Genomic DNA, 57,671 nt, shown 5'->3' on the forward strand with positions numbered 1-57,671 from the left:
CCCTTTTCCAGCCTCATCCAAATTGGACTTGACAAACCGTAGAGAGTCCTTCTTGACTACGTCGCCGGCCCGGATCGTCCCCGACCGCACGACGCGGGAGTTGGCGCCCCGGAGCCGCAAGTCCTGGCCGGTTGGGGTGCTGACGAACCTGAGCGCATCATTTCCGAACCGGGCGGCGAACTTGACGCAGCCGGTGTGGGGTTCGGCGGATATTTCCAGCACCGCCGATCCGATTGACAGCCGAGTCCCCGGCGGCATGTTCGCCACGCTCATGTCGATATCGATCACGAGCTGATCGCCGGCAAGCGGCCAGCGCTCTTCGGACCGGGCCATGAGTTGGAGCGCGCGGGAGTTGATGATCGTTATCTGCGCCTCGGGATTCGCGCTTCCGTCCGCGGTGCTTTTGCTCCCGCGGTCCTTCCATGAATCGCCGACCAGGCCGTCTTCGACGTCGAGCCTGCCTTCGGCGACGACATTGCGCCGGTCGACCGCCGGGCGTTGCACGACCTTAAGGAGGGTGCCGGCATCTTCCGGGGACCGGCGGATCGAGTCCAGGCCGGCGTTTAACTGTTCGATGCTCGGGTGGGTCACCGGATCGCTCGAACGGACCATCAACCAGCCCTCATCTGATTCCGCGGCAGCTGCCGCTACTCCGCCCGTGGCGGCCCCTCCACTCTATTCGAGATTGGCGCCGCCAGCGTCTCCGCCGACCTCGGACCCGGACGCCGGTGCGACGGCCAATCGGTAGGTCTTTTCGGGCGGCAAAGCCGCGCCATCGCCAGTCCCGGCGTGGCCGAATCCGGTCGTTTTCCGGAATTTTTGCGCGGCCGGCGCCTGTTCACAGACTGGCGGACCAGGGCCCCGGAACCGGGAAGGCCTCGTCGTCGCCCGGCCAGGCGGGGATCGTCGCGATGATGAAGCGGAGCGCTGCGTCACCGGTGTTGCGGAACTGGAAGCGGGCACCCAGGGGGATGGAAACGCTTACGCCGGGGGCCAGTTCGACGACCGTTTCGCGATCGCCCTGGCGTCGCCACAGCTGGCCGCCGCCCTCCAGGCAGTACCAGAGTTCTTCGACGGTTCGGTGCGCCACCGCGATCGACACCCGACCCGGTGCCAGCGAGCAATGAACCATGCTGGCGCGCGGCGTTTCGGCCAGCAAGCGGATTTCGGACCCGTCCGGGGCCAGCGCGTCGTACGCGTCCGGCAGTTCAAGGAAGTCGAAACCGGTTTTCAATTGCAGCTCATCCCCGGGCCAATCAACGTCGTCGGAACCGCGGTGCATGGGGCGTTTCCCGGCGCGACTAGTTCCGCGCGACTACTCCGCAGCCGACCCGACCACCGGCTCCCGCGTCGGCGCCGTACGTGTCACCCTTCTCGTGGACGATGATCGCGGAACCGTCCCCGTCGAAAAGGGAATTGGGCTCGCCGTCGGCAAGGGAAATGGCGCCGCTGAAGAAGTCGGCGCGGGCGATCCCGTCGGCGCCGGCGTAAATGTTGGGAAGGTCTCCGGCGTGGTGCCCTTCCGGGTTGAAGTAGCCGTGCTCGATGCCGGAGGGAGCGAAATGGTCGCCAGCGGCGGAGAAGTCCGGCGCGCAACTTCCCGTCTCGTGGATGTGGAATCCGTGGGCACCGGGCGTCAACCCGCTAAGGTCCGCCTGCACCAGCACGCCCCGTTCCGCCTGGGTGAAGGTCACCGTGCCCAGAGACTCGCCCTCGGGACTCATGACCTGGGCGCTGGCGGTGGTCGCAATCTCCAGCGGACCGGATTCCGCGGGTCCGCAGGCGGCCGCAATCGCCGCCAGCAGCGAGACCGCAATGGCGCAACACACCTTGGCTCTGGACTTCATGCCAATCTCTCTCCGCTGCCGGGGCTGAATCAGAAACCCGCTACAAGATTTGAATCAGCTGCTTGCGGCCAATTTTCCCGTTTCCGGCCGGCCCCAGGCCGGTCTCTGCCCTCCGGACAACTCCGGTAATACGCGACGGCGCGACGCGCCCGCCCGGGACAAGCGGAACCCGAAGGGCCAACGCGCCGAACGTCTAAGAGACCAGGTGGGCCCGGAGCACGTCCTCGTCGAACTCGACGCCGAGTCCGGGACCGTCAGGTGGCGTGATGTAGCCGTTCTCCACGACCAGCGGTTCCTTGAAGATCTTGCGGTGCAGCGGCCCCACGTTGGCTTCCTGGATCAGGAAATTTGGTGAGCAGGTATCGATCTGAATCGCCGCCGCCGCGGCAACTGGCCCGCAGTACATGTGCGGGGCGATCATCGCGTAATGCGCCTCGGCCATGCCCGCGATCTTCTTGGCTTCGGTTATGCCGCCACACTGGCCGACGTCGAGCTGGATGATCTGGGCCGCCTGCTGCTCCAGCACGCGCGCGAATTCGTACTTGGTGACCAGGCGTTCGCCGGTCGCGATCGGAATGCTGGTGTGGGCGGCGATGCGGGCCATCTCCTCGACCTTTTCCGGCATCACCGGTTCCTCGAACCAGAACGGGTTGTAAGGCTCAAGATACTTGGCCACGCGGATCGCGCTGTAGGTCGGCATCTGCCCATGCGTCCCGATGGCGACCTCGAGCCGGTTGCCGACCGCGTTGCGGATGCTCTCGAAGATCCTGCCCGCGTGCTCTATCTCTGAAAGCGAGATGTCGCGGATGGGGTGGAGCGGCATGAACGGGTCGATCTTGCAGGCAGTATTGCCCGCCTCCAGGAGCATTTCCGCGACTTCGCCGGCTTTTTCGGGTCGCTCTCGGATGCCTTCGCTGGGCATGTATGCATAGGCGCGCAGGCGTTCGTGGTAGCGGCCCCCCAGCAGGTTGTAGATCGGTTGATTGGCGGCCTTGCCGGCGATATCCCAGAGCGCCATGTCGATCGCGCTGATCACCGGCGTCGAATAGAGGCTGGGATGGCGCAGATCGTGGCGGGTTCCGTACATGCGGTCCCAGATCAGCTCGATGTTCAGAGGGTTCTCGCCGAGCACGAATTGGCCGACGAACTCCTCGATCAACCTGACCTGCGACTTCAGGTCGTCGGGATGGTTCGAATAGGCGCTGCCGGCGATCCTTTCGCCGATGCCGGAGATTCCCTCGTCGGTCTGTAGCTCGAGAAAGAGGAAGTACCTGCCGCCGATGTACGGCGGCTCCGCTTCGACGACCATCGTCTTTAGCCCGGTGACCTTCATCATCCCTCATCCCTCTGTCGGGGACTGCCCTTCAGCGGGCGTTGCGAATCGACTAGATGGTAACTGTGGGCGGAACCCTGGCCTAGCGCGGCCCTTATTGCCGCCGGCTGTCGGGCGCGGTCAAGCCGCTCGGCGCGTTTAGCGGAACGAAACCCAGTGCCGGCGGCGCTGGAACGGGTACCCGGGAACCGAGGTGCGCCGCCTAGTCTCGCCGGCGAACAGGCCGCGCAGGTCGAGATCGAAGCCGGCTTCATAGACGCCCGCCACGGCCGCCGCGAACCCGCGGTCGGCGACCGGTTCCCCCAGAGTCGCAATCACCTTAGGGCCGGCACGCTCGCCCGAGTCCGGCCAGGCCGCCGAAATCCGCTCTGCCAGCCCGGGCCCGGGGCCCAGTCCGATCACCGCATCGATGCCGAGTCCGGCGAGGGCCGCGGCGCATTCGGCGGCGGCAACCGGCGCCCGCAGCTGGCGGTTCCAGTAATCTGCGTCGAGCAGGGTTTCGGAATCGATTGCCCGGCCGCTGGCACCGCTGATCAGTGCCAGCGATGGCGGCGCGGATTCGATACCGGCAAGGATCGATTCGAACCCGGTGTCCGGTGCCAACCCGGCACCCGGGAAAACCGCCATGAGTTCGCCGCGGGCGGCCGCGATGCGCAGTCCGTCTTCGAGGGTCAGCGCCCCCGCCGCCTGGGCGGCCGCCAGTTCGCCGGGACCCTGCCCCAGGACCGCGGTCGGCAATACGCCCACCCCGGACCACAGGGCCGTCAGCGCGCACCCAAGCGCATATGTCGCCGGCTGGGCCCAGGCGGGATCGTCGAGGCTGGCGGCGCCCTGGTCCGGGTCGAACATTGCCTCGAGCAGCGACGCGACGCGTTCGGAGCGAATCAATTCGTCGCAGCGTTCCAGCACCGCGCGGACGGCCGGCTCGGTCTCGAAAAGTTCCCGTCCCAGGGTTATGGCCTGGCTGCCCAGCGCGGGGTAGACGAAGGCAAACCTGCGCGGCGGATCGGGATCGGGCTCAACGTCGCCCACGGCGACCGCGCGCAACTGCGACCGCAGGGATTCGGCATCGTCGAACACCAAGCCTGCCCGGTGATCGAAGTGGCTCCGGCCCACCGCGGCCGTCCAGGCCATGTCAGCGAGCGCTGCGGCGTCCGCAGGGTCGGTTTTCGATCCGTCCTGCAGGTCCAGCCACTCCGCGTAACGTTCGGCCAGCCCGCGGAGCGCCGCGCCGGATTTCGCCGACAGCGACAGCAGTCGCAAGTTGCGCGGCGCGCACGCGCCGGACGCCGGCGCGCCGGCCCCAGCGGGCGGAACCTGCACCGCGGCGCCGACCGGCACCCGCACGCCGTCCAATTGGGTCGGCGGGCTCTGCGCCGATTCGTATCCGGTTACGACCACGTTGGCATTGGTGCCCGACATTCCGAACGCGCTCACCGCCGCCACCGGCGCCCGTCCGTTGCCGTCCGGCCAGGGGGTCGGACTCGCCGTCACCCGCACCGGCAAGCGGTTCCAGTCGATGTTCTCACTGGGGTTTTCGAAATGAATCTGGCGCGGAATTGAACCCTGGCGCATCGCCAGCACCGTCTTTATCAGGCTGGCGATGCCGGCCGCCCATTCGAGATGGCCGATGTTGGCTTTCACTGATCCGAGCAGTAGCGGGCGGTCGTCGGGGCGGCCCCGCCCGTAGACGGCGGACGCCGCTTGGATCTCGATCGGATCGCCCAGCGCCGATCCGGCCCCGTGCGCTTCCAGGTAGTCCACGTCCGCCGGGGCGAAGCCGGATTGTGCCAGCGCTTCCTCGAGCACCCGTTCCTGGGCCGGCCCGTTGGGGACCGTGAGGCCGGCGCTGGCCCCGTTCTGGTTGATCGCCGAACCCCGGATCACACCCCAGATCCGGTCGCCGGCGGCCTCGGCGTCGCTCAACCGCTTCAGCGCGATGATGCCGCACCCGTCGCTGCGCACGAACCCGTCGGCGGCGGAGTCGAACGTCGAGGAACGGCCGCTTTCCGAGATCATTCCCAGGTCGTCGAGGAACCGCGCCAGGCCCTGCGAGAGGGGAACGTTGACTCCGCCGGCGAGCGCCAGGTCCGCCTCGCCGCGCTGCAGCCCCGCGACCGCCTGGTGCACCGCCACCAGCGAGGATGCGCAGACCATGTCCAGCCCCATGGCCGGCCCCTCGAGCCCCAGCGCGAAGGCCACCCGGCCGACCGCCATGCTGCCGGCCGTGCCCACGAAGCTGTCTTCGGCACCGCCGGCGGCGATCACGTCCCGGTATTCGTTGCCGCCGACTCCGATGTAAACGCCGGTGCGGCTGCCCCGCAAACCCCCGGGGTCGATGCCGGCGTCCTCGAGCGCCAGCCAGGTCGTCTCCAGCAGCAGTCGCTGGCGCGGGTCCATGTGGCGCGCCTCGATCGGCGAAATCCGGAAGAAGCGCGAGTCGAAGCGGTCGATTCCTTCGATGAAGGCTCCGCGGCGAAAAATGGACTCGGTCGCGTTGGGGTCTCCGTAAAGCCCGTCCCACGGATAGGGGTCGGTACGTCCCTCGCTGACCAGATCGGCGCCGGCCTCGAGCTGCCGCCAGAAGCCGAGCGGATCCTCGGCGCCGGGAAACCGGCAGCCAATTCCCACGATCGCGATCCCGTCGCGGTCCGAATCGATCGTCCGCCGGATTTCCGGCTCGGGTTCGGGGGCGGGCTCGCCTTCGCCGTCTTGACCGCCGAGTTCTTCGGCCAGATGGCCGGCCAGGGCGGTGATGTCGGGGTAGTCGAACACCAGCGTGTTCGACGCGGTGTACTGGCCGGCGAAAGCCCGGTTCAGGCGGTTGCGCAGCTCCACCGCCATCAGCGAGTCCATTCCCAGATCGAAGAACCCCACGTCCGGCGCCGGCGGTGAAGCGAGGCGCAGCACCGCCTGGACCTCCTGCTGCAGGAATGTGGCCAGGATCGCATCGTTGCCGACCACCGGCGCGCCACGGAGCTGGGCGAGCAGGTCGGTCGGGGCCATCCCGGCTTCGCCCTCGGGCGCCTCGGCCTCGGCCAGGAGCTCCTCCAGAAACGCCGGACGGTCCTCGATTGCATCCTCGAACACCGCCCAGTCCATCGCCATTACCACTGAATTGGTCGCGTCCTCGCGCACCAGCCGCTCCAGCGCCCGAATCCCCTGCTGCGGCGTAAACCAACGGCCGCCAAGTGCCGCCCGGCGACGTTCGATCCGATCTTTCTGTTCGGCGGCTTCGCCGATTTCCGACCAGGCGCCCCAGGCGATTGACTGACCCGGGAGCCCCAGCGCGCGCCGGTGGCCGGCCAGCTGATCCAGGAAAGCGTTGGCGGCGGCGTGATTGCCCTGGCCCGGATTGCCCATCACCCCGACCCGGCTGGAGAACAGGACGAACAGGTCCAGGTCGAGGTGCTGGGTCGCCCGATGGAGGTGCCAGGCACCCGCGATCTTGGGGCGCAGAACCCGGTCGAAACTCTCCCAGGTCTGGTTGCCGATTGCCGCGTCGGACAGCACGCCGACACTGTGGATCACGCCGCCGAGCGGCGGGTGATCCCGCTCGATGCGGGCCAGCATCGAATCGATTGCCGCCGGATCGGTCACGTCGGCCAGCTCGACGCCAATGTCGATTCCCTTCGCCCGCAGTCCGTCGATGACCGTCTTGACTTGGGGATCCGGGTCGCGGCGCCCGTTGAGCACAATGGCCCCGGCGCCGCGGTCGGCGAGCCACTCGGCCACCGCGCAGCCGATCCCGCCCAGCCCGCCGGTGACCAGGTAGGTGCGGTCGGCTCGCAGCTGGCCGCGCGCCAGCGGCGGCAGGGTCAGGACGATTTTTCCGAGATGTCGGGCAGCCCGCATGAACCCCAACGCGGCGCCGGCCTCGGCCAGCGGCCAGCGGCTATGGATGATGGTCTCCAGTTCGCCGTTGGCGAACCGGCCCATGATCTGGGTTAGCACCTCGCCGACCCAGGCTGGATCGGTCTTTTTCAACACGTCGAGTTCCAGGATCGAGTAACCGACGTCGGGGCGAACCGCGGCCATTTCCGCCTCGCTGAGGATGTCGCGCCGCGCCAGCTCGACGAATCGGCCGCCTTCCATCAGGCAGCTGAGGCTGGCGTCGATGAACCCTTCGCTGGTCAGGCTGTTTAGCACCACGTGGACGCCGTGTCCGTCGGTGGCCTCGAGGATCTGCTCGCCGAAATCGGTCGTGCGGCTGTCGAATACGTGCCGGACCCCGATCGACCGCAGGTAGCCCTGCTTGGGCGCGCTGGCGGTGGCGAACACTTCCGCTCCCGCCGCCCGGGCGAGGCTTATCGCGGCCAGGCCCACGCCGCCCGCACCGGCGTGGATCAGGACCCGCTCGCCCTCGGCGAGCCCCCCGGCCAGCTGATAGGAGAGTTCGGCCGAGACGTACGCGCTGGGAATGGTGGCCAGCGCCGAACTGGAAGCCTCCGGCGGCGCCGCGGCGACCAGCAGTTCGTGCGTGTCCATTTCCGGACCGAACGCGCCGAACCCCAGTCCGACCACCCGGTCGCCGACTTCGACCGCGGTCACCTCGGATCCGACCGCGATGACGTTGCCGCACATCTCCCGGCCCAGGTTGCCCTCTTCGATAAAGCCCAGCGAGCGGAAAACGTCCCAGAAGTTGATCCCGGCGGCGTCCACCGCAACCCGAACCTCGCGCGGTTCGAGGCCGCGCGTCGGGAGGGACATTACCTCGGGCCGGTCGAAGACCCCCGCCCGGTCCGGTGTCAGCACCCAGGACGAATCCTCGGGCAGCGCCAGCCGGCCGCCGCCGTCGCCGGAACGGACAAGTCGGGCCGCCAGGCGGCGGCCGGAACGGTGAACGATGTGGTTCTCGGTGTCGGGGTACAGGAATTCGTCGGCCAGGCCGGACTCGGCGTCGGCCACCGCCGGATCCAGGTCGAGCATGCGCGGCTGCAGATGGCCGGTTTCCAGGGCCAGAGCTTTGCCCAGACCCCAGAGCGTCGCGCCGGCGAGTTCGCCGCCGCGCTCGCGTTCGGTCACCTGTCCCCCGCGGGTGATGAACCAGAGCCCCTTCTGCGGCATCGCGTCGGAATCGGCCAGACCCTGGACCAGCGCCAGCGCAACCGCCACCGACCCCGAAACGTCGTCGAACATCTCGGCCGCCGAGGCCCCGGCGCCGTGTCCGTTAAGGGCGTGCAGGTGGATTACGCCGCTGAACGGGACGTTTTCGGGGAGCTGTGCAAACAACGTTCGCCAGGATTCCCGGTCGGTCCGGTCCACGGCGGCGCCGAAAACTCCCGCCGAGTCGCCGTTCGGCAGGGCTCCGGCGGTCGTGCCTTCATCGGCCACCAGAACCGTCTGGTTGCGTTCGGCTAGCTGCGACGCCAGCCCGGCGTGGTGGCCGGCGCCGGTCAGGACCCACAACCCGCGGGGTTCGCTGACCCGGGCCGGTCCCTGGGCGACTATCACCCCTTTGTCGAGCGGTTTGGTCTTGTCGGACTCGTCGACCCCGAGGACTTCGACGGCGGCAAATCCGGCGTCGCCGAGCGCGCGCCGCCATACCGGCGGTCCGGCCAGCGCGTGGTGCGGACGGTAGTCGTCGGCGAACCGCCACCATCCGTCCAGCTGGCCAAACGTCAGGTCCATCCACCCCAGGCCGCGCAGGTTCTCGAGCGCGATCAACTGTCCCGACGGGGCCAGAAGCGCGGCGCAGTGCCCCAGGGTTTCGGTCAGGTAGCGCGTCGCGTGCAGAACGTTGGAGGCAATGATCAGGTCGTAGCCGTGCTGGTCAAATCCCTGCTCGATCGGATCCTTCTCGATATCGAGCGGGCGGTACTGGATGGCGCCGCCGCCGTCGCCGAAGCGCGCTTCGGCCTCGGCGAAGAATCCGGCCGAGATATCGGTGTAGGTGTAGTCGTAACGTCCATCCGGCAGTTCGGGCAGGACCGACGCCGTGGCGGACCCGGTCCCGGCCCCGACCTCGATGACTCGCAGGCGACGGCGGTCCGGGAGCCTGTCCACCAGGGCGCGCACGGCCTCGGACAGCATCCGGTTGGCCGCCCGTGCGACCGGGGCCTTCAGATAGAGATCGGCGGCGGTCGGTTCGCCGCTGCTAAACAGCAGCGTGAGCGGGTCGGCGTCCCCACGCAGCACTTCGCCCAGCGCGGCGCCGGACCGCCGGAACAGTCCGACTTCGATCTGGCCGTGTTCATAGCGTTGCGCCATCGTGTCGGCGAACCCCGCCGGATCCCGGGGCAGTTCCTCGGGCAGCTGGTCGTCGGTCCCAATCCGGACGAGGAATCCGCCGTCTTTTTCCGTCAGGACGCCGGCCTGGGCGAGCATTTCGAACATCCTGCGGAACAGACGCTTGTGTTCCGGGGCGACATTGAGTTCGCGGCGCAGTTCCTCGACATCGACGGCCGTCCCCCGACTGCGCCGCCAGCCGAGTTTTTCCAGCGTCGCCAGCGCGTAGGAGCGCGACCACTGCTCGAGGTCCTCGAGCAAGTCGTCCCGATTGCCGGGGTCGACCCCGGCGTCCGTCAAGTAGTCGGCGAACAGCTCCGACCCGGCCGCGACCGCGGACGGTACGGGAAAGAAATCGGCGGGTATCAGGCCCGATGCGAGCGGACGCTCGCGCCAGGCGACCTCGTAGAGCAGGTCGCTCGCCCCTTCCACGGCCGAAAGCAGGGCCGCCCGGGTGGCGCGTTTGACCGCGTAACCGCTGAAACCGCCGATCAGATCGCCGGCGTCGTCGAGGATCCGCAGCTCCCCGCTGAGCACCTCGGGTTGCCCATCGGCATTGGGTTCGCCCGCGCCCGGGGCCTCGTTCATGCGCACGTGGCAGTAAATGCGGTCCGGCAGGGGCCCGTTTAACCAGAACCGTTCCCAGCCGAAGGGCAGGTAGGTCGGCTCATCGGGGCCGCCGTCCATGTTGCGGGCCAGGCCCACGACCTGAAAGCAGCCGTCGAGCATTAGCGGGTGGGCATCCAGTCCGCCGCGGCTGACGAATTCCGGCAGTTCGATCTGGGCCAGCGCCTCGCCCGGACCGGTCCAGATCTGGGTCAGGGTGCGGAACGAGGGACCAAGGTCAATCCCGGTGGCCGATTTGGCGCGGTAGTAGTCGGCTATGCCCGCCGGCGACATCCTGGATCTGAGGCCCGCAAAGTCCGCGGGACCGCCGTCTTCGGGGAGCGACCCGCCATGCAGGACGCGCCCTTCCACGTGCAACGTCCAGTCACCTTCGGGACCCTTGCTGAAGATCTGCAGCGACTTGGCCGGCGACTGCTCGGCGTCATCAAGCAGAAGCTGGATCCGGCGCCCTTCGGGGTCTGCGCCCGATTCGGCGGCCCGGGTCGGGAACACCAGCGCGTTGTGCAGCTGCACCTCTTCCAAAAAGACCTGATCGCCGCCCTCGGCCCGGGCCGCCGCGCAGGCCATCGCGCAGTAGAGCGCGCCGGGTGCGATCACCCGGCCGAAGACCAGGTGGTCGGCCAGCCAGGCCGGTTCCGATTCGAATATCTCGGCCTCGAAGGAGACGCCGCCGCGGGCCGATTCATGGCGATCCCCGAGCAGCGGGAGGCCCGCCGCGCCGCGCCGACGCCCGGCCTGCGGGATCCAGTGCCGCGAACGCTGGAACGGATATCCGGGCAGCGAGATCCGCCGCGGCGCCTCTCCTTCGAAAAGGCCGGCGAACGAGATTTCAAGGCCCAGTTCGTAGGACCGCGCCACCGCATCGACGAAGCCGCTCGCGGGTCCGGAATCGGATCCCCGGCGGCGCGGACGGCGCATGCTGGCCAGAACGGCCGGGGCCGGCGGCCCGTGTCCATCGGGCTCGGACTCCGGCCAGGCGAGAGTCGTCATCGGGCCCAGCAGGGCGTGCGGCCCGATTTCGATCACCAGATCGACTCCGAGCTCGGCCATGGTTCTTACCCCGCCGGCGAACGCGACCGCCTGCCGCGCGTGTTCGCGCCAGTAGGCCCCGTCCAGGGATAGGTCGGGCCCGACCGCTTGTCCGGTCAGATTGCTTACGAAGGTGAGATCGGGGGGCCGGATCGCGACTTTGGCGAGCGAGGCTTCGAGCGCGTCCAGGGCGGGTTCGACCAGGGCGCTGTGGAATGCCCGGGTCGTGTTCAGCCGGGAAACTCTAATGCCCCGGGCACCGAACCGCGCAAGGATCGCGTCGATGTCTGCGGCGCGGCCGCTTACGACCTGATGGGCGCCGTTGTCGGCCGAAACGTCCAGCACCGCGCCGGGCTCCACCGCCTTGTAGGCGCTTACTTCCGCGGCCACTTCCGGCGGCGGGGCAAAGACCGCGGCCATGTTCCCCGGGTCGGTTTCCGAGAGCAGCGTTCCGCGGGCGGCCGCGAAGCGCATGCCGTCCTCGAGGCTGAAAACGCCGGCCGCCCAGGCGGCCGCGATTTCGCCGACGCTGTGGCCCATCACGACGCCGGGCCGCACCCCCACGCTGTCCCAGAGAGCGGTCAGCGCGCATTCCAGGGCGTACAACGCCGGCTGCTCCCAGGCCGTGTCCCCGAGGTCGCCGGTCGATCCGTTGCGACCGAACATCACATCCAGCAGCGATTCCCCGCGGGCTTCCCGGAAGGCCTCTTCGCATCTGTCCAAGACCGCCCTGGCGACTGGTTCGTGATCGTAGAGATCGCGGCCCATTCCGAGCCATTGGCTGCCCTGGCCGGTGAATGCGAAAGCGATTTTGGCGGGGACTCCGGCTGCCCTGCCCGCGCCCTCGATGACGTCCCGGAGGCCCGCGCGCAGAGATTCGGCGTCGCCGAATGTCACGCCCGCGCGGTGATCGAAATGTTGGCGTCCGGCACCCGCCGTCCACGCCATGTCGGTGAGCGCCTGTGCGGCGAGCCGATCGTCGGACCAGTCATCCGACTGCCCGGCGAGCCAGGTCAGGTAGCTGCCCGCCAGGTCCTTTAAAGCGCCCTCGGATTTGCCGGAAATGGGCAGGAAACGGCTCTGCCGGCGCGCGGTCGGTTCGTTTGCCGGGCCCGGGACGCCGTCCGGACCGCGGTACTCCTCCACCAGCATGTGGGCGTTGGTGCCGGATATTCCGAAGGAGTTGACGGCGGCGAGGCGCGGCCGGCCGTCGCGTTGCGGCCAATCGATCATCGAATCGGTGATCTGCAGCGGCACCCGGTCCCACTCGATGGCTGGATTGGGGTTCTCAAAGTGCAGGTGCCTGGGAATGATTCCCCGATTGACCGTGAGGACCGCCTTGATCAGACCGGCGACCCCGGCCGCCGACTCCAGGTGGCCGATGTTGGTCTTGACCGAACCAACCAGCAGCGGCCGGTCGCCGTCGCGCTCGCGGCAGTAGGCATTGGCGACGGCTTCGATTTCGATCGGGTCACCCACCGCCGTACCGGTGCCGTGGGCTTCAAGGTAGTCAACGTCGTTGGCCCCGGCACCGGCGTGCGAGAGTGCGGCCTCGATCACCTGCTCGAGCGCCGGAACGTGCGGGACCGTCAGGCCGGAACTGGCCCCGCCGTGATTGACGGCCGACCCGCGAATGACCGCCCAGATCCGGTCGCCGTCGCGTACGGCTTCGCTCAACCGCTTCAGGACCACGACACCGCAGCCCTCGCCGCGCACGTAACCGTTGGCCGAGGCGTCGAACGCCTTGCACTGACCGTCCGGTGACAGCATCATCGAATCTGCCCGCAGTTCGTAAATGCGGCCGTTCAGGATTGCCTGGACTCCCCCGGCGATGGCCAGGTCAGCTTTGCTCTGCTGGAGGTCGGCTACCGCGTCGTGGACTGAGACCAGCGACGATGCGCAGGCCGCGTCGACCGCTTTTGCCGGCCCCATAAGGCCGAGCACGAAGGAGACCCGTCCGCTGGCGCCGTTGAGGTTGGTTCCGCTGAGGGCGTAAAGGCACCCCGCCGCTTCGGTCGGGCGAGACGAGTCGACGACCAGCATGCGGTATTCGTCGTTGCTGATCCCGGCGTAGACGCCGGTGCGGCTCCCGCGCAGAGTTGCGGCGTCGATTCCGGCGTCTTCGAGAGCCAGCCAGCTCATTTCCAGCATCATGCGTTGCTGGGGATCGAGCAGTTCGGCTTCTACCGGGGAGATGCGGAAGAACTCCGCATCGAATTGATCTATGTCGTCTACGAACGCCCCGAAGCGACAGGCTTGGGCCCGCTCCGCGGTGTCTGGAAACAGCTCCGCCATGCGACCGCTGCCGGAGTTGGGGTCACCTTCCCGTACCGAGTTCTGACCGGATTCCAGCAGGTCCCAGAATGCCGGGATGTCTGGTGCACCCGGAAACCGGCAGGCCATCCCGATCACGGCGATGGGCTCACCGTGCTGCGCGGACTGGCTCTTGCGGGACACGTTCAATGTCTCAATTTCGAAGGCCGACAGAAACGAGGGCCGTTCTCGGGCCGCGCAACCGGACTAATCCCGTCTCGTGCGGTCCGCTGGGCTTACGGTCCGATACAGCCGCATGCGAGAACCCATCCAATGTCAATCGACACCATTCAAGTTCGTCGATTCTCCCACCCGGACCCGACCTGGACAGTGGCAGATTGCTCGTCACGAGGCGTAGCTGCGGCCGGATTTGCCCCCGCGATACCAGGCCGCCGTTCCACACCGGGCGCGCTTGGCCCGCCGCTTGGACTCGGCTGGGTCCAATTCGGCGGCCGGCATCTCCGACCGGCGATGCGGGAAGAGGCTAGTATCGATTCGGGACGTGGCCGAGATGTGATTTGCTGCGTACCGAGGGCCAACCACCAAAGGAATCAGCCAATGCCATCGACCGCAGACCGTCTCCGGGAATTGATCAGCGAAAACATCGAAGTTGACGGCAAGCCGGTGGATGTGCCGGACGACATGAGTTTCTCTCTCACCGCCGCCGGGGTTTCCTCGCTCGACCTGGTCGCGTTCGGAAAACTGGTCAGTCAGGAATTCGGCGTTGCTTTCGAACTCAAGGACTGCACCGAGATCGACAGCCTCGGAAAACTCGTCGCGTTCATCGAAGACAAGGCCGCGTAGGGCGCAGATTTCGCTCGATTCGCGGTTGCAGCCGGGTTTGTAGTCCAGACCACTTAGCTGCACCGGCGGTCCTGGCTGCCGAAAACCCACCGTCGATTGCCACGCGGGCATCCCTGCGTGACAGCCTCTGCGGACGCCTTCCGAAGTGCCGGCTCACTGGTGGAGCCAATCGTCAAGGGATAACAGGCCCGACCAAGCTGGCGGCGCACGCTTAGCCCACGAAGCGGCTAACCGTTGTAACGAATCGCTGCCGACTTGGTCTGCGGTTCAGCGTTGGGTTGCTTTCCTGCGCTCTAGTGCGCCCTGGATTAAGCCTCGAACTGCCGGCCGGCCGGCATCATCTAGCGAGCGAATCTTCACATGGCGCATTTTGGCGCCGGTTCCCTCAAGCAACCCCTCCGGGTCCGCCAGTTCGACTGCCTGGTAGAAACCGAGGTTTATCCACCTTTTGGCGGGTTGAATGTAGGCGTAGCCGTCGATCATCTTCCTTGGGCCAATTCCATAGGTTGCGGCCCGGTCGCCGAGACGGACCACCTCGTTGGCGTTTGGATCGACCTCGAACACCGTCTCCCTTACAGCCCTGGCAATTGGATGCAGAGGTTCTTCCGTGATCGCTAGCAATTCGTCGAATGTTCCATATCTGGTTTTGGGCATGGTCCTGCTGCCTTTCTTTGCGGTTTCAGCTGAGCAATCTTGAGGGCGTAAGCACGGCGCTGGGAGGAGATTGCCGACCCTAACGAGTCTTCATCGGGAAGTGGGCCGCGCCGGCCCAATCACCGCAATCGCAACGAAGGCGACGACCCACTATGGGAACCTACTTCCCCATTCATGCTCCCGCCGCCGATGCTGGCGACTACGCCGGCTCAGGCCTGCTCAACCCGACCACGTCATAGCTCATTTCGACCAGCCTCCTGGCGGACTCCATGTTCCTGGCGTTCGGGTTCGGGGTCTGCATCGGCCAGCCGCCCCGGCGGCACTGCTTGTCCCGGTAGAGCACACTGCTCTGGCTGAAGTAGGCGCCCGAGTGGTTCGTTGCGGAGTCGGAAAGCAGGCAGTGCAGTGTGGTCTGGGCCGATTGCTCGTTGCTGTCGGAGACTAGTCGGCTGAGGGGCCGCATGACGGCCATTGCGGCCCGTATTGGCAGGCTGCCACCGGACCCGAAGTTCGACCTAGCCCACCCGGGGTGTAGCGAGAAGACGGTCACCCCCGTGCCGGCAAGTCGTTCGGCGAGTTCCTTTGCATAGAGGACGGTCGCCACTTTCGCTTCGGCGTAGGCGGCGAAGTTGCGGAATTCCCGGCGCTGGTAGTTGAGATCGTCGAGGTTTACGTTCGGCCGGTTCTTGTCGCTGCCGGCGTGCACCACCGATGAGACGATCGCCATGCGTGAGGGTGCACTCGCTCGCAAGGTGTCCAGTAACAACTCTGTAAGCAGGAAGTGACCGAAGTAGCTCACGCCGATGGTCAATTCGATTCCGTCCTTCGTGTACTGGGGCCCCTGGCCCATCGAGACGAGTCCGGCATTGCACGCCAAGCCGTCCAAGCGGTCGTGATTTGCATTGAATTCGGCGACGAAATCTCGGACTGACTGAAGGTCGGCCAAGTCCAGGCGCATGACCTCGTGGCTGCCATTGAGTCCGCTGAAGCTCCGCGCCGCCTCTCTGCCTGCATCGGTTCTGCGGCAGGCCAGTACGACGTGCCCGCCCTGCCTGACCAACTGGCGAGTGGTTTCGAGGCCGACGCCAGAGTTGGCGCCGGTCACGATGAAGGTCTTTCCGCTCAGGTCCTTCGACCGGGTCGCTGCGTCAAGCGACAGTCTCTTGCGAAACATGGCTCCCTTTTGGTTGGGTTCTTGCCACCGCGCGCCGGGTGGCGTCAGCTAAATGGACTACCTGAAGATGTCACCCAGCCCAGCCCAGTGGACGGTGGGAGAAGCTGACGGCCCAGCGCGCCGCGGCCCAAAGGAACGCCTATAAACCCAGCCGGAAACTCAGCGCGAAGGTTCTTGATTTAGTTCAAGTCTGGTGGGGAAGGAGGGACTCGAACCCTCACGGGTTTGAACCCACGTGATCCTAAATCACGCTCGTCTGCCAATTCCGACACTTCCCCGCCGGGGCGCTGCGGCCTGGCCGCGGTCGGACCGCCCGATTCTCCGCGAACTTTACCCGTTGAATCGAGCGGAGACTTCAGCCCAGTTGATCACGTTGTTGAAAGCCGCAATGTAGGCCGGCCGAAGGTTCTGGTACTTGAGGTAGTAGGCGTGTTCCCACACATCGATGCCCAGAAGCGGCGTTCCGGAACCGTCCATTAGCGGATTGTCCTGGTTCGCCGTATCGGTCACGGCCACGCCGCCGCCAGTTTTGACCAGCCAGGCCCAACCGGAACCGAACCGCCCCGCCGCGGCAGCGGCGAGTGCCGATTCGAACCCGTCCAAGCCGCCGAACGCGGCATCGATCGCGGACTTTAGCTCGGCCGAAGCGTTGGCGTCGTAACCGGAGCCACCGGGGGCGATGACCTGCCAGAAAAGGCTGTGGTTGTAGTGGCCGCCGCCGTTGTTGCGTACCGCGGTCTGTATTCCGGCGGGCAGGCCGCCCAGATCGCTGACCAGGTCTTCCACGCTCCGGCCGGCCAGGTCGTCGTGCCCTTCGAGCGCGGCGTTCAGGTTGGCCACGTAGGTGGCGTGGTGACGGTCGTGGTGGATTTCCATGGTGCGCGCGTCGATGTGCGGCTCGAGCGCGTCGAAGGCGTATCCGAGGTCGGGAAGTTCGTGGGCCATAAACTCCTGCTTTCGTTGGGGCGTCTGGCTCGCGGTCCGGGGTCTTTGAATCGGCGACCCTGCGGGACCGAGCAATCTGCGGCGAAATGGGCCGCGTGCCGAGCCAAAGCGGTGGTACAGGCAAATAATAGGTTGGGCACGGGCGGCCGATCCTCGCCCCCAAGGTGGCGCCGAGGCTGTCCCGATATCCAGCATCACCGCGAAAGGCCGTCGAATTGTCCCGATTCGGAGACTGCATCTCCCACATTGACGAAATACCGCCGTTCGAGTACGAGCAGCCGACCGAATTCGGCGGGCGCGGAACGCGCATCGGCATATCGCGGGCGACCGGCGGGGCCCGCTTGGAACTCGACATCACGATCGTGGCGCCGGGCGACCGGTTGAGCTTCGCGCACTGGCATTCGGCGTCGGAGGAAGTGTTCTACGTGATGAAGGGGACGCCCACGGTCGTAATCGACGGCGAGGAGCACCAATTGCGAGCCGGGTCAGTGCTGACCCGCCCGGCCGGGTCGGGGATCCCGCACCACTTTGAAAACAACGGCAGCGAAGATGCCTGGATCATGGGCGCCAACAACGTCCCCGAGTCCGACGAGGTCGACGAGGTATTCAGGCCCGAGATCGGCCTGGCCTACAACACGCGCACCGGCCAAGAGCGCGCCATGTGAACGCCGCCGGCGACTTTGATGCAAAATTCGCCGGGACCGGGCGAACGCCCGCCGGAGCCGGGAGGCTGCGGATGACCCGGATCGATCCGACCGGCCCCGGTTTCGCCAGCACCTAAGGTTGGGAAATGGGGAATTTGAACGTACCGGCACTGATGCGGGTCGCAATCGCGCTGGTCGCGATCCTGGTCGTGGCGGTGCTGATTTTTGTTTTCGTCCAGCAGCAGACCGCCGACGAAGGTCCGGCTCCGGTCGAAATCGGGGCCACGCCCACCGAATTGGCCCAGCTCAACCGGCTCGGGATTTCGGTCCAGGGGCAAGCGATGCGCTCGGTCGAACCCGATCACGCGATAGTGAGCCTGGGAATCGAGGCGGTCGGACCCACTTCGGCCGAGGCCACCGCCGAACTCTCGGGCAAGTCCAACCAGATTGTTCAGGCGGCCGCCGACGCCGGCGTTGCCGAAGCCGATATCCAGACCAGCGGGCTGTCGTTGTTCCCGGTATACGGGGACATCGACGAACTCCAGCAGCCGACGATCCTGGGCTACCGGGCCAGTGCCAACTACACCATTACCGTCCGCGCCATCGATGACGTTGCCACGGTCCTGGACGCGGCCCTGGAAGCCGGCGCCAATTCGATCGACGGGGTCGAATTTGCTTCAAACCAGATCGCGGCCACCCGCGAAGAGCTTTTGGCCGAGGCCACCCATGAAGCCGCCCGCAAGGCCGAAGCCATCGCGGCGGCGTTGAACGGCAAGCTGGGCGGCCTGATCTGGCTCGACGAAGAGTACTTTTCCACCGACCCGTTCCCGTCCCGTGCGTTCGCCGCCGAGGCTTCGTTTGCCGGAGGACCGGCGGTATCGGCCGGTTCGCTTACGGTAACTGTCCAAGTGCGCGCCAATTTCGGCTTCGAGCGCGAATGAACCGCCTGCCCGGGGTGTCTGCCCGGTGATCGACGATAAAGCCAACTTCGCGGTCCTCGGCCTGGGCCGGTTCGGCAGCAACCTGGCGCTGGACCTGGCCCGGATGGGGCACGAGGTCCTCGCGGTCGACAACGATGAGGCCAAACTTCATCCGGTGGTGGACGTAGTCGACCACGCCGCCCAGGCCGACATCACCGACGAAGGTGCCCTGCGCGAACTGGGCGTGGCCGACTACTCGTGCGCCTGCATCGCTGTCACCGACCTGCAAACTTCGATCCTGTGCGTGATGCACCTCAAGCGCCTGGGGATCGGGCGGATCCACTGCAAGGTGCGCCACGACCTGCACCGCGAGATCCTCGAGCACCTGGGCGCCGATCAGGTCGTTTTCCCCGAGCAGCAGATGGCCGCCCAGGTGGCGCGCGACCTGGGAACCCCGAACATCTCGGAATATCTCGAGGTGATCGGCCCGTTCGGGATAGGCCAGATCGAAGCCCCGTCGCGCTTCATCGGGCGCAGCCTGGCCGATTTGGACCTGCGCGCCAACTTCGACGTGGTACCGGTGCTGATCCGCCGCGGATCGCGGGTGATCATGCAACCCGAACTCAATGAAATCGTGCGCCGCGACGATGTCCTCGTCCTGGCCGGCCGCCAGGAGCAGCTCGGCAAGCTGACCGCTTCCGCCTAAAACGCGGGTTCGGCGCCGCCGACCGGCGCGCCAAGAGCGCAAACTGACAGGTGCCAAACAAAAGTTGGCGGCGCGGATTTTTGCTCCCGCGCGGCCGGAAAGGCTGAAGCGAATGCGGGTTGGATTTGTGGGGCTGGGCCTGATGGGGCTGGCCATGGCCCGGAACGTGATCAAGGGCGGGCACTCCGTGTCCGGCTACGATCTGCAGGGGCCGGCCCTGGAGGCTTTGGCCGAGGCCGGGGGCAGCGCCGCGCCCACGCCGGCGGCGGTCGGCGAACGTTCGCAGATCGTGGTCGTAATGGTGCCCAATGACGCCGACGTGCGTGAAGCGGTGCTGGGCGAGCATGGCATCAGCGCCGGACTCGCTGCCGGGGACATGGTCCTGGTGATGAGCACAATCTCGCCGGGCTGCACCATCGAGGTCGGCGCGCGGGTCCAGGGCCGCGGGCAACGCTACCTGGAAGCCCCGGTCACGCGCTCCACGCAGCACGCCGTGGACGGCGAACTGGGGATCCTGGCCGGCGGGTCGGCCGAGGACCTTGGCACCGCGCGCGAGGTCCTGGAGCTGATGGGCAGCGACATCACCCACTGCGGGCCGGTTGGCACCGGTGCGGCGATGAAGCTGGTCAACAACATGTTGGCCGGATCGATTTCGGCCTGCGTGCAGGAGGCAATGGTTCTGGGCGCCAAGGCCGGGCTGACGCAGGAGACCATGCAGGGAGTGCTGCGCGGCACGGCCGCGGACTGCGCGGGCCTGCGAACCATCGAGCGCAACGTGGCCGCCGGCCGAGTGTTCAGACCGGGGTTCAAGGTCGCCCTGCAGCACAAGGACATGCGCCTGGCCACGACCTGGGCTTCCGAGATCGGCGCGATCACGCCGATGGGCTCGACCACCCACCAGCTGCTGGGGCTGGCGATGGCGGCGGGCTACGCCGACCTGGACTCCGGCGCAAGTCTGCGGGTTTTTGAGCAGGCGGCGGGCACGCAATTGTCCTGAGCCGCATGTCCGACCCAACAAGATGTGGCGGCTGCTCATTAGAATGAGGTGCTAGCACTACATATTGGGGGTCGTGGTGGCGCGTTGGCCATCCGCCCCTGCCACTCGGACGGGCCCGTGATCGGCGGAACGGTTCGGCTGCTGGGTATTACCCACCAGACCCTGGACCATCGGGAATTTGAGATCGAGGCGTGCGCGATGCACGACTCGGGCGGCAACTACGACCTGATGGTCTTCGACATTTGCCGCGTCCTGCCCTCGCAGCGCCGCCACTTCTCGCTCGGGGTCGGTTTTCCCAAGACCTTCCTGCCGCCCAGCGAAGAGCTGCTGGACATCCTGATGCAGTCGGCGTTGTTGCAGGTGAGACGGCAACTGGACCGGGGCTGCGAGGAAGAGGACCGCGTGTTCGAACCGTTCAATTACGGCCTGGCGCCCAAGCCGGCGCCCTGGGGCTCCTAGACCGGCCCGAATCCCCGGGCCCGGCTCCCGGCCAGCGCCTCGAAGTGCTTATGGTTGGGTAGTTCGTTCAAGCAACTGGCAACGACCCACGGAGAGGCGGCCGGCGATGGTTACTGATCAGTTCGAATTCTTCTTTGACGTGGTGGAGCAGAAGCGCGCCGGCGTGGCGTCGCGCCGAGAAACCGAACGCGAACGCGAGCGCGAACAGCTGGCAGCCTGGTTCGAATTCATGGCCATGGGTCATCCCGAGGCCACCGAGGAAGACCGCCAGGCGGCTCGCGATCGCCTGCAGGCGGCCGAGGAAAGTCTGATTCAGGCGCGCGCCGATGTAGCCGAAGCCGGGCGGCGGCTGGTGATTTTTGAAGATTATTTGCGGCAATGTTCGCCCGCCTGAGCGAATAAAAAGAAAAAATAGGTTCCAACCTGTTAAATTAACTGCGTGCCCTGACGAGGACCGGGTCTGATCCGGCCAAAAGCCTCTGGGCCACCTAAGGCAGTCGAGCAGGATCAAAGGAATCTCGATGCGACTAGTGAACCGCCGCCGCATTTTGGCGGCCGCGCTCGGCGGAGGCTCGGCGGCGCTGTTCTGGGCCTGCGGCGAGGAGGCGGTCGCCCCCGCGCCGGCACCCACTCCTCCGCCGGCTTCCACCTCGGTTCCGGACGTCGCGCCGGCGTCGAATCCGGAGCCGGCGGTAGCCGAAGCCCCCGGCCCGGCGCCCGAGCCGGCCCCGGTGCAACAGTCGCTGCTGCTTTATTCGGGTCGGAATGAAGACCTGGTCGCTCCGCTGATCGAACAGGCGCAGGCCGAACTGGGCTTGGAAATCGGCGTCCGCTACGGGTCTTCGGCCGGTCAGGCGGCGGCAATCCTGGAGGAGGGCGATTCCAGCCCCGCCGACCTTTTCTACTCCCAGGATGCCGGTTCGATCGGGGCCCTGCAGAAAGCCGGCCGCCTTTCGGATCTGCCGCAAACGGTGCTGGACCTTGTCGACCCGCGGTTTCGTTCCCGGGATGGTCAGTGGGTCGGGATATCGGGTCGTGCGCGCGTTTTCGTTTACAACACCGAACTGATCGCGGCCGACGAATTGCCCCAATCGGTAACCGAGTTGACCGAATCCTCCTGGGAGGGTCGGACCGGTTGGGCTCCCGGCAACGGATCGTTTCAGGCGTTTGTTTCGGCGATGCGCGAACTGCACGGCGACGATGCCACTATCGAGTGGCTCAGGGGAATGGATGCCAACGATACCCGCGTGTATCCGAAGAACACGCCGATAGTGGAAGCCACCTGCCTGGGAGAAATCGACGGTGGTCTGGTCAACCACTACTACCTGCTGCGACGACTGGCCCAGGAACCCGATCTGCCGTGCGCAAATCATTTCTTTGCCGACGGTGACGTCGGTAACCTGATAAACGTGTCCAGCGCCGGCATCGTCAAATCGTCGCAATCGCCGGGTGCTGCCGCAGCTCTTATCGGCTTCCTACTCTCGGCTCCGGCGCAATCGTATTTCCGTGACAAGACGTTTGAATACCCGCTCGCGGCCGGGATTGAACCGGATGCGGCGCTGCCGCCGTTGGAAACGGTGCAGGGACCCGATTTCGATCTCGGCGACATGGACGACCTCGACGGCACCCTGGCCCTGCTCGAATCGGCGGGCCTGTTCTGAACGCCTGAACGCGGGCAGGCAATAGAGTTTGCTGGCCCGCGGTCTGAACCTGGCCGGCCGTCTGCCGCTACTGCTGTTGACGGCATTGTTCGCCATCCCGCTGGGATACCTATTGCTGCGGGCTTTGGGCGGATTCGAAGCCGGCCGGGCGTTGTTGCGGCTGCGAACTCTGGAATTGATCGCCGACACCGCTCTGCTGGCGGTGTTGGTAACGGTCCTGTCGGGAGTCATCGGTATCGCACTGGCCTGGCTGGTCGCGCGGGCAGACGTCCGGTATGCGCGGATTTGGCTGTTGGTGCTGGCGACCCCGATCGTCATTCCCAGCTACGTGAGCGCGTTTGCCCTGATTGCGTTGTTTTCACCGCGCGGCCTGATCGCCGACCCGCTGACCGTGCTCCTGGGCCTGGAGCGCCTGCCCCCGGTGGCCGGCCTGCCGGCGACGGTATTTGCGATGACGACGATCTGTTACCCGTACGTGCTGCTGCCGACGGTGGCGGCCCTGCACCGCACCAATTTCCAGCTCGAGGAAGCCGCCCGCGTGCTCGGCAAGGGTCGGACGGAGACGCTGCGGCGAATCCTGTTTCCACTGGTGGCCCCCAGCGCGGCCGCCGGGGCTCTGATCGTGTCCCTCTACTCGATCAGTGATTTCGGCGCCGTTTCGCTGCTCGATTACGATGCCATCAGCAGCGCAATCTACGCCCGCTATGAGTACTCGCTGGATCGCTCGGCCGCGGCCTGGTTCTCGCTGCTGCTGGCCGCCGGCGCGCTCGGGTTGGTGCTGCTTGAGCTCTGGGTTCGGAACCGACGGCCGGTCGGGTGGGACGCTGCCGCGACTCTGCGGCGCCCGGCCCCGGTGCCGCTGGGCGCATGGACGCTGCCGGCCTACGTTTTCATGTCGCTGATCGTGCTCTCGTCACTGGTCTTGCCCTTGAGCATGCTCGGCTACTGGACGGTCCAGGGATTCCGCGACGGGTTGGATGCCGCCGAACTGGGCCGGCAGGCCGGCGGCACCATCGCCGTGGCGCTGGCGGCCGGCGGCATCTGTGCCCTGCTGGCGGCGCCGATGTCCTGGCTGCGGTTGCGCCGCCCCGGGTTCCTGATTCGGGTCGTTGGATCCCTCGCGGCGGTAAATTACGCCATTCCGGGAATCGCGCTAGGCCTGTCACTAGTGCTCCTGGCCAGCCGCTGGACGCCATGGATCTATCAGTCGCTCGTGCTGCTGGTTTTCGCATACTGCCTGTACAGCCTGCCGCTCGCGCTGGGCGCGGTCCGATCCAGTCTGGCCCAGGTCGGCGGACAGCTCGAGGAAGCGGCCCGGGTCCTGGGTAAGTCCCTGCCGATCGCGCTTTGGAGGGTCACCCTGCCGCTGGTCAGGCCCGGCCTGTTGGCCGGTGCCGGCCTGGTGTTTCTGACCACTGCCAAGGAGTTGCCGATCACGTTGCTCCTGCGCCCGACCGGATTCGATACGCTGGCGATCGAGGTCTGGACGTCGGTGGAATCCGGCTACCTTGGCGCGGCGGGGCAGGCCGGACTTCTGTTGGTGATCCTGGCTCTGCCGCAAATCGGGCTGGTGCTGGCCGGGGTTCGCAGATGAATAACGCCAGCGTTGTGGCCCGCGGCCTGCGCAAGGCCTTTGGCGACGTAAAGGTAATCCAGGGCGTAGACCTGACCCTGGCGCCCGGCGATACGCTTTCGATCATGGGGCCGTCCGGGTGCGGAAAGACGACCCTGCTGCGCCTGCTGGCGGGCCTTGAGCGCCCCGATCAAGGAACGATCGAGGTGTCCGGCCGGCCGGTCGCCGGGCCCGGTCTCAACGTTGCCCCGGAACGGCGGCGGGTGGTCCTGGTTTTCCAGGATCTAGCGCTGTTCCCGCACATGACCGTCGCCCAGAACATCGCCTTCGGCCTGCGCCGGGGCACAACGCTCAACGTCGACGAATTGACTGAGCGGGTCTTCCTCACGGGGCTGGGCCACAGGTTCCCGCATGAACTCTCCGGCGGCCAGCGCCAACGGGCCGCCATAGCGCGGGCCCTGGCGTGCGAGCCCGAGCTGGTCCTTTTGGACGAGCCTTTCGCAAACCTCGACGTGTTCCTGCGCTCGCGGATTCGCGGGCAGGTGCGCGACATACTGGCCGACGCCGGCGTTGCCAGCCTTTTGATGACCCACGATCTCGGCGACGCGCTCGGATTTTCCGGCAAGCTGGGCGTGATGATCCGCGGCCGGCTGGTCCAATCCGGCTCGCCCAGCCACCTCTACCAGAATCCGCTGACCCCGGAGGTAGCCGGCCTGCTGGGAAGCATCAACCTGGTTCCGGCGACCGCCCACGGGCGTCTGGCCGAGTGCGAGATTGGCCAGATAGAGCTCGGTACGGAATGCCACGGAAGAGTGCTGCTGGCGTTGCGGCCAGAGTCATTGGTAGCCGGTGCCGAACCGCTGGGGCCGGCCCGGGTCGTGGAGACCGAGTTTGGTGGCGACCATACGCTGGTGCGGGTGCAACTGCGCTCGGGCAGAACGCTCTCCGTCTGGGCGCAACCCGGATCCCGGCTGGAGCCCGGATCAAGCGTGGCCCTTTCGGTACGGGGAACGGCGACGGCCTTCCCGCTGGTCTAAGCCCCCGGCCGGACTTACCTAAACCCCGGCCGCCTGGCGACCCTGGGCCAGCAGCGCCGCAAGGTCATCCTGCGAAGGCGCCTCGCCATAAACGCGCAATAGAGGCTCGGTACCGGAGAAGCGGATCAAGACCCAGGAGCCGTCCGCGAGAACGTGCTTGTATCCGTCTTCGGAAAGCCTTGCTACGACCTGCTGCCCGATCAGGTGTCCGGGCTGCCAGTTTTGGACGCGGTCCAGGATCCGGGACCGCGCGGAGGCGTCGAACTGCAAATCGTTGCGGGCGTAGTGGTAGCGTCGTCCGAGCTCTTCGAATAGCTGTTCGACCAGCTCGCTCGGCCGGGCCGAGCGGCGGCGCATGAGCTGTAGAAAGGCCAGTCCCGAGAACATGCCGTCGCGTTCGGGCATGTGCCGCGCGAAAACGTATCCGCCGCTCTCTTCCCCGCCCAGGGCGGCGCCAACCTCCAGCATCTTGGGTGCGACGAACTTCATCCCCACGCCGGTCTCGTACACCGGCTGGCGGTACCTGTTGCCCAGGGCGTCGAGCATCGCCGATGTGGTCAGCGTACGCACCACCGGGCCGGCGGTCAGCGGATCGGTGAGAACTCCCCAGGCCAGCAGCGACATGACCCGCAGTTGATCTACGAATGCGCCGTTTTCGTCGACGATCCCGAGGCGGTCGCCGTCACCGTCGTTGAGAATCCCGACCGCGGCCGAATTGCCATTGACCGCGTCCTGGCCGACCCGACAGTGGGGCGGAATCGGCTCCGGTCGGGACAACCCCGGGAAACGCGGATTGCGTTCACCGCGCACCTCTATCAGTCGGGGATCGACGCCGGCGCGGGCAAATGCGCGCTCCAGGTAGCCGGCACCCGACCCAAACATTGAATCGACCACGAACGGGCCTACCTGGGCCAGATCGGCAAGGTCGAAGGCGCTCGCCAGCGATTCGAGGTACTCCGGGGCGGGATCGAACATTTCGATCCGGGGATCCCGTCCGGCATCCAATTCGGAGACTGCCGAATACTCTCCGGCGCGTTCGGCGATGGCTGTTTCGACCAGCTGCAGCTGCGAAGGTGGCAACGCCGCGCCGGTCGGATCGCGCAACTTGATTCCGTTGTCGGCGGGCGGGTTGTGCGAAGCGGTCACGATAACCGCCCCGGCCGCCGGCATGATTCCGGCGGCATAGGCGATCGCCGGCGTGGGCGCGGGGTCGGCGGTCAACCTGCACGAGATCCCGTTTCCGGCCAGGACGCGGGCCACGCATAGCGCGAAGTCATCCGATCCAAACCGGTGATCGTAGCCGATAACAACCGGCCGGCGAAGGTCCCAGCGTTCGGCGGCGTAGTCGGCGACCCCCTGGGCCACGCGGGCGACGTTGTGGAACGTGAACTCGGCGGCAATCCGGGCGCGCCAGCCGTCGGTTCCGAATTTGATCTGGTCTAAGGCGGGGGCGCTCACGGGCGACCTTTCCTCGGGGCTGGATTGAAGGGTTGGGAACTTAGTTCAGGGATCGGTCTGAGCTCGACTGCCCAAGGGCGTCGATCACGCTCCGGCGCAGGTCGATCTTGGGCTGCCAGCCGCACTCGCGGCGGATGCGCGAATAGTCGCCTTCCAGAAACGGGAGCGCCGACGCGGGATGCGCGGCGCCGGAGTCGACTTCGATCGGTATGCCGGCCTGGTCGCAGAAGCAAGTTACCAGTTCGGCCATCGGAACCGCATTCCCCGAGCACACGTTGTAGATGCGGCCGGGTCTCCCGCGTTCCACGATCGCGCGGTAGGCGCGGACGACGTCGCGCACGTCGGTGAGATCGCGCCAGTCGCCCAACGAACCCAGGGCCAGTCGGGGCGGCGCCCGCCCGGTGCTGATAGCAGCGACCGCGCGCGCCAGCTTTCCGGGCAGGAATTCAGCGCTCTGGCCCGGTCCGAGGTGATTGAAAGCGCGCGCGACGTGGACCTGCAGATCCGCGCCCGGGCCCCCCAGGACGGCTAGTTCGGCGGCCCGCTTGGTGGCCCCGTAGCAGTCGGCTGGTGCGGCCGGATGACTCTCGGGCAGGGGGCAGTCCGATCGTTCGACCGCGCCGTAGACCGCCGCCGAGGAGACGAGCAGCAGGCGCGAACCGGGGCTGTGCCGGGCCAGCGAGGCAAGTACGTTCAGTGTCCCCAGCAGGTTGACCGTCCAGGCCCGGCGCTGATCGGAATTGGCTTGCGCGGGAGCGGCGATCGCCGCCAGGTGGTAGGTAATCCGGGGCCGCACCTGTTCGACCGCGGCGTCGAGGGCGTCGGCGTCGGTGATGTCGCAGCTGATCCACCGGTCGGGGCTGTCCGGCTCGGTCCCTAGCCCCAGGCCAACGACGTCATCGCCCTCCCGGCGGCAGGCCGCGCTGAGCCAGCGCCCGGCGAATCCGGCCGCGCCGGTGATCAGCACCGGCGCCGTATTCGGAGTGGTGCTGCGGTTTATTCGTCCAGGACGACGAACTCTGCGGCCACCCAGCCACCGTTGGTCAATTCCAACCAGTTGTAGGTGGTTCCCGACTCCTCATTGCCGGTCAGGGAGATGACCGATCCGTCGGAAAGGGTTTCCAGGATCTCGTCGCTGAGCGAGGGTCCGGCGCGGACGTTCAGGACCCCGCCGCCGGTCGATATGGTGCCGGTCTGGAGCGGTTCCGGGACTCCCTCGGTCGGGGTTACCCGCGGCGTCGGCGTCGGGATCACGATCGGCGTCGGCGTCGGCGAGGGCGTGACCGTCACGATTGTGGGCGGCGCCGGCGTGGGAAGGTTGTCGATCTGGGACTGCAGGTCGCGGACGGTGGCTTCCAGGGCGGCCACGCGGTCCTCGACCAGAACGTCATTGGTTTCGGGCTCGGCCTGGGTCTCGCAGGCAGACAGCAGGACCGCCGCCATCGCTATGCCCAGCACGACTCCCAGGAGCCGACCGCGCAGTGCAGATTTGAGCATCAGTTAGCTCCTTCAAATAACGATTTGAGGCGAATAACGCCCTGGTGAGGACTGGAAAGGACCCGCTCGGAAAGGGCGGGCGGCAGTTTGGCGATGGCGCCGGTCATCGAATACTGGGCCAGGATCACGACGTCGCAATCTCTCGCCAGGGCCGCGGCGGCTTCGGCCACCAGCCGGTCGGCCCGGTCTTGGTCGCCGGCTTTTAAGGCCGCAAACGAATCGGCGCAGAGTACCGACGAAATCTCGACCCGCAGTCCGGCCTCCGCCGCCGCCGATTCCAGCGCCTGTTCGGCGGTCGCCACCGCCGAGGGCACCGTGGCCACGACGCCGACCCGGGTGCCACGCTGCAGGGCCGCATCGATGAGGGCGTCGTCGGCGCGGAAGAAGGGAACGTCGACGAGTTCCCCGAACTCGGCTGCCGCCGGACCGAAGCTCGAGCAAGTAAGCAGCACCGCGTCGGCCCCGGCCGTTTCGCCGTAGCGGACCAAGCTGGCCAGCCGGTCGAGCAGTTCGGGAGCCACCTCGCCGCCATTGGCGCCGAGGTCGGACAGCAACGAGTCATCCAAAATGTTGGACAGTTGGGCTTCCGGGTATAGCTCGGCGAACGCCTGGTTGATGGGCTCGACCGCCAGTTCGGTGGCGTGTACGAGCGCAATTCGGGCTGGCAATTCGGTACCGGCTAGGTGCGTTGAGGCGAAAGACAACATGTCATTTGAAATTTTATTGGCCCTCCCAATAGCGCGCCCGCGCGGGCATTGAATGGCGACCGCCCGCCCGCTGGGAGCGCACGTCTCGGCGACCGCCGCCAACAACTTCGGCCTGGACCGCATGGCCGAGCTGGGAATCGGGTGCGCGCAGGTGTTCGGCACCAACAAGATGCAGTGGAAGGCCCGCACCTACCGCCCGGAGCAAATCGCCCGGTTCCGGCGTACCGCCGTCGACGCCGGAGTCGGACCGATTTTTTCGCACGGTATTTACCTGGCGAACTTTGGTTCGCGCGAAGCCAACCCGCCGGTCTGGGAAAAATCGATCGCCGCCACGATCGCGGGACTTTCTATCTGTGAGACGCTCGGCCACGAAGGCCTCATAGTCCACCTGGGAAGCAACTACGGGTTGGGATTCGACGGCGTCCTGGACTCCGTCGTGGACGCGTTAGGCCGGGTACTGGCCGAACACGCCGGATCGGCCCGGCTGATCCTGGAAAACGCCGCCGGCAGCGCCCGCATCATCGGCGGACGGGTGTCGGAACTCGGGCTGGTGATCGACGGGCTGGGTGGGGACCCCCGTTTGGGAGTCTGCATCGATACCGCGCACGCGTTTGCATTCGGCTACGATCTGCGCCAGAGTTCCGGGATCGGCGGGCTCGCCGACGACATTGACCGTTCCGGGATCGGCGACCGCCTGCAGGTTATGCACGTTAATGATTCGAAGGTCGATTGCGGTCAGCTGCGCGACCGCCACGCGAACCTGGGCGAGGGTTTTATCGGAATCGACGGCATAGCCCAGACCGTGCGCCACCCGCTGTTCGCCGGGCTCCCGCTGGTACTCGAAACGCCGGGGTTTTCGGGCGGCGGCCCGGACGCGGCCAATGTGGCCTTGCTGGAGATTGCGGCGGGACGCCGCCAGGGTAACCCGGATGAGATCGTGGAATTGGCCCGACAGGGCGAATTTGCGGTCCCGGACGAGGTTTCGCCGGACCAATAGGGGCCGCCTTCAAACAGGCCGTCGGCGACCCTCTCCCAAGAAGGGAACCGCGCCAACCGTGCTAGAATCGCCCCTGTTTTGCCCGCCCCGGTTTAGCCGCACACCCAGGTATTACTGTGCCGAAAATAAAAACCCGCAAAGCGGCGGCCAAGCGCATCCGCGTGACCCGCAATGGCAAGATGCTGCACGCCAAAGGCACCGCCGGCCACCTGCGCGGCAAGAAAAGCTACCGCGCGCGCAAGGCAAAGCACGTCCCGCGCAAGCTCTCGCCCGCGTTCGCCAAGCGCGTCCGGGCGATGCTGAACCCCAAATCGCTTTAACCGCTAAAACAAGCAAGCACTAATGGCCCGAGCAACCAATGCCGTCGCCCGGCATCGCCGACACCGCCGCCTGATAAAGCTGGGCAAGGGGCGCTACGGTACCCGCCACCGCCTTTTCCGGGTGGCCAAGGAAGCCGAGCGGCACGCCCAGGACTACGCCTACATCGGGCGCCGGTTGCGCAAGCGCGACCTGCGCCGGCTGTGGATCATGCGGATCAATGCCGCCGCCCGGGCCAATGGCCTTCCCTACGGTCGCTTCATCGCCGGACTGCGCAAGGCCGAAATCGCGGTGGACCGCAAGATGCTGGCCGAGCTGGCGGTCAAGCACCCGCGCGTGTTCGCCGTCCTCTGCGCCTCGGCCGCCAAGGCCCTGGCCGCCTAACCGCACGTACGGGCGAATCGGGCAACCTCCCCGATACAGCAGATTCCCATGCAAGACCGCCTGGCGGAACTGACCGCCCGCGCCGCCGCCGAGCTGGCGACGACCGAGCGGGCCGGCCTGGAAGATTGGCGGTTGGCCTACCTGGGCCGTTCCGGCGAACTCACTGCGCTGCTGCGCCAGATCGGCAAACTGCCGGCCTCAGAGCGCCCTGAAGCCGGCCGCGCCGCCAATGCAGTGCGCGACGAATTGACCCAGGCCCTGGAGGAACGACGCCGCCAGCTGGCGCGATCGGGCCTAGAGCCGCTGGACGTGACCATGCCCGGGTTTGCCGCCCGCACCGGCGGTCTGCACCCGATCACGGCCACCATCAACGAGATTCGCCAGGTGCTGGCGCGGATCGGCTTTCGCAGCGTGGCCAGTACGGAAGTCGAATCCGACGACTACAACTTCTCAAAGCTCAACATTCCCGAGGGCCATCCGGCCCGCGCGATGTGGGACACGTTTTTCATCGATGCGCCCGGTTATCCCGGCCAGATGCTGCTGCGCACCCACACCTCACCGGCCCAGGCGCGGGTCATGGAGCAGATTCCGCCTCCGGTGCGGATCATCGTTCCGGGCAAGGTCTTCCGTTATGAGGACGTCGACGCTTCGCACGAGGCGATGTTCCATCAGGTCGAGGGACTGGCCATCGATACCGGCATTACCATGGCCGATCTGCGCGGCACGCTCGAATTCTGCGTGCGTGCGATGTTCGGACACGATCGCAAGGTCCGGATCCGCGGTAGCTATTTCCCCTTCACCGAACCCTCATGCGAAGCCGACATGTCCTGCCCGTTCTGTCGGCAACGCGGTTGCCGGGTGTGCGGGAACTCGGGCTGGGTGGAACTTTTGGGCGCCGGCATGGTCCATCCGAACGTGCTTGCCAAGGTTGGCTACGACCCGGATCGTTACTGCGGATTTGCATTCGGTATGGGCGTTGAACGGATAGCTATGATCCGGCACGGGATCGACGACATCCGGCACTTCTATCGCAACGACCTGCGCTTCCTGCGCCAGTTCGCAACCATCTGAAGGCCGTACGGGATGCGCGTACCACTGCTCTGGCTGGCCGATTACGTCGACCTCGAAGTCGGCGCGGAGGCGGTTGCCGAGCGGCTCACGATGGCGGGCATCGAAGTCGGGCGCGTCGAATCGGTCGGCGCGCATTGGGGTGCGGCCGTGCGGGTTGGCGAGGTGCTTTCGATCGACCCTCATCCCAACGCCGACCGGCTGCTGTTGGTGACCGTTGATTTCCGCGACGGGCAGATTCAGGTCGTAACCGGCGCAGCCAATTTCTCGGTCGGCGACCGGGTACCGCTGGCCCAGGTCGGGGCGATGCTCTACAACGCCTACAAAGAGGATCGACCGCTTGAGGAGCTCCGGCCGGCCAAGCTGCGCGGCGTGGAGAGCCGCGGGATGATCTGCTCCGGCGCAGAACTGGGAATTTCGGACGATCACTCTGGGATCCTGGTGCTCCCCCCGGATGCGCCGGTCGGTGCGGAACTGGGTACCTACCTGGGCGGAGAGGCAATCGAGCTGGACCTCAAGCCCGACCGCGCCGACTGCCTTTCCATGCTTGGCGTGGCCCGCTACGTGGCCGGCCTGTTCGAGCGCCCGTTCAAGAGTCCGCAGCTTGGCGATCACCGAATGCCGGAGCCACCCCCAGCGCTAGAGGTGTCGATCGAGGATTCCACCGACTGCCCGCGCTACTCGGTCGCCTATCTGACCGACATTCAGATCGGGCCGTCGCCGGATTGGCTGGCCAGACGCCTGGAGGCGGCCGGACAGCGTCCGATCAACAACATCGTCGACATCACCAACTTCGTCATGCTCGAGTACGGTCAGCCGCTGCACGCGTTCGACCGGGACAAACTCGCCGGCGAATTTATCGGCGTGCGGCGCGCCCGCTCCGGCGAGGAGCTCCTGACGCTGGACCAGAATCTGCGCCAGCTCTCCGAGGAAGACCTGGTGATCGTCGATGCCGACGGGCCGGTCGGCCTCGCCGGGGTCATGGGCGGCATCTCCTCCGAGGTCACCGCAGAGACCCGGACCATCCTGCTGGAATCGGCCAACTTCTCGTCGCGCCGGATCCGCAACACCGCGCGCCGCCTGGGCCTGCCCAGCGAGGCGGCGCGACGCTTTGAGCAGCGGCTCTCGCCGGAAACGACCGTCCCGGCCCTGCGCCGGGCGATCGGCTTGGCCGAGGAAATGGGCGCCGGTCGCGGACAGGACGTCTGGGCCGATGCGTACCCAGACCCGGAACCTGAGCGGAAGATTAGGTTCGATCCGGGCCAGATAAAGCGCCTATTGGGCGTGGACTATCCGCGAGACGTCGTAGTCGGCGCGCTGCGGCGGGCCGGATTCGATGTTGCCGAAATGGAAGCGGAGCTCGCCGTTGCGGTGCCCCACTACCGGGGCGATGTCTCCGGATCCGCGGACCTGGTGGAGGAAGTGGCGGCCATGATCGGGTTCGATTCGATACCGGCCAGCCTGCCCAGCGGCGGGCTGCCCGACACGATCCCGCAGGAGTACGACGACCGAATCGAGCTCGCCCGCATCGCGATGGTCGCGGCCGGGTACCAGGAGGCAATCACCTACACCTTGACCAGCCCGGAGCGCCTCGCGGCCATCTACTGCGACCAGGACGCCGAAACCGACGACCTAGGCGCCCGGTTGGACGATCTGCTCATGCCCCGCGACGCGGTTCCCCTGGCGGTGCACAACCCGCTGCGGTCCGAGGAGAGCGTGCTCAAGACCTCCGCCCTGCCGCACCTGCTGGAGGCGCTGTCGTCCAACGCCCGCTATTTCGATGCCGACGTCGCCCTCTTTGAGATCGGCAAGATCTACATCCCGCGAAACGGGGAACTTCCCGATGAACGCACCGTCCTAACCGCGCTCCTGGGACCGCAGTTGAGCCTGCCGGCGCGGCAGGGGCAGCGGGCGTCAACTTTCTTCGATGCGCGCGGGGCAGCGGAGCAGGTTCTGCGCAGGTTCAACCTGGTTGCGGGTTTTGCCCCCTGCGCGCATCCGGTTTTCTCGCCCGGACGGGCGGCCGCGATCAGCATTGGCGAGACACTCATCGGCGCGGTCGGGCAGCTGAATCCAGCGGTGCTGGAACGCTTTTCGGTGGACGGTGCCGCCCACGCGGTGCTGCTGAGCCTGGACCGGCTGCTGGGCTCATTCCCGGGACCGGCCCAGTTCGCCAACCTCCCGCGCTATCCGGCGGTCCTGCGCGATCTCTCGATCGTGATCGATCCCGCCCACCCTTCGTCCGCGGTCGAAGACTTGATCCGCAGTTCCGGCCGACCGCTGATCGAATCGGCGCGGTTGGTGGACGAATACCGCGGCGACCAGGTTCCGCAGGGCATGCGCGGACTCACCTACGCCATCACCTACCGCGATGCGGGCAAGACTCTGACCGAGAAAGCGGTCGATCGCCGCCACCGCGGAGTGGTGAAGGCCCTGGGAGCAAAGTTCGGCGCCAAGCTGCGCGCCTAAAGCGCGACAGCCTGAACGATGGAAGTCGTGTTCTTCCTGCTGCTGGCCGGCGCGGCGGCGGCGTTCAGCTGGGGTCTCATCAAGCGCGAATGGGGTTGGTTCCTGCTGGCCGGGTTCCTGGCGGTGTCCTTCGCGATGCTTCTGCCGGTCAGCAGTCCGACCGCCCTGGTGGCCCTGCTGGGCCTATTTAGCTGGACCGGAGGGATCCTGATGCGCTACCGGCGCGGCCGCGGGCAGCTTTTTGATTCGATGCTGCTGGCAATGCCGGCCCTGCTGGCCTACTTCCGCTTCGTCGACGTCTACGGCGGCTGGATCAGAGGGCATTTCTAGAGTGCCGAATGCTTGCGACGGAGAGTCTTCGCCGATTGTCCACCGCGAGCTGATCAGGGCGCGGTTCACCGATGCCGACGCCCAGGGCGCCGTTCACCATTCGACCTACGTGAAGTGGCTCGAGGAAGCCAGGCTGGGCTGGTTGCGCAGCTGCGGCATCCCCTACCGCCAGACGTTCGCGGGGCGCGGCTTGGCGATCGTGGTCGCCGAGCTCTCCCTCAAATTCGTGAACCTGACTACTTTCGAGGATCAGATTCTGGTCTCGATTCGATTAGCCAAGGGCAACCGCGCGCGGCTCGACCTCGAATACGAACTGCACCGCGCCGGTGGCGAGCTGGTGGCCACCGCCCGGACCAGGCTCGCATTCGTCGACGCCAACGGCCGCCCGATCCGCTTGCCGCGCGGACACCCGCTGCTGGAAATCCTCTGACCGGGACCGCCACCCGTCGCCACCTATTGAATAATTCTGCGGATATGCCCGCGGGTTGGTCGGGACAAAGGGCGGGGAATTCCTAGATGACGGAAAAGAAGTCCGCACTGGTCATCAGCGCCCATGCGGCTGATTTTGTGTGGCGCTGCGGCGGAGCGATCGCCCTGCACCGGACGCTGGGCTATGAGCTGACCGTCGTTTGTCTGAGCTTCGGCGAGCGTGGCGAAAGCGCCAGTCTGTGGAAAAGCGGATCGCTGACCCTGGATCAGATCAAGGCCGAGCGCCGCGGCGAGGCCGAAAACGCAGCCGCCGAACTCGGCGTACACGAACTGGAGTTTCTCGATCTCGGCGACTACCCGCTGGTCATCGACCGCAGCGCAATGGACCGTCTGGTCGATATCGTCAGGTCGGTACAACCCCGGTTCATGCTCTCGCATTCGCGTTACGACCCATACAACACCGATCACATGCACGCCACCAAGGCCGCCATCGAGGCCCGCATGATCGCCCAGGCTTGGGGGCACAATCCCGGTCAGAAGGTGCTCGGCGCACCGCAGCTCTACCTGTTCGAGCCCCACCAGACCGAACAAATGGGCTGGGTTCCTAACGTGTTCCTGGACGTAACGTCGGTCTGGGACCGGAAGCGCGCCGCAATCGAATGCATGAAGGGGCAGCAACATCTCTGGGACTACTACCAGAATGTTGCCGAAAACCGCGCCAATCACTTTCGGCGCAACTCCGGTGGCCAGGCCGGCGGGCGCCGGGCCCGCTACGCCGAGGGCTTCGAAGCCGTCTTTCCGCGATGCGTGGACGAACTGTGATTGGGGCGGCGGCCGGCATCGGGCGCGTCGCGCACCGCCCGCGCCCCGGGCACTTCCGGCGGGGGCCCAGCGGTGGCTGACTCCGCCCGCTGCATGTGGATGCGCGGGGGGACCTCGAAAGGCGCATTCTTCCTGGCCGAGGACCTGCCGGCGGAGCCGGCCGAGCGGAGCGGCTTTCTCCTTTCGATCATGGGCTCGCCGGACGTGCGCCAGATCGACGGTATGGGCGGCGCCGATCCGCTTACGTCGAAGGTGGCGGTGGTGCGGACGTCCGATCGCCCGGGGATCGACGTCGACTACCTGTTCCTGCAGGTCGGGGTCGATACGCCGCTGGTCTCGGACTCACAGAACTGCGGGAACATGCTGGCCGGAGTCGGCCCGTTCGCAATCGAGCGGCGGCTGGTGGAGCCCGACGCCGACGTGACCCGGGTTTCAATTCACATGCAAAACACCGGGCAGGTGGCGGTGGCCACGGTGGAAACCCCCGCCGGCCGGGTCAATTACTACGGCGCTGCCACCCTGGACGGAGTGCCCGGCGGGGCGGCACCGGTGCCGCTGGAATTCAGGGACACTGCCGGTTCCACGTGCGGCAGCCTCCTGCCAACCGGGAACGTGATCGATGACGTCGCGGGACTTGCCGTGACCATGATCGACAACGGGATGCCCTGCGTGATCCTGGCCGCCGCCGACCTGGGCCTTAGCGGTCGCGAGACGCGCACCGAGCTGGAAGCCGACACCGAGCTCAAAAAGCGTCTGGAAGATATCCGGCTACGGTGTGGGCCGCTGATGAACCTGGGCCGCGTGGAGTCGAAAACGGTTCCGAAGATGACTCTGGTGAGTCCGGCGCGCGCCGGCGGGGCGATTTCGACGCGGACGTTCATCCCGCACCGCTGCCACGCCAGCATCGGCGTATTCGGTGCGGTCAGCGTCGCCACCGCGTGCCTGCTCGAAGGCTCGGTTGCCGCCGCCAGCGCGGACCTTCCGGCCGGATCGGCCAAGGAGCTGGACATCGAGCACCCCAGCGGGCGCGCCACGGTCCGGTTGATCCTAGACGCCGGCGGAGTGGTGGAAAGTGCCGCGATCCTGCGGACGGCGCGCAAGCTTTTTGACGGTACAGTCTTTGCCCGTTAGGCATTTGGCGATGAATCTAACCCGGAATTGCAGGTCGGCACGATGACCGAACCCTGCTTTGACGTCGCCCATCTGGGCCATGTTGAGCTTTACAGCGACAAGTTCGAGGAAAGCCTCGACTTCTTCACCCGCGTATACGGCTTGACCGAGACCGCCCGCGAAGGCGATAGCTCCTACCTGCGCGCGTTCGACGACTACGAGCACCACACTCTCAAGCTGACCCGGTACGAGCGCACCGGCGTGGGCCACATCGCCTACCGCTGCACCTCGGCGCCGGCGCTGCAGCGCCGGGTGGCGGCGATTGAGGCCGCCGGTTACGGCGGACACTGGATCGACGGGGACCTGGGCCACGGCCCGGCCTATCGATTCCAGGACCCGTTCGGGCACGCGTTCGAGCTCTACTGGGAGACCGACGGCTACGAGCCGCCCGCGGAACAGCGGCCGGCGTTAAAGAACCTGGCCCAGCGCTATCACGGTCAGGGCTGCTGCCCGCGAAGGCTGGACCATGTAAATCTGCTGGCCGACGACGTGACGGCATTCCGGGATTTCATGGTTTCCTGTTTGGGCTCGAGGGTTACCGAACAAATCCTGCTCGACAACGGCCGCCTGGCCGGCTGCTGGTTCACGGTCAACAACAAGACCTACGATCTGGCCTGCACCGAAGAACACGGCGGCGGCAGCGGAAGATTCCACCATCTCACGTATGCAATCGACCAGCGCGAGGACGTTCTGCGGGCGGCGGACATCTTCCTCGAAAACGGCGTCCACATCGAAACCGGCCCGCACAAACACGCCATCCAGGGGACGTTTTTCCTCTACGTGTGGGAACCGGCCGGCAACCGGGTGGAACTGGCGAATTCGGGCGCGCGCCTGATCCTGCGGCCGGACTGGGAGACCGTTACCTGGACCGAGGCCGAACGCAAGAAGGGCCAAGCCTGGGGACTAAAGACCATAGAGACCTTCCACACCCACGGGACACCCCCAACAGAACACTCCCGCTAGCAGCCAAAGGCCCTTCCGGCAGCCTCAGGGTCGACCGTTAGACGTTGGCCGCGTCCAACTTTTTGGGGCAGCCCGCGAGATTGCTCCCGCCCTTTGCTTTACTCCCCGGCGGTTGGGAGTTCGCCGGCGATATGCACCGCCCGGGTCGGGAAAGCGAACTCGATTCCCGCCGCCCGGAACCGGTCAAGCAGTTCAAGGTTGATCGCCTGCTGGGTGTCCATGAAGACGGCGAAATTGGTAGTCGCCATGTAGTAAACGGCTTCGATTTGCAGTGCCGACTCGCCGAACCCTTTGAAGTGGGCCCGATCGAACCTGGCCTCGGGATGTCGCTCGACCGCTTCCTTGATCATTCCCGGGATGGCCTCGATCTGCTCCGCAGCAGTGTCGAAGGTGATGTTTAGCGAAAGGACGGCCCGGCGCCGGTTCATCCTGCCGAAGTTGCGCAACGGCGATCCGAGCATGTCGCTGTTGCTATAGACGAGCTGCTCTCCGGTGGGGCTGCGCAGGTGCGTGGTCTTGATGCCGATCCGCTCAACGCTGCCGGCCGCACCCTTCACTGAAACGAAATCGCCGACCGCAAAAGGGCGGTCCAAGAGGATTGCCAGCGAGGCAAAGAGATCGCTGAGGATGCTCCGTGCCGCCAAGCCGATCGCGATGCCGCCGACGCCGAGTCCGGCCACCAGGGTCGTGATCTCGACCCCGATGTTGTCCAGAAACAGCACCGCCAGGATCGACCAGAGGAGCAGGGTGACCAGGTAGCGGGCAGCCGCGATCGCGCCGGGGCTGGCAAAGTCCGGGTCGCTTTCGAGGCGGCGGCGCACCAGAAACGTCAACGCGGCCCTGCCCCACAATCCGATTTGAATGAACACCACCGCGACGATGGCGACGTTGAGTCCCCGCTCCAAGAAGCCCGGCAGCTCCAAATTCAAGAGACCGGCGAACAGGGCGACCAAGAAGATCACCGGGACGCTTGACTGTCGCTGGATGGAGGCCGCGAAGCTGCGCAGCGGAGTCGCCGCCCCCTGTTGCGGGCCGCGTTCGGTAAAGCGGACCATGCCCCAGCGCAATATCAGCAGGACGATAAGCACGACCACGAAGGTCGACCCCGCCAAGATCCAATCGCCGGCGGTGTTGTCGGCCAGCGCCTGTACGTCCCAATCGATGTTCATTTGCCAGTCCTTTGCGAAGTCGCGCGCCGGGGATTTGCGCTTGCGGTCAATTCACGCGTTGTCTGTTGATTCTTGCCGGGTCGGGTCGATTTGATTTCGGTAGCGGCGGGATCGACCCGAAGGCCGCACCCCGATCCTGCCGGGCCGGCTATTGTGCGGTGCCCCCAAAAGCGGCCTGTCCGGGGTTCCGAACCGGGACCCGGCGATGCTCAAGCAGCGCTTCGAGCAACTCCGCGGCCTCTTTGATGCCGCCGACCTCCCAGGTCGGCTCGGGTCCATCATCCGGGAGGGTGATGCCGCCGTGATTTATCCAGAGCGATTGCATCCCGCTGGCGTTGGCGCCGGCGACGTCGGTGTAGGGGTTGTCGCCGATCATCAGGGTCTCGGCGGGGGAAGACCCGGTAACCGCCAGGGCCAGCTCGAATATGCGCGGGTCCGGCTTCCAGATGCCGTGCTCGTGGCTGACGAATATCCCGTTGAACCGGCCGTCGTCCAATCCCAGCTGGGACAGTTTGGGACGCTGGATGCGCGCGTAGCCGTTGGTGATGATGCAGCGTGGCATCCCGTCGGTGGCTTCAAGCATGCGCGGGGCGTCAGGATGAAGCCGGTTGGCCGTATCAAAGTGAGCGTCGATATCGTCGCAGAGCGCGGCGACCAGCGCCCCGTCCACTATTCCCAGGTCGGCCAGTGGCTTGATGAACCAGTCAGCCTGCTCGGCTTCCTCCCAGGCGTGGCGGGCCATCAGGTCCCTTATAAAGGCGATCGTTCCGTCGGCGGCGCGGCGGCGCAGGCCATCGGGCAAACCGCGGGCCGCTCTCTCATATGCGCCGCGCATCCGGGTGCGCATGCGGTAGTCGTAGTCGAGCAATACGTCGTCGAGATCGAATACCACCGCCCGGATTCTCGGTAGCGGTCGGCTATCGCTCAAGATTGGATCTCGTCCGAGTAGACGCTTTCGGTGTCTTCACCGTCCCTGCTCTCGGCGCCGACCTGCAACGCGTTCCAGGCCAGGGTCGCACACTTAATCCGCACCGGATAGCGGTTTACTCCCTGCAGCGCTTCAAGATCGCCGAGCGATTCGAGATCTAATTCGGCTTCGCCGGTGAACATCGCCCGGACGCTGGCGGCCAACTCCAGGGCTTCCGTCAGCGGCTTGCCCATTACCGCCTCGGTGAGCATCGATGCCGAGGCCTGCGAGATCGAGCAGCCATGGCCGTCGAAGGCGACCGCGTCGATTCGGCCGCCGTTTAGGCGGACCGTTATCTCGATGTCGTCGCCGCAAAGCGGGTTGTAGCCGCGCGCGGTTATGTCGGGATCCTCGACATGCCCCTTGTGCCGCGGACTGCGGTAGTGGTCGAGGATGATCTCGCGGTAAAGGTCGTCGAGCACCTAGCCGAAGAACTCCCGGGCTTTGCCGATCCCGGCAATAAGGGCATCGATCTCGTTTTCGGTGTTGTAAAGGTAGAAACTGGCGCGGGCGGTCGAGCCGACTCCCAGCGCCCCCATCAATGGTTGGGCGCAGTGGTGTCCGGCGCGGACCGCGATGCCCTCGCTGTCCAGGACTTGGCCCAAGTCGTGCGGGTGCAGGCCCTCGAGGTTGAAGGAGATTACCCCGCCGCGGAATCTGGGATCGGGCGGACCGTAGATCTGCAGGTCGGGGATCTCGGCCAGCCTCGGCAGCGCGTATTCGGTCAGGCGCTGCTCGTGTTCCCAGATTTCCTGCAGGCCGATGGCGGCCAGATAGTCGGCGGCCACCCCCAGCCCGATAGCGCCGGCGATGTCCGGCGTACCGGCTTCGAATTTGTATGGCAGCCGGTTCCAGGTCGATCCCTCCATCGCAACCGTGGCGATCATGTCGCCGCCGCCCTGGTAGGGTTCGGCTTCCTCGAGCAGCTCGCGCTTGCCGTAGAGTCCGCCGATTCCGGTTGGGCCGAGCATCTTGTGGCCCGAAAAGGCCAGGAAGTCGACGTCCTGGGCAACAACGTCGATGGGTTGGTTGGGGACCGACTGGGCGCCGTCGACGACCAGCACGGCGCCGACCGCGTGGGCCAGGGAAGCGAGCTCGGCAACGTCCAGGGTCACGCCCAGAACGTTGGACATAGCGGTCAGCGCCACTACCTTGGTCCGCTCCGAGATCAGGGCCGCGAATTCGGCGGGCTCCGGTCGCCGCCGGTGATCTTGCAGCGAATACCAGCGCAGTTTCGCGCCGGTCTGATCGCACACCAGTTGCCAGGGAACGATATTGGAGTGGTGCTCGATGTTGGTGACCAGGACCTCGTCGCCGGGTCCCAGTCGCGGCCGCGCCCAGGCCTGGGCGACCAGGTTGAGCCCCTCGGTCGCTCCCCGGACCCAGACCAGTTCGGCCGGGTCGGCGGCTCCGATCAGATTTGCCACCTTGACCCTGGCCTGTTCATAGGCATCGGTCGCCAGCTGGCTCAGGTGGTGGATCCCGCGGTGTACGTTGGAATGCGTGTTTTCGTAGTAATCGTCCAGCGCGGCGATGACCGGGGCGGGCTTTTGCGAGGAGGCGGCGTTGTCGAGGTATACGAGTTTCTTGCCGGCGATCCGTCGGCCCAGGATCGGGAAATCGGCCCGCAGGGCCTGCGGGTCCAGTCCCGGGGAGCTCGGATGGACCAGCTTTTGCATCGTCAGATGATCGTTACCACGATCTGGTCGTCCTCGACCTCGCTCTCGAACCGCTCAACCGGGGTGGTGGCTGGAGCCGTCAGCGGCTCTCCGGTATCCAGGTCGAATATGGACCCGTGCAGGGGACAGATGACGGTGCAGTATTCGGTGCTGACCTCTCCCTCGGACAGCGAGGCCTGGCCGTGCGAGCATGTGTCCTCGATCACTTTGATTTCGCCGCGGACCTTGAACACCGCCAGCGGAATGCCGCCGGCCCGCACCCTGAACGCCTCGCCTTCGGCAAGTTCCGAATAGGCGCCTACCGCGAAGCGCCCGGTCCGGATCATCTAGCGTCCGCGCACGCCGGCGCGAAAGAGCACTTCCTGCTCGAGTCGGTCGCGGCAGCGTTCGTCGGATACCTGCGCCAGCACCGGTTCGACGTAGCCGCGAATCGCCAGCCCTTCGGCCACCGGTCGCGTAAAGCCCCGACTCATCAGGTAGAAGAGCTCTTCCTCCTCGATGCGCCCGATCGTGGCGCCGTGGGTGCAGCGTACGTCGTAGGTGCGGATCTCCATTCCCGGGATCGAGTCGGCGCGGGCCTGCTTGGAAAGCAGCAGGTTGTCGTTCTGCTGGTAGGTGTTCGACTGGCCGGCGGTGTCGGAGATCTCGATCGTTCCGTAGAAGACCGAGCGCGAGCGCTCCCGCAGCACGCCCTTGTAGAAGAGGTTCGAGTAGGTGTGGTCGCCGTGGTGGATCTGGCGGGTCTCGTGGTCGATGTGCCGGCGTCCGTCGAGCAGGGTCAACCCCCAGACCTGGCCCTCCGAGCCCGGCTGCGGAAACGAGACCTCGGTGTATGACTTGGCCAGGGCCGCCCCGAGCGAGAACTGGCAGAGGTTCACGCGCGCGTTGCGCCCCGCCAGCGTCCGCGTCTGGGCGAACGCGGCCGTGTGCAGGCCCCAGTTCTGGACGTGCTCGTAATTGAGGGTGGCGCGATCGCCGACATAGGCGTAGGTGAGCGGGCAGGCCAGGGTCTCGTCGTCGAGGGTCTCCGAGCAGTGCTCTTCGACCAGTTCAAGACTGGCGCCGTCGTCCACCCAGATCAGCAGGCGCGGAAACACCGCGATCCGGCTGCGGGTAGTCGCGATCATGCTGTACAGCGGCGCCGCAACGCTCAGGCCCGGCGGCACGTAGATGAACAGGCCGCCGTTCCAGAAAGCGCCGTTGAGGGTGGTGAATTTCTGCAGCGAACTGGGCGATTGCTCGGCCAGGCCCGGAAACCGCTCCAGCAGGCCGGGATGGTCGCGGGCCGCCCGGGCCAGCGAACAGAAGATAAGTCCGGAATCGGCCAGGCCGGAATCGAGCTCGATTTCGGGGTCGTGCCAGTCGACCTGGATGCTGCGGCCGGCAAACCAATCTTTTTCGAATAATCCGGCCGGCGCCGCGGCCGGCGGGCGCTCGCCCCAGGGCGCGAAATCATCGGGGGAGATTCCGCGCAGATCGGTGCGGCGCCAGGTCTCGTCGGTGATCTTGGGCAGCGGCGTGTCGCAGTAGGTTTGCCAGCTGGCCAGGCGCTGGGCTACCAGCCAGTCGGGTTCGCGGCCCTGGCGGGCATGGGCCTTAACGAGCTCGGCGCTGGGGCGAGCTTCTAGGGTCGGTGAAAGCGCCATTGGCGGTTGAATCGGTCCTGGGCGGTTGGTGGAAACGGGCTGGCTTGTGGCGAGATTGCCTTGGTTCGGACTGGCGGTCAGCCGACCGATCCCTCCATCTCGAGCTCGATGAGTCGGTTCATCTCTACCGCGTATTCCATCGGCAGCTCCTTGATGAACTCTTCGAAGAACCCGGTGACGATTACCGAGGTGGCCTTCTCCTCGGAGAGGCCGCGGCTCATCAGGTAGAAGATCTCCTCGTCGCCGATCTTGGAGACGGTCGCCTCATGACCGATCTGGGAGTCTTCCTCGGAAATTTCGATGTAGGGGTAGGTGTCGGTCTTGGAATCGGGCGTAAGCAGCATCGCGTCGCAGCGCACGAACGATTTCGAGCCGACCGCGTCGGGTTCGACCTTGAGCAGGCCGCGGTAGGTGGCCCTTCCGGTCCCGTTGGAGATCGACTTGGACGTGATCGTGGACGAGGTGTTGGGGGCGGCGTGGACGATCTTGGCGCCGGCGTCCTGATGCTGGTTCGTATTGGCGTAGGCGACCGAGAGGACCTCGCCGCGGGCGCGTTCGCCGAGCAGATGGATGGCCGGGTATTTCATGGTCACTTTGGAGCCGATGTTGCCGTCGATCCATTCGACGGCCGCCCCGGCCGCGGCGGTGGCGCGCTTGGTGACCAGGTTGTACACGTTGTTGGACCAGTTCTGGATCGTCGTGTACCGTACGTGCGCGTCCTCTAGGGCGATGATCTCGACCACCGCCGAGTGCAGCGAATCGCGCGCGTAAACCGGCGCGGTGCAGCCTTCGATGTAGTGCACCGAGCCGCCGGGCTCGCAGATGATCAGGGTCCGTTCGAACTGGCCGGCCGATTCGGCGTTTATCCGGAAATAGGCCTGCAGCGGCAGTTCGACATGCACCCCGGCGGGGACGTAGACGAAGCTCCCGCCGCTCCAGACGGCGGTGTTTAGGGCGGCGAACTTGTTGTCGTTGTAGGGGATGACGCTACTGAAATACTGCTCGACCAGTTCGGGGTACTCGCGCAGCCCGCCGTCCATGTCGAGGAAGACAACGCCCTGCGAGGCGAGCTGGTCCTGCAGGTTGTGGTACACGACTTCGGAGTCGTACTGGGCCCCGACCCCGGCCAGGAATTTCTTCTCGGCCTCCGGGATGCCCAGGCGGTCGAAGGTGTTCTTGATGTAGTCGGGAACGTCGTCCCAGTTGTCCTCGGACCCGCGGTCGGTGGCGCGCACGTAGTAGTGAATCTTGTCGAAATCGATCTCCGAGAGGTCGGCGCCCCAGGTCGGCATCGGACGTCCGGCGAATTCGGCAAACGCCTTGAGGCGCAATTCGAGCATCCAGGCGGGCTCGTTCTTTAGTGCCGAGATCTGGCGGATCACGTCTTCATTCAGGCCCGGCTCGGTGATGAAATCGGCTTTTACGTCGTCGTGAAATCCGTACTTGTAGTCGAACTCGATTTCGGCGTCGGGCGGCTTGATCACGTTTTCGGTGGCCATCTTTTAAACCGTTTCCGGTGCGAATTGCTTGTATCCGTCGCGCTCCAGCGCCTCGGCCAGCTCGGGCCCGCCGTCGGCGACGATGTCGCCGTCGATCAGCACGTGCACGAAATCGGGCTGGATGTAGCGCAGGATTCTCTGGTAGTGGGTGATCAGGAGGACTCCGATATCGGTGGTCCGGAGCGAATTCACTCCCTCGGCAACGATACGCAGGGCGTCGATGTCCAGACCCGAATCGGTCTCGTCGAGGATGCCCAGCGCCGGCTCCAGCATCGCCATCTGCAGGATTTCGCAGCGCTTCTTCTCACCGCCTGAGAACCCGTCGTTGAGGTACCGCGAGGCAAAACTCGAGTCGACGCTGAGCAGGTCCATCTTCTCCAGCATGCGCAGGCGGAACTCGCGCACCCCGATCGGACCCTCGTCGCCGCGGACGGCGTTGATCGCCTCGCGCAGGAACGTGACCAGCGGCACCCCGGGAATCTCGACCGGGTACTGGAAGGCCAGGAAGATTCCGGCGCGGGCCCGCTCGTCGACTTCCCATTCGGAGATGTCCTCGCCCCGGAACAGGATCCGCCCGGCGGTAATCTCGCAGCTGGGATTGCCCATCAGGGTGTTGGCCAGAGTGCTTTTGCCGGAGCCGTTGGGGCCCATCACGGCATGAACCTGGCCCTCGTCGACCGTCAGGTTCAGCCCGTGCAGGATTTCTTTATCGTCGCGCTGGACGTGCAAATCTTCGATTTGCAGCAGCGGATTTGGCGTCATCTTGGCCCGTAAATCAATTGCAGGTGGTCGCGATTCAGGCCCGCATAGTCGCCCTTTTGGGCGTATTTTGCAGGCTCAAACCTAGTTTATTTCGGCCCGGTCGGCGATCTCTTAACAGGGGCTAATTGTGCCCGCCGGCCGGCGGGCGCCATGACCAGTCCGGTTCCGGATCCGGCGCGGCGGCGATCTCGCTCAATTGGCGCGCGTCGGCCGCGCACACCGACGGGTCGGTGCGCAGGATCACGTCTAGGTGGTCGACCTCCTCGCCGAGCGGCTTCAGTGCCGCCCAGATTTCCTCGACCTGCTCCCGGCCGTATTGGTGCCGCGCGCGAGCCAGCGGATCCTCGGCCTGATGGGCAAAGTCCCCCGCGCCGCGCCCGTGCAGGCGCCCCACCGCCACATCGCCGCGGGTGGCCGCGCAGGTAAGCGGCGGGGCATCGGCCGCGGATTCAAAGTCGGTCGCCACCAGCGCGATTTCATGATCGATGAGTATTTCCTGGGTCCGTTCCAGGCGTTCGTTGCCGGTCAGCCAGGATGGGTCGCGGAACTCGACCGCCAGCGGCAGCCCGGGCAGGTTGGCGCGGCACTCTGCCAGGTAATCCTCGGATTCGGCGCTGGCCCCGAAATAGGCCGGAAACTGCATGGTTACCGCCCCCAGCCTGGCCCCCAGCGGTTCGAGCGCGGCGGCGAATTCGCCGAACAGGAAGTCCGGCGCCGGCACCGCGTAGTCGCGCCAGCTCACTCCCGGCTGGGGCTTGGCGCCGGGACGGAGTTGGTGCAGGCAGAGCCCGCCGAACGCCAGCACGTGAAAACGGAAATCTTCGCCCACGGACTCGGCCCAGCCGGCGATGCGCTCGATCCCCGGAACACCCTGAAAGGTGGAGTCGATTTCGACCAGCGAGAACTCATCGGCGTAAACCGCCAGCATGTCGACCTCGCGCGTCCGCGGCGGGTAGAAATCGGCCAGGTGCCGCCAGCCCGACGTCCCGACATTTAGTGCCATTGCGGGTAATTAATGGTCAATGGCTCTTAGATTGAATCGAGAATCGGTGCTCGGGATTCACTGCCGCTGCTGGCCACCGCGCACGGTCGGCCGCGCCGCATATACGATATGACCGCGATTCCGGTCATTCTGCATCGGCCAGATTTAGCGCCTGTCTCACCAACCCGATCGCGGGGGCGATCCTTTCCTCGCGATCTAAGTCAAAAAGCACACCACCCTCGTTTTGGCAATTGACGAGGAACTTGTATGTGTTCTTAGTCGCAAGGCCGGAGGGATCGTCGATTTCGTGGAATTCGGGCGCGAGAAGCAGCAGCAACCGCGTTTTGCGCGGGAGCACTTCGAACGCAAACGCAGGCCCGAAATAAGAGACTGATTTGCGCGCGGCCAATTCGATGATTTCGCGGTCGATTTCCTGCAATCGTTCCCTAAACCTCTGGAACAAATTGCGAACTAAGTCGGTCATTTCAACGCTGTCGGGATCGCTCGCCTTGGCCTTATTTCGTAACTCTTCAAATTCGATACGAGCAATCTGGTCTTCAGCAATTCCGTGATGGCACCAAATGCCCAGCGCCCTTGCGGCAAGCATTTTTCCGCGATTGCTCATTTGCTGCGCTGTCCATTTGTCCTGCTTACTAATGAATTTGTTCAATCGGACCGCGCTGTCTTCGAACCCGCCCGGAATCACCTTCTTTTCCTGGAATCCGCGATTCGAGTAGAGAGGGTTGTAAGCGGTGAGCGTCAAATTCCCTAGTCGGTGAAGCCAAGTTTGGTGAATTTCCTCCCATCTCTCGCCGAGCATCTGTTTCCAAGGCTCGGAAAGCACCTGGGGCATCACGTGCTCAATTTGAAAGCGGTCCGTGTCGACGCGTTCGAGATGGCCTGCGTTTTCGAGGCCTTCTAACAGGGGCCGACAGACACGCGCGCCGTAAAGGTTGTCTTCAAAAAGTGCGCGTTCAAACTCCTCGTCACTCGGGAAGCGGTAACTTGCCTGACGGCGGGCCAAAAGCATCTCCAACGATTTCGAGGGGCAATCTTCGTCAAGGCCGTAAGCAATGTTGGCGAACACCGACCAGTAGCCACGCGTTTGAAGTCCGCATACTTGCCGTCGAACGATGTAACTCTCAATTAAGCGAATCGACTCGGCGAATTCGGACTCGTTCAGTGTGCGGAGGTCGTGGTAACAGCGAAACAGCCTTGCAACAAGCATGGCGGGGACGTCTACGTGTCGCCGCAGTTCCCCGAGCGCCGCTCCGAGGTCTTTTCCGGGCCCACGCCGTAATACAAACGCCGCATAACCTTTGCTGAATTGCAAGAGATCGGCGAGAACCGCGTCCACGCTTTCGCCACCGGCCGTCAATCGCCTGTACTCTTCGCGGAACTCGACATAGATTCGGTCGGTCCGGATCTGCCTAGTCGCCTTTCGGCGCAATGCCACCCAATCGCGAGCGCAATTGTCGATTGCCCAATGCGAACCCTCGAACTCCGATTCGATCAGCCGCCAATACGAGCAATAAATGCGGTTCTGCTCCTCTTCCGGCAATCCCATGAGGATGAAATTGCGAATAAGGTCAGCCTGACTCAAATCAACCCCAGTGGAGTTCAGGCTTTCGAAAACTAGCTGCGGGTTGTCGAGCGGTGGTTCGAGCATGACGTCGACAATCTTCAAATTGCCCAACCCCTTGTAGATTTCGGCGGGGTCGCTGCTAGCAATAACTCCGCGGAATAGCTGGTAGGCGTCGTCGACCTCTGACGCGGGATCGTCAATAGATTCCTGGGATCCCTCGACGATCTTTCTTAGCGTCCGGTCGTCGTTTCTGCGTAGAACCAATCTGGGCTTTTGATCTCCAGTCTTGAACGCGTTCTGCAGAAACCGGCTGTCGATTTCTGCAGAAGTTGGGCCGCCCTCGCCAGCCCATCCTGAATCTTGGATGTGGTCCCGCAACGCTGCGAGCAACAGCGAAAGTGTGGTCAGTCTCTGCTGTCCATCAATTACCAACCAGCGCGAAAACGTTGCTTCTTGCGGGCCGGCGGCGGTATAGACGATCGATCCAAGAAAGTGGCCGCCATTAGCCGGCGCATCTGCGGCTTGCAACACGTCATTCCAAAGCTGCACGCACTGCTCTTCGGTCCAGTTGTAGTTGCGCTGAAAAATGGGAACCACGAATTGCTTGCTTCCCTCAAGCAACTTCCAAAGGTCTTGGTGACTGGCCCTCAATTGGCTACTTCTCCGTGATCGAAAAGGTGTTTTTGGTCGTCCAATTCGGCGATCCGGCCTTTGGTCCGCGCGACGTTTTGGATGCAGTTGCGCTTGCGACCGGCGCAGTGAGCCCGGATTCGGAATTGTGGGTCAACGCGGTGCCGAGGCGCGGCGCATTTTCAATTGCCGCTACCAATGAGATTCACTTGGGCTTTCACGCCCCGAACTTGACCAGCCGGCCGGCGGTGGCCAGCAACGTGGGCAATACCGCCCGCGCCGGCAATTGGCCCAGTCCTCCTCCGCCGCAGGCGCGCTCGCCGAAGCTCTCCACCAGGTCCGGCAGGGCCTGCCGGCCGGCGATCAGCAACGGTACCGGATGCCAGGAGTGCTGACGCAGCGCGGCCGGGGTCGAGTGGTCGCCGGTCACGGCGATCGCGGCCGGTCCCAGATCCAGCAACCGCGGGAGGGCTGCGTCGACTTCTTCGATTGCCCGGGACTTGCCCTCCCAGTCGCCGTCCTCGCCGGCGGCATCGGTGGGCTTGAAATGGACGAAGAAAAAGTCGTAATCGGGCCAGGCGTCGGACACCGCCTGGAGCTGTCCGGGGAAGGTGTCGCCGGTATCCAGGACGTCCATTCCGGTGATTGCGGCCAAACCTTTGTACATCGGGTAGGAGGCCGAGCAGGCCCCGCGAATGCTCCAGGTCCGCTGCATGGGGACAAGCTCCGGCCGGGTCGCATAGCCGCGCATCAGCACGAAATTGGCCGGTGCGCGGCTACCGATTCGCTCGGTTACGACCTCCAGGAACCGGGACAGGACCGCCGCTGTCTCGGCCGCGTCCCCGTCCAGCGGTTCCGGGTCGGCGGGCGGGATGCCGACCGCCTGGGGGTCCGTTTCACGGACGCGCTCGGAGAATCGCGCCCCGCGCAGCACCAGCACCGCGCGGTGGGCGCTTTCGGTGGCCAGTTCATAGGGGCACCCGATATCGTGGCCGGAAAGCTCGGCCACCAACTCGCGGTTCAGCCGGCTGGGGATCCGTCCGGCGCGCCGGTCGGCCACGTTGCCGTCGGCGTCCAGGGTGCAGAAGTTGAGGCGCACCCCGAGATCGCCCGGCCCCAGGTCCAGACCGATGCCGATCGCCGAGAGGGCGCCGCGCCCGATGTTGCTGGCGACCGGGTCGTAACCGAACAAGGCCAGGTGGCCGGGGCCCGAGCCTGGGGTAATGCCGGGACCGATCGGGACCGAAAGGCCGGTGGCGGCTTTTGCGGCCAGGGCATCCAGATTGGGCGTGCTGGCGGCCTCGAGTTCGGTCAGGCCGGTCTGCGGGTGGGCCAGCCCGCCCAGTCCGTCGATGACCAAGAGGACTAGCTTGCTGGCGCCCGGCCGGGCCAATTGCTGGTAGGTGTCGGCGGAAATCATCTGGAACGCGGGTTCGAACTGGGCGACGGGGCAAAAAATGTTAAGCCGTCCGGCTTTCCCGTCGCCGGCGCTGGGCGCATGGACAGGGCAAGTTTCTTGGCCGCAACCAGGTCGCGGCTCTGCTAGAAAGTTAGCCGGCGGGCGTTTGGCAGCTCGCGCCAACCGGCGACCGGCGACAGCGCCGGCAATGCGGGAGGAACGCCGATGCGATTCGTGGTCCGAAGTTCGGCCAATTCGGGGATCAGCGGAACGGTCCTGGCCGCCGTCCTGGCCGCGTTCGGCGCGCTTCTGCTGCTGGCCCCGACCAGTTCCGCCGGGGGCGGCGGACCCTCCGCCGATTCGCTGCAGCTGGCAACCGGCGGTCCGGCGCCGGGGAATGCGGCGACGATCCTCACCGTCCAGGGCACCGCTTCAAGAAGCGCCAGCTACGATGGCGCGGTGGCGCGTTTTTCGGTTCGGGTGCTGCGCGATTCGATCCTCGCCGCGGTTTCCGACGGCAATTCCGCTGTCGCCAGCATCGCGGCGGCGGTGGATGCGCGGTGCACCGCCGCCGCGATGTCGGACGCCGACGGCTCCACCACGGATGCGTGCGTTTCTCCACGGGGCCTGCAGACCCTCGGCATCCGGATCGAAGAGGAGTTCGACTACACCGACCAGGGCCGGATTTCGGAAGGGTTCCTATACGAAAACCGGCTCAGCATCGCCATCGAGGGCACCGAATTCGCGGGCGGTCTGGTCGATCTGGTGATCCGCGCGGGCGGCGACTCGGTCCGCTTCGAGGGCCTTGGATTCACCACCTCGCAGCGCGCCGAAATCGAACGGCTGGCGTTGCTTGACGCGATCGACAGCGCCCGGCTGACGGCCCGGACGATCGCCGACCACATGGGTTATCAGATCGTCCGCATCGTCGAGGTGAATCCGCGGGAGTCGTACCAGGTCGAACTCGATTCCGGACGTGGAGAAGCTATACCGGCGGCGGCGGCGCCCGCGCCGACCAGAGTGTTCGCCGGCCAGGCCGTGATCACCTCGCGGGTTTCGCTGACGTTCGAGCTTCGACCCCGGTAGGGGTCCTGGCCGGCCCGGACGGCAAAACGGCAAAATGGGTCGGCACCGCCAATCAAGAAGGCCGCAGTATCCGCACCGCCTCCGCACCCGCTTCCTCGCCGGTCCGGGTAGAGCGGCGCGCCTACAGCAAAGGGGCGATGCTGGCCTTTTTTGTTCCGGTGGCGCTCTCGTCGCTGGTCGCCGGACTGCGCAACCCGGTGCTCGATGCCGGACTGGCGCGCACGTCCGAGCCCGTCCTGGCGCTGGCCGGGTTCGCGGCCGTCTCGTCGCTGATATTCATCCTGCACACCTCCAGCCAGGTCCAGCAGAGCGTGTTCCTGGTTTACGCCAACGGCCGCGAGTCATTCCGGAGGGTCACCTGGTTCAGCGTCTACGGCGGCCTGGCCGCCTGCGCGGTGGCGGTGCTGGCCACGCTGCCGCTGATCTCGGACCTGCTCCTGGAAGGGGCGATGGGGGCCACCCCGGAGGTGGCCGAGTACTCGCAGCCATCCCTGCTGGTGCTGATGATCCTGGTCCCGCCGCTGATGATCGCCCGCGGATTCTTCCAGAGCCTGTTGCTGCAGCGGCGCCAGGCGCGCCGCATCACCTTTTCCACGATCGGCGGGTTACTGGTGCTGGTCCCGGCCGGGCTCCTGTTCGTCCCCCTGGCCCCGATAAACGGCGCCTTGGCGGCCGCGATCGCGCTGGTGGTGGTAACCGTGGCCGAGGGGGCCGTTTTGGCCTATTTCGCGATGTCCGAACTGCGCGCCAACCCCTATCCGGTCGAAGAGAGCGCCCCGCTGCCGTCGATGGGCGATCTGGTCCGGTTCGGCTGGCCGCTTCTTTTGTCGATGCTGGCCATGTCGGGTTCGGCGCCGCTGGTGACCGCCGGGATTTTCCGGCTCGATGACGGCGTGACTGCGGTCGCCGGTTTCAGGGTCGCCTGGAGCATCGCGGTGCTCGGTCTCAGCCTGACCCTGGCGGTCCGCCAGACCGCGCTGGTAATGTCCAAATACCCGGAAAGTCACCGCCAGGGCCGCATGTTCTCGGCGATGGTCGGCGTGGCGGTGGGAGCCGGTACGCTCTTGATGACCACCGGCCCGATTGGAGATTTCGTGCTGCTTACGGTTATCGGAATATCCCCTGAGATTGCCGACCAGGCGCGGCCGGCGGCCTGGGTCCTGGCGACGGTGCCGTTGCTGATGGGTTTTCGCCAGTTCTACATTTCACTGCTCATGCACCAGGGCCTGTCCAAGCGGGTCGGCGTGGGATCCGTCTCGCGGGTAATCGTGATGATGGTCGTGATATTTGCGATCGCACCCTTCGCACCGATTGCCGGAGCGGTCATGGGGGCGCTGGCGCGCCTGGGCGGTCAGTTGACCGAGACGCTGATTTCCTGGCATCTTGGCCGCGCCTGGTTCGGCCAGGACCCGCTTTCGGCCGCCCGCAAGGATTAAGCAGGGTGGCGGACAGAAACCCCCCGGCTTCCCCACACCTGGCGGTAGTAGTCCTCGACGGACCGCTGGGCAAAGACCCGGCAATCGCCGACCTTCTGGCTGGCGCCGATCTGGTCGTGGCCGCCGACGGCGGCGCGGACCGGCTCGGCGATACGGGCCAGGTCCCGGACCTGGTGGTGGGCGATCTCGACTCGCTGGATCCTGCCCGCGTCGAAGAGCTGGCCGCCGCCGGGATTCCCATCCAACGCCATCCCCGGGACAAGGATTTGATCGACGGTGAGCTTGCCCTGCAGGCGGCATTGCGGTGCCATCCGGACCGGATCGTCCTGCTGGGGCTGTTGGGCGGAGCGCGCCCCGACATGGTGTTGGCCAATCAGATGCTGCTGTTTCACCCCGGACTCGCCCCCGGGTCGGCGACCGCGATGGTGCCCGGCTGGACCATCTTCCCGGTCGGGAATGACCTCCTCGAGCTGGCGGCCGCGCCCGGTAAGATCATGTCGCTGGTCCCGATCGATGCCGTCGCCGAGGGGGTGGATATTCACGGGGCCAGATGGCCGCTTTCGGGAGCGGCGCTGCAGCGCGGTCAGGGCCGGACCCTTTCCAATCGGGTCGCCGAAGACAAGATTCGGGTGCGTTGTCGAACCGGCCGGGCGCTGCTCTACCTGGAACGCTAGCCGGCCGGGCCGGCGCCTGGCCATAGAATGACTCCACAGTTACAAGTAAATATCCGCAGGGGTGCTGGAAGCATCGGCTGAGAAGGCAGGCGCGATTCGAGCCTGCCTCCCCTAATGACCTGATCCGGGTAATACCGGCGTAGGCAGACGGAACCGACCGAACTTTCACACCGCATTGGCCTTGCCGATGCGGTGTTTGCCTTCCAAGGGCGGCGGCCTCCCCGGATTTGCGGCGAGCGGCGCCCGCCGGAAGGAAGGTCTTTGGCAAATGGCAGCGATCATCGCGGCGTTCCAGGTACTCCCCAGCGGGGTCGAAGACGGTTACGGATGCGTGGAAGCCGCAATCGCGGTCGTGCAGCAGTCCGGCCTGCCCTATGACGTCTCGTCATTCGAGACCACGGTCGAGGGTGAATACGACGAATTGATGGACCTGATCAAGCGCGCCCAGCAGGCCTGCTTCGACTTTGGTGCCAGTTCGGTGCTCTGCAACATAAAGGTGGCCAACACCCCCGCCGGCACCACCATCGCCGATCACATCGGCAAGTTCCGCGATTGACCGCCGCGGCGATCAAGTCCCGGATCCGGGCGGCCGCGCCGGCGGCCGGCCTGGTGGTTTTCATATTGGCCTTCTGGCAGTTTTTCGTGACCTGGCGCGAGGTGCCGCGCTGGCTGCTGCCCTCGCCGCTGGACATCGCCGCCGCGTTCGTCGACTCGGCCGATCTGATGGGCTACCACATCCCGGTGACGCTGCTAGTCATGGCGGCCGGGTTTACGATCTCTCTCCTGCTGGGGACGACGGTGGCCACGGTCTGCCACCTGTTCGGGCCGGTGCGCAGGGCGGTCTATCCGCTGCTGGTTACGTCCCAGTCGGTTCCGTTCATCATCATCGCTCCGCTGCTGGTGATCTGGTTCGGCTTCGGCCTGGCTCCGAAACTGGTCCTGGTCACCCTGGTATGCGCCTTCCCGATCACGGTCACTTTCCTGGAAGGTCTGCGCTCGGCCGACCACGAGGCCCTCGACCTGCTGCGTTCGATGGGGGCGAGCCGGTGGGACCAGTTCCGCCTCGTCCAGCTCCCGCCCGCCCTGGCGGCGCTGGCCGCCGGCGCCAAGATCGCGGCCACCTACGCGGTTATCGGGGCCCTGATCGCCGAATGGCTGGGCGCCAGCCGCGGACTGGGCGTTTTCCTGATCCGCTCGATGAATTCCTTCCGCGCCGACCGGGCCCTGGCCGCGATCGTGATCGTGATCTTGATCGCCCTCACCGCCTGGGCGACGATCGAACTTCTGACCCGCTGGGCGATGCCCTGGCGGGCCCACCTCTAAGCCGCAACCGTCCGGAGCCCTCCGGCAACACCCCCTGACTCCAACCCGAAGAGGAACCACACCATGAACCGTCGCAATTTCCTGCGTCTGGCCCTGGCCGGCGGTGCCAGCCTGGTCCTGGCCGCGTGCGATATGAGCGGCCAGGAAACGGCCGTCTCGGAAGACATCGCCAATATCGCGGTCACCGCGCCCGAGGCCGCTCCGCGGCGCGCCGATCGCGCCGAGGCGACCCTGGTGCTGGACTGGGTGCCCAACACCAACCACACCGGCCTTTACGCCGCCCGCGCGCTGGGCTATTTCGAAGAGGAGAACCTCGATTTCAAGATCGAGGAGCCGGTCGAAGTCGACGCGACGTCGGTGGTGGCGGCCGGAAATGCCGAGTTCGGGATCGGGTTTCAGGAGTTCCTGACCCCGGCCCTGGTCCAGGGCGCCCCGGTCGTTTCGGTGGCGGCCATCATCCAGGAGAACACCTCCGGCTTCGCATCGCTCAAGAGCCGCGGGATTTCGCGTCCGCGCGACTTCGAGGGTGCCGTCTACGGCGGGTTCGGCTCCCCGCTTGAACTGGCGATCCTGCAGGTGATGATGGAGCAGGACGGCGGCGATTTCTCCAAACTCGAGTCGGTTGGCGCCGGCGCGGCCGATTTCCTGACCATCATCCAGCGCGACGTGGACCTTTACTGGATCTTCTACGCCTGGCAGGGGGTGAAGGCCGACCTGGAGGGGATCGAACTGGACGTGGCTTTCCTCTCCGATTGGGGTGTTCCCAACTACTACACCCCGCTGATCATGGCCAACTCCGGCATGCTCGGACGACGCCGCGAAATCGGCGAGCGGGCGATGGCGGCCATATCGCGGGGATACGATTTCGCCATCGCCAACCCGGCCGAAGCGGCCGAAATGCTGATCCAGGCCTCACCCGAGATCGACGTGCCGCTGGCGCACGCTTCGCAGCTCTGGCTCTCCCCGCGTTACCAGGGCGACGCCGACCGCTGGGGCCGCCAGCAGGGGTCGGTCTGGGGCGGCATGACGCAATGGATGCTGGACCGCGAATTGATCGAGGAGATGTTCGAGTGGGAGAACGCTTTCTCCAATGAGCTCCTGCCTGAATAAGCGCGTCTAGGCCGTGGCCGGCCGGCTGGTCCTGGAAGGGATCGAGAAGAGTTTCGGCAGCGGTGCCGAACGGCTGCGGGTGCTGGACCGGACCAGCCTGGTGGTCGAGCAGAGCCAATTCCTTTGCTTGGTCGGCCCCAGCGGCTGCGGCAAGAGCACCCTCTTTAACGTGGCGGTGGGTCTGACCGCGCCCGACTCCGGCCGGATACTGCTCGACGGCTCGGACATAACCGGCCGCCGCGGCCTGCTCGGTTACATGCCGCAACGCGACCTGCTGCTTCCGTGGCGGCGCGTCATGGAGAACATCGTCATCGGCGTGCAGGTGCGGCGCGGTGACCTGGCGGCGGCCCGCCGGCGCGCCCGCGACCTGGCCCCGCTGTTCGGATTGGAGGGGTTTCTCAATCACCACCCCCACCAGCTCTCCGGCGGGATGCGCCAGCGGGCGGCGCTGCTGCGCACCATCGTGAGCGGAAACCAGGTCCTGCTGCTCGACGAGCCCTTCGGGGCCCTCGACGCCCTTACCCGGTTGGACATGCACCGCTTCCTGCTCGGCGTGCGGGCCGAGCTGGACCTGACCGTGCTTTTCGTCACCCATGATCCGGACGAGGCGGTTGCCCTGGCCGACAAGGTCGCGGTCATGTCGGCCCGGCCCGGCCGGATCGTCGACCAGTTCGCGGTCGAACTGGCGTTCCCGCGCCGGGGCGATCGAGCCGCCGCCGCGCTGGCCGGCTACCGCGCCCGCCTGCTGGCGGCGCTGGGATCGGGCCTGTCGTCCGAGAGCAATTGAGCCGGCCGCACCGCCGTCCAGCCCTAGGCTTAGATTGGACACCAGACTGCGCCACGTAGCCGGATCCCGCATCTGAAGCAAAGCCCGACGCGGCCCGCGAGCGCCCCCGGACCAGCGGCGCCGGCCTACCGCATTCCCTGGACGATCGTTATCGCCGGGGCGGCGATGGCGTTCATCTTCACCGGTTCCACCCAGTCCTTCGGGGTTTTCCTCAAGGCCGTGACCGAGGACCTGGGTGTCGGGCGCGAGACATTTGCGCTGGCGATCGCGGTGCTGCAGCTGGCAACCGGCGTACCGGTCGCCGCCTACCTGGCCGACCGCTACGGCCATTGGAAGGTGATCGTGCCGGCCAGCGTGGTCTTCGCGGCGGCGATGCTGCTCACCGCGCAGGCCCAGACCGGTCTCCAATTCCTCGCCTACCTCGGATTCCTGGGTGGCATCGCCATCAGCGGGGCTTCGATGACGGTGGTCGTCGGCGCGGTCGGGCAGATGGTGCCGGTGCGGCGCCGCAGCTTCGCCCTGGGCCTCGTCACCGCCGGTTCCTCGGCCGGCATGTTCGTGCTGGTGCCGGCCTGGCAGCAGATCCTGAACCTGGTCGGCTGGCGGACGAACTTCGCCCTTTTCGCGCTGGTTCCGCTGGCCATCGGATTGATGGCCTTCATCTTCCTGCGCGATACCGACAAGATGCCCAAGAGCGCGGACGTTATCGACGAACCGTTCGTGGAGATGCTCAAGCGGGCCCGCAAGAACCGCGACTACCTGTTGCTGACCGCCGGATTCTTCGTCTGCGGATTCCACGTCAGCTTCATCGCCGCCCACCTCCCCGCGTACCTGTCCGACGAGGGGGTTTCGGCCACCGCCGCCGCCCTTGCGCTGGCAATGATCGGGCTATTCAATATCTTCGGATCGGCAATCTCCGGGCGCCTCGGCGACCGCTACCGGCGCAGCCGCCTGCTGGCCATCATTTACTCCCTGCGCGGCGTGGTGATCTTCGGGTTGCTGGTGCTGCCGCTGACTGAATTCACCGCGATCGCGTTCGGGGCCCTGATGGGACTTCTGTGGCTGGCCACGGTTCCACTTACTTCCTCGACCGTCGCCCACCTGCTGGGCGCGCGCTACCTGGCGGTTATGTTCGGGACCACGTTTTTCTCCCACCAGATCGGATCGTTCCTGGGAGTCTGGCTCGGTGGACGCGTGTACGATGCCATCGGCACGTACGACCCGATTTGGATCGCCGGGATCGCATTGGGATTCGCCTCCGCGCTCATTCACCTGCCGATCGGCGACCGCCGTGGCGTGATGGCCGCCGCCGCGGCCTATTGAACGTCCCCGTTCGGATGGGCAATCACCGGATGCCGCTGCACGGGAAAATCC

General features: G+C 65.9%; 50 protein-coding genes, 1 tRNA gene and 1 riboswitch. Of the genes, 27 read left to right on the forward strand and 24 right to left on the reverse strand.

Features of this window, described 5'->3' with window-relative positions; genetic code table 11:
* From F4X41_03615 to F4X41_03635, 5 genes are all read right to left on the reverse strand, one after another.
* Positions 1 to 612 (reverse strand): MOSC domain-containing protein (locus F4X41_03615; protein MYB16111.1); only part of this gene is annotated, 612 nt, incomplete at its 3' end.
* A 226-nt stretch (positions 613 to 838) separates the two neighbouring features.
* Complete coding sequence (locus F4X41_03620; GenBank protein MYB16112.1) at positions 839 to 1,282, reverse strand: cupin domain-containing protein; 444 nt, start codon at positions 1,280 to 1,282, stop codon at positions 839 to 841.
* 19 nt (positions 1,283 to 1,301) lie between these two features.
* Positions 1,302 to 1,847, reverse strand: a complete 546-nt coding sequence (locus tag F4X41_03625) for a superoxide dismutase family protein (protein MYB16113.1) — start codon at positions 1,845 to 1,847, stop codon at positions 1,302 to 1,304.
* Positions 1,848 to 2,040: 193 nt separating this feature from the next.
* A complete protein-coding gene (locus F4X41_03630) occupies positions 2,041 to 3,180 on the reverse strand; it encodes a mandelate racemase/muconate lactonizing enzyme family protein (protein ID MYB16114.1) in 1,140 nt (379 codons plus the stop codon).
* A 138-nt stretch (positions 3,181 to 3,318) separates the two neighbouring features.
* The gene (locus F4X41_03635; GenBank protein MYB16115.1) at positions 3,319 to 13,527 is read right to left on the reverse strand and encodes an SDR family NAD(P)-dependent oxidoreductase; all 10,209 of its coding nucleotides are present in this window, start codon (positions 13,525 to 13,527) and stop codon (positions 3,319 to 3,321) included.
* Between the two features lie 123 nt (positions 13,528 to 13,650).
* Here F4X41_03635 and F4X41_03640 point away from each other — a divergent pair, with 123 nt between their 5' ends.
* Positions 13,651 to 14,181, forward strand: coding sequence for an acyl carrier protein (locus tag F4X41_03640; protein ID MYB16116.1), 531 nt, complete (start codon positions 13,651 to 13,653; stop codon positions 14,179 to 14,181).
* Between the two features lie 267 nt (positions 14,182 to 14,448).
* On the opposite strand, the gene F4X41_03645 is transcribed toward F4X41_03640, so the two are convergent.
* The 4 genes from F4X41_03645 to F4X41_03660 all read right to left on the reverse strand — a co-directional run bounded on the left by F4X41_03645 (position 14,449) and on the right by F4X41_03660 (position 16,954).
* Positions 14,449 to 14,835 carry a DUF1801 domain-containing protein gene (locus tag F4X41_03645; protein MYB16117.1) on the reverse strand — a complete coding sequence of 129 codons (387 nt, stop codon included), beginning with the start codon at positions 14,833 to 14,835 and terminating at the stop codon, positions 14,449 to 14,451.
* 199 nt (positions 14,836 to 15,034) lie between these two features.
* A complete protein-coding gene (locus F4X41_03650) occupies positions 15,035 to 15,940 on the reverse strand; it encodes an SDR family NAD(P)-dependent oxidoreductase (GenBank protein MYB16118.1) in 906 nt (301 codons plus the stop codon).
* A gap of 260 nt (positions 15,941 to 16,200) precedes the next feature.
* Positions 16,201 to 16,287: transfer RNA gene (locus tag F4X41_03655), tRNA-Leu, on the reverse strand.
* A gap of 52 nt (positions 16,288 to 16,339) precedes the next feature.
* The gene (locus F4X41_03660; protein ID MYB16119.1) at positions 16,340 to 16,954 is read right to left on the reverse strand and encodes a superoxide dismutase; all 615 of its coding nucleotides are present in this window, start codon (positions 16,952 to 16,954) and stop codon (positions 16,340 to 16,342) included.
* A gap of 149 nt (positions 16,955 to 17,103) precedes the next feature.
* Here F4X41_03660 and F4X41_03665 point away from each other — a divergent pair, with 149 nt between their 5' ends.
* From F4X41_03665 to F4X41_03705, 9 genes are all read left to right on the forward strand, one after another.
* Positions 17,104 to 17,619, forward strand: coding sequence for a cupin domain-containing protein (locus tag F4X41_03665; protein ID MYB16120.1), 516 nt, complete (start codon positions 17,104 to 17,106; stop codon positions 17,617 to 17,619).
* A 125-nt stretch (positions 17,620 to 17,744) separates the two neighbouring features.
* Entirely contained in the window at positions 17,745 to 18,539 is a 795-nt protein-coding gene (locus F4X41_03670; GenBank protein MYB16121.1) for a DUF541 domain-containing protein, read from the forward strand.
* A gap of 25 nt (positions 18,540 to 18,564) precedes the next feature.
* Positions 18,565 to 19,224, forward strand: a complete 660-nt coding sequence (locus F4X41_03675; protein MYB16122.1) for a TrkA family potassium uptake protein — start codon at positions 18,565 to 18,567, stop codon at positions 19,222 to 19,224.
* A gap of 112 nt (positions 19,225 to 19,336) precedes the next feature.
* Complete coding sequence (locus F4X41_03680; protein MYB16123.1) at positions 19,337 to 20,221, forward strand: NAD(P)-dependent oxidoreductase; 885 nt, start codon at positions 19,337 to 19,339, stop codon at positions 20,219 to 20,221.
* A gap of 84 nt (positions 20,222 to 20,305) precedes the next feature.
* Positions 20,306 to 20,680, forward strand: a complete 375-nt coding sequence (locus F4X41_03685; GenBank protein ID MYB16124.1) for a hypothetical protein — start codon at positions 20,306 to 20,308, stop codon at positions 20,678 to 20,680.
* A 106-nt stretch (positions 20,681 to 20,786) separates the two neighbouring features.
* Positions 20,787 to 21,074, forward strand: a complete 288-nt coding sequence (locus F4X41_03690) for a hypothetical protein (protein ID MYB16125.1) — start codon at positions 20,787 to 20,789, stop codon at positions 21,072 to 21,074.
* A gap of 127 nt (positions 21,075 to 21,201) precedes the next feature.
* Positions 21,202 to 22,341 carry an iron ABC transporter substrate-binding protein gene (locus F4X41_03695; GenBank protein ID MYB16126.1) on the forward strand — a complete coding sequence of 380 codons (1,140 nt, stop codon included), beginning with the start codon at positions 21,202 to 21,204 and terminating at the stop codon, positions 22,339 to 22,341.
* Positions 22,342 to 22,369: 28 nt separating this feature from the next.
* A complete protein-coding gene (locus F4X41_03700) occupies positions 22,370 to 23,935 on the forward strand; it encodes an iron ABC transporter permease (protein ID MYB16127.1) in 1,566 nt (521 codons plus the stop codon).
* A complete protein-coding gene (locus F4X41_03705) occupies positions 23,932 to 24,951 on the forward strand; it encodes an ABC transporter ATP-binding protein (GenBank protein ID MYB16128.1) in 1,020 nt (339 codons plus the stop codon). The genes F4X41_03700 and F4X41_03705 overlap by 4 nt, the downstream gene beginning before the upstream one ends.
* An 18-nt stretch (positions 24,952 to 24,969) precedes the next feature.
* On the opposite strand, the gene F4X41_03710 is transcribed toward F4X41_03705, so the two are convergent.
* The 4 genes from F4X41_03710 to F4X41_03725 are packed head-to-tail and all read right to left on the reverse strand — an operon-like array spanning position 24,970 to position 28,736.
* The gene (locus F4X41_03710; protein MYB16129.1) at positions 24,970 to 26,409 is read right to left on the reverse strand and encodes a phosphoglucomutase/phosphomannomutase family protein; all 1,440 of its coding nucleotides are present in this window, start codon (positions 26,407 to 26,409) and stop codon (positions 24,970 to 24,972) included.
* A gap of 40 nt (positions 26,410 to 26,449) precedes the next feature.
* Positions 26,450 to 27,466: an NAD-dependent epimerase/dehydratase family protein gene (locus F4X41_03715; protein ID MYB16130.1), complete on the reverse strand. Its 1,017-nt coding sequence runs from the start codon at positions 27,464 to 27,466 to the stop codon at positions 26,450 to 26,452.
* Positions 27,406 to 27,906, reverse strand: coding sequence for an SH3 domain-containing protein (locus F4X41_03720; GenBank protein MYB16131.1), 501 nt, complete (start codon positions 27,904 to 27,906; stop codon positions 27,406 to 27,408). Before F4X41_03720 ends, F4X41_03715 begins: the two co-directional genes overlap by 61 nt.
* Positions 27,906 to 28,736, reverse strand: a complete 831-nt coding sequence (locus tag F4X41_03725) for an aspartate/glutamate racemase family protein (protein MYB16132.1) — start codon at positions 28,734 to 28,736, stop codon at positions 27,906 to 27,908. The genes F4X41_03720 and F4X41_03725 overlap by 1 nt, the downstream gene beginning before the upstream one ends.
* Between F4X41_03725 and F4X41_03730 the strand changes: the two genes are divergently transcribed.
* From F4X41_03730 to F4X41_03775, 10 genes are all read left to right on the forward strand, one after another.
* Entirely contained in the window at positions 28,666 to 29,610 is a 945-nt protein-coding gene (locus F4X41_03730) for a deoxyribonuclease IV (GenBank protein MYB16133.1), read from the forward strand. The two genes, F4X41_03725 and F4X41_03730, sit on opposite strands and share 71 nt — an antisense overlap.
* A 110-nt stretch (positions 29,611 to 29,720) precedes the next feature.
* The gene (locus F4X41_03735) at positions 29,721 to 29,930 is read left to right on the forward strand and encodes a 50S ribosomal protein L35 (protein ID MYB16134.1); all 210 of its coding nucleotides are present in this window, start codon (positions 29,721 to 29,723) and stop codon (positions 29,928 to 29,930) included.
* Positions 29,931 to 29,952: 22 nt separating this feature from the next.
* Positions 29,953 to 30,312, forward strand: coding sequence for a 50S ribosomal protein L20 (gene rplT / locus F4X41_03740; GenBank protein ID MYB16135.1), 360 nt, complete (start codon positions 29,953 to 29,955; stop codon positions 30,310 to 30,312).
* A gap of 48 nt (positions 30,313 to 30,360) precedes the next feature.
* Entirely contained in the window at positions 30,361 to 31,383 is a 1,023-nt protein-coding gene (pheS, locus tag F4X41_03745; protein MYB16136.1) for a phenylalanine--tRNA ligase subunit alpha, read from the forward strand.
* A gap of 12 nt (positions 31,384 to 31,395) precedes the next feature.
* The gene (locus F4X41_03750; GenBank protein ID MYB16137.1) at positions 31,396 to 33,849 is read left to right on the forward strand and encodes a phenylalanine--tRNA ligase subunit beta; all 2,454 of its coding nucleotides are present in this window, start codon (positions 31,396 to 31,398) and stop codon (positions 33,847 to 33,849) included.
* Positions 33,850 to 33,867: 18 nt separating this feature from the next.
* Complete coding sequence (locus F4X41_03755; protein MYB16138.1) at positions 33,868 to 34,179, forward strand: hypothetical protein; 312 nt, start codon at positions 33,868 to 33,870, stop codon at positions 34,177 to 34,179.
* Positions 34,091 to 34,609 carry an acyl-CoA thioesterase gene (locus F4X41_03760; GenBank protein MYB16139.1) on the forward strand — a complete coding sequence of 173 codons (519 nt, stop codon included), beginning with the start codon at positions 34,091 to 34,093 and terminating at the stop codon, positions 34,607 to 34,609. Before F4X41_03755 ends, F4X41_03760 begins: the two co-directional genes overlap by 89 nt.
* 86 nt (positions 34,610 to 34,695) lie before the next feature.
* Positions 34,696 to 35,430 (forward strand): PIG-L family deacetylase, encoded by a 735-nt coding sequence (locus F4X41_03765; GenBank protein ID MYB16140.1) that lies wholly within the window; start codon positions 34,696 to 34,698, stop codon positions 35,428 to 35,430.
* Positions 35,431 to 35,523: 93 nt separating this feature from the next.
* Positions 35,524 to 36,561 carry a 4-oxalomesaconate tautomerase gene (locus F4X41_03770; GenBank protein ID MYB16141.1) on the forward strand — a complete coding sequence of 346 codons (1,038 nt, stop codon included), beginning with the start codon at positions 35,524 to 35,526 and terminating at the stop codon, positions 36,559 to 36,561.
* 42 nt (positions 36,562 to 36,603) lie between these two features.
* Positions 36,604 to 37,563, forward strand: a complete 960-nt coding sequence (locus F4X41_03775) for a catechol 2,3-dioxygenase (protein MYB16142.1) — start codon at positions 36,604 to 36,606, stop codon at positions 37,561 to 37,563.
* A 98-nt stretch (positions 37,564 to 37,661) separates the two neighbouring features.
* On the opposite strand, the gene F4X41_03780 is transcribed toward F4X41_03775, so the two are convergent.
* From F4X41_03780 to F4X41_03830, 11 genes are all read right to left on the reverse strand, one after another.
* Positions 37,662 to 38,732 carry a mechanosensitive ion channel family protein gene (locus F4X41_03780; protein MYB16143.1) on the reverse strand — a complete coding sequence of 357 codons (1,071 nt, stop codon included), beginning with the start codon at positions 38,730 to 38,732 and terminating at the stop codon, positions 37,662 to 37,664.
* A 148-nt stretch (positions 38,733 to 38,880) separates the two neighbouring features.
* Positions 38,881 to 39,663: an HAD family hydrolase gene (locus F4X41_03785; GenBank protein ID MYB16144.1), complete on the reverse strand. Its 783-nt coding sequence runs from the start codon at positions 39,661 to 39,663 to the stop codon at positions 38,881 to 38,883.
* On the reverse strand, positions 39,657 to 40,121 hold the full coding sequence (locus F4X41_03790; GenBank protein MYB16145.1) for an SUF system NifU family Fe-S cluster assembly protein: 465 nt from the start codon (positions 40,119 to 40,121) through the stop codon (positions 39,657 to 39,659). Before F4X41_03790 ends, F4X41_03785 begins: the two co-directional genes overlap by 7 nt.
* A complete protein-coding gene (locus F4X41_03795; GenBank protein MYB16146.1) occupies positions 40,122 to 41,345 on the reverse strand; it encodes a cysteine desulfurase in 1,224 nt (407 codons plus the stop codon). It abuts the gene before it with no gap.
* Between the two features lie 35 nt (positions 41,346 to 41,380).
* Positions 41,381 to 41,704, reverse strand: coding sequence for a non-heme iron oxygenase ferredoxin subunit (locus F4X41_03800; protein MYB16147.1), 324 nt, complete (start codon positions 41,702 to 41,704; stop codon positions 41,381 to 41,383).
* Positions 41,705 to 43,024: a Fe-S cluster assembly protein SufD gene (gene sufD, locus F4X41_03805; GenBank protein MYB16148.1), complete on the reverse strand. Its 1,320-nt coding sequence runs from the start codon at positions 43,022 to 43,024 to the stop codon at positions 41,705 to 41,707.
* 77 nt (positions 43,025 to 43,101) lie between these two features.
* A complete protein-coding gene (gene sufB, locus F4X41_03810; GenBank protein ID MYB16149.1) occupies positions 43,102 to 44,523 on the reverse strand; it encodes a Fe-S cluster assembly protein SufB in 1,422 nt (473 codons plus the stop codon).
* 3 nt (positions 44,524 to 44,526) lie between these two features.
* Positions 44,527 to 45,285: a Fe-S cluster assembly ATPase SufC gene (gene sufC / locus F4X41_03815; GenBank protein ID MYB16150.1), complete on the reverse strand. Its 759-nt coding sequence runs from the start codon at positions 45,283 to 45,285 to the stop codon at positions 44,527 to 44,529.
* Positions 45,286 to 45,406: 121 nt separating this feature from the next.
* Positions 45,407 to 46,288, reverse strand: a complete 882-nt coding sequence (locus tag F4X41_03820; protein ID MYB16151.1) for a DUF72 domain-containing protein — start codon at positions 46,286 to 46,288, stop codon at positions 45,407 to 45,409.
* A gap of 124 nt (positions 46,289 to 46,412) precedes the next feature.
* Positions 46,413 to 48,503 (reverse strand): DUF262 domain-containing protein, encoded by a 2,091-nt coding sequence (locus tag F4X41_03825; protein ID MYB16152.1) that lies wholly within the window; start codon positions 48,501 to 48,503, stop codon positions 46,413 to 46,415.
* Positions 48,504 to 48,699: 196 nt separating this feature from the next.
* Positions 48,700 to 49,902 (reverse strand): 2,3-bisphosphoglycerate-independent phosphoglycerate mutase, encoded by a 1,203-nt coding sequence (locus F4X41_03830; GenBank protein ID MYB16153.1) that lies wholly within the window; start codon positions 49,900 to 49,902, stop codon positions 48,700 to 48,702.
* Between the two features lie 204 nt (positions 49,903 to 50,106).
* On the opposite strand from F4X41_03830, the gene F4X41_03835 reads away from it, so the two are divergent.
* The 7 genes from F4X41_03835 (at position 50,107) to F4X41_03865 (ending at position 57,620) form a co-directional block, all read left to right on the forward strand.
* The gene (locus F4X41_03835) at positions 50,107 to 50,967 is read left to right on the forward strand and encodes a DUF541 domain-containing protein (protein MYB16154.1); all 861 of its coding nucleotides are present in this window, start codon (positions 50,107 to 50,109) and stop codon (positions 50,965 to 50,967) included.
* A gap of 1,153 nt (positions 50,968 to 52,120) precedes the next feature.
* Positions 52,121 to 53,077, forward strand: a complete 957-nt coding sequence (locus tag F4X41_03840) for a thiamine diphosphokinase (protein MYB16155.1) — start codon at positions 52,121 to 52,123, stop codon at positions 53,075 to 53,077.
* Positions 53,078 to 53,124: 47 nt separating this feature from the next.
* Positions 53,125 to 53,241: riboswitch (TPP riboswitch) on the forward strand.
* 104 nt (positions 53,242 to 53,345) lie between these two features.
* Positions 53,346 to 53,633, forward strand: a complete 288-nt coding sequence (locus F4X41_03845) for a thiamine-binding protein (protein ID MYB16156.1) — start codon at positions 53,346 to 53,348, stop codon at positions 53,631 to 53,633.
* Positions 53,630 to 54,400 (forward strand): ABC transporter permease, encoded by a 771-nt coding sequence (locus tag F4X41_03850; GenBank protein ID MYB16157.1) that lies wholly within the window; start codon positions 53,630 to 53,632, stop codon positions 54,398 to 54,400. The genes F4X41_03845 and F4X41_03850 overlap by 4 nt, the downstream gene beginning before the upstream one ends.
* A 63-nt stretch (positions 54,401 to 54,463) precedes the next feature.
* Positions 54,464 to 55,510, forward strand: a complete 1,047-nt coding sequence (locus tag F4X41_03855) for an ABC transporter substrate-binding protein (GenBank protein MYB16158.1) — start codon at positions 54,464 to 54,466, stop codon at positions 55,508 to 55,510.
* A 13-nt stretch (positions 55,511 to 55,523) separates the two neighbouring features.
* On the forward strand, positions 55,524 to 56,297 hold the full coding sequence (locus F4X41_03860; protein ID MYB16159.1) for an ABC transporter ATP-binding protein: 774 nt from the start codon (positions 55,524 to 55,526) through the stop codon (positions 56,295 to 56,297).
* Between the two features lie 165 nt (positions 56,298 to 56,462).
* Positions 56,463 to 57,620 carry an MFS transporter gene (locus tag F4X41_03865; protein ID MYB16160.1) on the forward strand — a complete coding sequence of 386 codons (1,158 nt, stop codon included), beginning with the start codon at positions 56,463 to 56,465 and terminating at the stop codon, positions 57,618 to 57,620.
* Positions 57,621 to 57,671: the final 51 nt, after the last annotated feature.

This window comes from Chloroflexota bacterium (assembly GCA_009840625.1).
GTDB lineage: Bacteria > Chloroflexota > UBA11872 > UBA11872 > VXNJ01 > VXNJ01.

Bases quoted from the DNA above. Each gene is read 5' to 3' on its own strand.
- F4X41_03620 (MYB16112.1), bottom strand. From the start codon at position 1,282: ATGCACCGCGGTTCCGACGACGTTGATTGGCCCGGGGATGAGCTGCAA.
- F4X41_03625 (MYB16113.1), bottom strand. From the start codon at position 1,847: ATGAAGTCCAGAGCCAAGGTGTGTTGCGCCATTGCGGTCTCGCTGCTG.
- F4X41_03630 (MYB16114.1), bottom strand. From the start codon at position 3,180: ATGAAGGTCACCGGGCTAAAGACGATGGTCGTCGAAGCGGAGCCGCCG.
- F4X41_03640 (MYB16116.1), top strand. From the start codon at position 13,651: ATGTCAATCGACACCATTCAAGTTCGTCGATTCTCCCACCCGGACCCG.
- F4X41_03645 (MYB16117.1), bottom strand. From the start codon at position 14,835: ATGCCCAAAACCAGATATGGAACATTCGACGAATTGCTAGCGATCACG.
- F4X41_03660 (MYB16119.1), bottom strand. From the start codon at position 16,954: ATGGCCCACGAACTTCCCGACCTCGGATACGCCTTCGACGCGCTCGAG.
- F4X41_03670 (MYB16121.1), top strand. From the start codon at position 17,745: ATGGGGAATTTGAACGTACCGGCACTGATGCGGGTCGCAATCGCGCTG.
- F4X41_03680 (MYB16123.1), top strand. From the start codon at position 19,337: ATGCGGGTTGGATTTGTGGGGCTGGGCCTGATGGGGCTGGCCATGGCC.
- F4X41_03690 (MYB16125.1), top strand. From the start codon at position 20,787: ATGGTTACTGATCAGTTCGAATTCTTCTTTGACGTGGTGGAGCAGAAG.
- F4X41_03695 (MYB16126.1), top strand. From the start codon at position 21,202: ATGCGACTAGTGAACCGCCGCCGCATTTTGGCGGCCGCGCTCGGCGGA.
- F4X41_03705 (MYB16128.1), top strand. From the start codon at position 23,932: ATGAATAACGCCAGCGTTGTGGCCCGCGGCCTGCGCAAGGCCTTTGGC.
- F4X41_03720 (MYB16131.1), bottom strand. From the start codon at position 27,906: ATGCTCAAATCTGCACTGCGCGGTCGGCTCCTGGGAGTCGTGCTGGGC.
- F4X41_03730 (MYB16133.1), top strand. From the start codon at position 28,666: ATGGCGACCGCCCGCCCGCTGGGAGCGCACGTCTCGGCGACCGCCGCC.
- F4X41_03725 (MYB16132.1), bottom strand. From the start codon at position 28,736: ATGCGGTCCAGGCCGAAGTTGTTGGCGGCGGTCGCCGAGACGTGCGCT.
- rplT (MYB16135.1), top strand. From the start codon at position 29,953: ATGGCCCGAGCAACCAATGCCGTCGCCCGGCATCGCCGACACCGCCGC.
- pheS (MYB16136.1), top strand. From the start codon at position 30,361: ATGCAAGACCGCCTGGCGGAACTGACCGCCCGCGCCGCCGCCGAGCTG.
- F4X41_03750 (MYB16137.1), top strand. From the start codon at position 31,396: ATGCGCGTACCACTGCTCTGGCTGGCCGATTACGTCGACCTCGAAGTC.
- F4X41_03755 (MYB16138.1), top strand. From the start codon at position 33,868: ATGGAAGTCGTGTTCTTCCTGCTGCTGGCCGGCGCGGCGGCGGCGTTC.
- F4X41_03765 (MYB16140.1), top strand. From the start codon at position 34,696: ATGACGGAAAAGAAGTCCGCACTGGTCATCAGCGCCCATGCGGCTGAT.
- F4X41_03770 (MYB16141.1), top strand. From the start codon at position 35,524: ATGTGGATGCGCGGGGGGACCTCGAAAGGCGCATTCTTCCTGGCCGAG.
- F4X41_03775 (MYB16142.1), top strand. From the start codon at position 36,604: ATGACCGAACCCTGCTTTGACGTCGCCCATCTGGGCCATGTTGAGCTT.
- F4X41_03780 (MYB16143.1), bottom strand. From the start codon at position 38,732: ATGAACATCGATTGGGACGTACAGGCGCTGGCCGACAACACCGCCGGC.
- F4X41_03800 (MYB16147.1), bottom strand. From the start codon at position 41,704: ATGATCCGGACCGGGCGCTTCGCGGTAGGCGCCTATTCGGAACTTGCC.
- sufD (MYB16148.1), bottom strand. From the start codon at position 43,024: ATGGCGCTTTCACCGACCCTAGAAGCTCGCCCCAGCGCCGAGCTCGTT.
- sufB (MYB16149.1), bottom strand. From the start codon at position 44,523: ATGGCCACCGAAAACGTGATCAAGCCGCCCGACGCCGAAATCGAGTTC.
- sufC (MYB16150.1), bottom strand. From the start codon at position 45,285: ATGACGCCAAATCCGCTGCTGCAAATCGAAGATTTGCACGTCCAGCGC.
- F4X41_03820 (MYB16151.1), bottom strand. From the start codon at position 46,288: ATGGCACTAAATGTCGGGACGTCGGGCTGGCGGCACCTGGCCGATTTC.
- F4X41_03830 (MYB16153.1), bottom strand. From the start codon at position 49,902: ATGATTTCCGCCGACACCTACCAGCAATTGGCCCGGCCGGGCGCCAGC.
- F4X41_03835 (MYB16154.1), top strand. From the start codon at position 50,107: ATGCGATTCGTGGTCCGAAGTTCGGCCAATTCGGGGATCAGCGGAACG.
- F4X41_03845 (MYB16156.1), top strand. From the start codon at position 53,346: ATGGCAGCGATCATCGCGGCGTTCCAGGTACTCCCCAGCGGGGTCGAA.
- F4X41_03855 (MYB16158.1), top strand. From the start codon at position 54,464: ATGAACCGTCGCAATTTCCTGCGTCTGGCCCTGGCCGGCGGTGCCAGC.
- F4X41_03865 (MYB16160.1), top strand. From the start codon at position 56,463: ATGGCGTTCATCTTCACCGGTTCCACCCAGTCCTTCGGGGTTTTCCTC.